We start from the raw sequence: 55,439 nt of genomic DNA on the forward strand, positions 1-55,439 counted from the left end.
CGACATGCTGTTCATGGCCGGCGGCGGGCGCACCACGCGCGTGCACGGGCCGTTCTGCTCGGACAGCGAGGTCGAGACCGTGGTCGCCCACCTCAAGCGCCAGGGCCGACCCAGCTACCTCGACGCCGTCACCGCGGACGATTCGCCCGAGGAGCCCGCCAAGGAAGGTGGCCGGTCCGGCCGAGGCAAGGCGGTCCCGGCCGACAGGGCCGAGCGCTCCGACGAGTCCGAGGAGGAGGCCCCCGTCTTCGACATCGGCGCCTTCGCGGCGGCGACCGGCGGCGAGTCCGACGACCTCTACAAACAGGCGATCGAGGTGGTGCTGCGCGACCAGAAGGCGTCGACCAGCTACATCCAGCGCCGCCTGCAGATCGGCTACAACCGCGCCGCCTCGATCATGGAGCGGATGGAGATCGAGGGCATCGTCGGCCCGGCCAACCATGCCGGCAAGCGCGAGATCCTGGTCGCCGGCGCGGCCCACATGTCGAACGGCATGTACGACGACGAGTGAGACGGGGTCCGGGCCGCCTGCCCATGCCGGCGGCCCGGACGTCGCATCTTCGCCACAGGGTGGGGGTCTAACGGGCCGCTGCGAAGACCGTCCCGCCCTTGCGAGCGGAGCCAAGCAGGACAGCGGCGCCACGGTGCCGGATGTCGCGCCGCCGGGAATGGCTTCGCTCCGCTCGCAAGGACGGGGTGGCGCGCGTTCCGCGGCAGCCTGCCACCCTCATGTACACCCGTCAGTATGGCGCCGGAGCCCGCCAGCGGTTCCTCAGGAGATTCTGCCGATGATCGGCCGCCGCACCCGCACAGCCGGCTCCCTGATCGCCGCCGGATTGTGGCTCGCGACCGCCAATCCGGCCGAGGCGCAGGTCGGCGCCTTCATCGACAGCCTGTTCGGCCACAAGGAAGAGCCTGCGCCGCCGCCGGAGGCCGCGCGGCCGGCCCCCGCACCGGCGAAGAAGCCGGCTTCAAAGGCCAAGGACGCCGCCAAGGAGCCCGGCAAGGACGCCCCCAAGACCGGAAGCCTCAAGGCCGGCAAGGGTGCCGACAAGGCCGAGCACAAGGCTGCCGAACCCAAGGTCGCGGCGGTCGGCGCGCCGACGGCGGTCTCCCCCGCCGAGCCGGCCGATGCCGCGACGCTGCTCGCCCAGGCCAACGCCTACTTCAACGGGATCAACACGCTCACCGGCAGCTTCATGCAGATCGGCGCGGACGGACGGCGGATCGGCGGCAAGCTGACGCTCGCCAAGCCCGGCCGCCTGCGCTTCGACTACGACCAGCCTTCGCCCCTCGAGGTGATCGCCGACGGGACCTCCGTGGCGGTGCGCGACCGCAAGCTCAACACGCAGGACCTCTACTTCATCGCGCAGACGCCGCTGAAATTCCTGCTGCGCGAGAAGATCGATCTCGCCCGCGACCTCTCCGTGACCGACGTGGCGAACGACGCGGGCGGCGTGCGCATCAGCCTGGAGGATCGCGCCACCCTCGGAGGCACCTCGAAGATCCAGCTGTTCTTCGATCCCGAGGTGAAGACCCTGTCGCAGTGGCGGATCACCGACCCGCAGGGCTACATCACCACCGTGCAGCTCTCGAACCTGCAGAAGGGCAAGGGCGTCGACGGCAGCGTGTTCTTCATCAACTACGGCCGCGCCGCCGACAAGGCGATGCAGCAGCAGATCCAGCAGTCGCAGCAGTAAGCGACGCCTCTACGCCGCCCGTACGCCGATCCCGCCGAGGCCGGGCTCCCGCCAGCGGTCGAGCTCCCGGTCGATCGCCGCCTCGGTCCCGTGCAGGAACTCGGCGGCCGGCAGGCCCGGGGCGACGGCGGCGAGGTAGCTCACCACCACGGTCCCGGCCCGGGTGGCCATACCGCCCGGCCAGAACAGTCCGGAATTCAGCGCCACCGGCACCACCGGCAGGCCGAGTCGGCCGTAGAGCAACTCGACGCCGCGCTTGAAGCGCAGGGGCGCGGCGATGTCGCCGCGGGTGCCCTCGGGGAAGATCAGGACAGACCGGCCGGCCGCCACGGCGGCGCGGCCCTGGTCGATCATGGTGCGCAGGGCCTGGGTGCCGTTGGCGCGGTCGATGACGATCATCGGCGAACGCCGCAGAAACCAGCCCACCACCGGGATCGCCAGCAATTCCTGCTTGGCGACGATCGCCACGTCCGGCACCAGCACCAGGAAGGCCAGGGTCTCCCAGGTCGATTGGTGGTTGGCGACGATCAGGCAGGGCTCGTCCGGCAGGTGATGGCGCCCCTCCTCGACGTAGCGCAGCCCGACGATGCTCCGGAGCCCGGCCAGGATGCCCCGCGCCCAGAGGCGCGTCGCCCGCCGGATCGGCCGCTCGGGGCTCCCCGACAGGAGGAAGATCGCCAGCGGCACGAGGAACAGGGTCGTCCAGGCCGCCCAATAGGCGGCGAACAGGAGCGAGCGAGCATGTGCCATGGCAGGGCCTCGACGAGGGGCCCGGGAGAGGGCAGGGCACGGACATAGCGCCTGCCGGGAGGGGACGCACGGCATTTCGGGGCCGCTGCGACGAGCGGACTGTCGCGGAACGCGAAATCGGCTATCGGAGCGCAACACCGTCCGAACCCCGGCTCAGCCCGTGCAGCTCACCGTCACCACCTGGAACATCAACTCGGTGCGCCTGCGCATCGACCTAGTGCTGCGCTTCCTCGCCGAGCACACACCCGACGTGCTCTGTCTCCAGGAGACGAAGTGTCCGGACGACGCCTTCCCGCTCAAGGCCCTGCGCGGCTCCGGCTACGAGCACGTGATGTTCGCCGGCCAGAAAGGCTATAACGGCGTCGCGATCCTCTCGCGCTTTCCCCTCCACACCCGGAGCGTGATGCCCTTCTGCGACCGGCCGGATGCCCGCCACATCTCGGCGGTGCTCGGGCCGGAGGCCGGGGCGGCCGCCGGTATCGTGCTGCATGACTTCTACGTGCCGGCCGGCGGCGACGTTCCGGATCGCGGCCTCAATCCGAAATTCGCCCACAAGCTCGACTTCCTGAGCGAGCTGCGCGCCTGGGGCGGCAAGCGCGTCTCCGGTCCGGCCATCCTGGTCGGCGACCTCAACGTCGCGCCGCTGGAGCACGACGTCTGGTCGCACAAGCAGCTCCTCGACGTGGTGAGTCACACGCCGGTCGAGACCGAGGCGCTGGAGGTTCTGCGCGGGGAGGCGGGCTGGATCGACGCGGCGCGCCATCTCACGCCCCAGCCGGAGAAGATCTACACGTGGTGGAGCTACCGGTCCCCCGACTGGGCCGCGGTCGACAAGGGCCGGCGGCTCGATCACGCCTGGGTCTCTCCGGATCTCGCCGGCACGGTCCGCAAGGTCGAGGTGCTGCGCGCGGCCCGGGGTTGGGAGCGACCGTCGGATCACGCCCCGGTAACCTTGACGCTCGAACTCTGATCCGGCGCTCGGAGCGGAACCGCGATGCGGGCCACGCATTGCTCGCTCACAAACCCGTGACGCGAGCTGCCCGATGCGCAAGATCCTGATCGCCTTCATCCTCCCCAAGGTGGTGTCCTACCTGCGTCGCCGCTACGGCGGTCCGCACGCCAACCGGAACCGCGCCTTCTGATCCGGCGTCCATCCGCCCCGTTCGCGGGGTTGTGACGGTCGGGCGCAGGCGGCGGGGTTTGCGGGCCGCACCAGGTCCCGTTGACCCTGCCGCCAGGAGCCGCAGCCCATGACCGACGATCCGCGCGAGGCAGGCCCGCGCCCGCCCTTTCCCGGAGACCAGCAGCAGCCCCGCCCGGGGCTGACCACGCGTATGACGCCGCGGCCGGACCACGGCGAGCAGAGCTATGTCGGCAAGGGCCTCCTCACCGGTCAGGCCGCGCTGATTACGGGCGGTGATTCGGGGATCGGTCGGGCGGTGGCGATCGCCTACGCCCGGGAGGGCGCCGACGTCGCGATCTCCTACCTGGAGGTCGAGCAGGAGGATGCCGAGGAGACGCGGGCCTGGGTGGAGAAGGCCGGGCGCCGCTGCCTGCTGCTCCCGGGCGACATCTGCGACGAGGCCCAGTGCCGGACCCTCGTGGCGCGCACCGTGGAAATCTTCGGGCGCCTCGATATCCTCGTGAACAACGCCGCCGCCCAGGTGGTCAACGACGGCCTCGGCGATCTGAAGGCCGCCGATATCGAGGGCTCGTTCCGGGCCAACGTGTTCGCCATGTACTACCTCGCTCAGGCGGCGGTGCCGCACATGAAGCCGGGCGGGGCGATCGTGAACAGCACCAGCGTGCAGGCGAAGGTCGCCGGCCCGAACATGCTGATCTACGCTGCCACCAAGGGCGCCATCGCGAGCCTGACCATCGGCCTGTCGAACCTCCTCGCCCCGCAGGGCATCCGGGTGAACTGCGTCGCCCCCGGGCCGGTCTGGACGCCGATCCAGCCCATCGTGAAGAGCCCGGAGGAGATGGAGCAGCTCGGCGCGCAGACGCCGCTGGGCCGCGCCGGCCAGCCGGCGGAACTGGCGCCGGCCTACGTGCTGCTCGCCTCCCGCGAGGGCAGCTACATGTCGGGCGCCCTGGTGCCGGTCACCGGCGGCCTGCCGATGCTCTGAGGTCGCCCGATCGCGGACGACGCAGGGGCGGAGCGGCGCGCTGGCTGAACAACGCGGTCCGCATCGCTCCGAGGGGACCGCCGGCAACGGACAGCATCCGCATGGAGAACCTCGCCGGCCGGCACGTAGGTCGGCGCGGCGTGGGTCAGCAGCCGGAGGATCGGCCACGCCAGGCGGCTGAAGGCCGCGGCGCCGGCCATCATGACGGGGTGTCGACCCTTTCCTGTGGTCGCCGTCGTGATGTCGGATCGTGGAGTCAGGCTCGTCCGGCTGCTGGCTACGCGCAGCGTCACCGATCTACGGGTTCGGTCTGCGACATCCGGACCGACGGTATGCCGCCGGCGCGCCCGGCCCCGGATGCGATGCCCGCAGTGGGTCTGCGATGCCCGACGGCGCGCCCGGCACCGGCGGATAGCAGCCTGGTTCCAAAGAATGACCCGCCACGCGGGGCGCGGCGGGTCTGAACTTAGAGCCTGTCGTTGGTGTATCCTGCGCAGGCCCTGTCGCCGCGCCGATGGAACGACCTAAAACGGGATATCGTCGTCCAGGTCGTAGCCGCCGCGTCCGCCACCGCCGCCGCCATTGCCGTTGCCGGAGGACGCCGGGGCCGGACGCCGCTCGCCGCCCTGAGCGCGGCCGCCGCCGAAATCGCCCCCGCGGTCACCACCCCGGCCACCGCCGAAGTCGCCGCCGCGGCTGATCTGGCCGCCGCCCTCCTCCTCGCCGGCGAAGTCTCCGCCGCCACCGCCACGCCCGTCGAGAATCGTCATCTCGCCCCGGAAGCGCTGGAGCACCACCTCGGTGGTGTACTTCTCGACGCCGGAATTGTCGGTCCACTTCCGGGTCTGGAGCTGGCCCTCGATGTAGACCTTCGAGCCCTTGCGCAGGTACTGCTCGGCCACGCGGGCGAGGTTGTCGTTGTAGATCACGACCGAGTGCCACTCGGTCTTCTCCTTGCGCTCGCCGGAGGCCTTGTCCTTCCACGACTCGGAGGTGGCGAGCCGCAGATTGCACACCGGATCGCCCGAGCCGAGGCGGCGCATCTCGGGGTCGCGCCCGAGATTGCCCACCAGAATCACCTTGTTGACGCTGCCCGCCATCGCTCTCTCCTCACCGTACGGATCTCACTGGGCATCTGCCCGGAGGCGCGTGAACCATGCGCCCGGGCTTCCGGAGCGGCAACCTGCGGAGCGGGCTTGTGCCCGCTTTCCGCAGCGCCGACGGATCTCTATGTTCTATATCTGTTCTTGAGCGGCAGCAAGCCTCGGTCAGGAGACCCGCACGACCAGCTTTCCGAAATTCCGGCCTTTCAACAGGCCGACGAAGGCCTCGGGTGCCTTCTCCAGGCCCTCCACCACGTCCTCGCGGTAGCGGACCCGGCCCTCCTGGATCCAGCCGCCGACCTCCCGGCGAAAGATCTCCGCCTGATCGGCGAAGTCCCAGACGATGAAGCCCTGGATGTGCAGCCGGTTCGTGAGAACCGAGCGCATCAGGCCCGGCAGGCGGTCGGGGCCGGGGGGCACCTCGGTGGCGTTGTAGCCCGAGACGAGGCCGCAGACCGGGATCCGCGCGAAGGGGTTGAGCAGCGGCATCACGGCGGCGAAGACTGCGCCACCGACATTCTCGAAGTAGACGTCGATGCCCTTGGGGCAGGCGGCGGCCAGAGCCACGGGCAGATCGGCGCCGCGATGGTCGATGGCGGCGTCGAAGCCCAGTTCTTCGGTGAGGTAGCGGCACTTGTCCGGGCCGCCCGCGATCCCGACGGCGCGGGCGCCCTTCAGCTTGGCGATCTGCCCGACGAGGGAGCCTACGGGACCGGCAGCGGCGGCGACCACGACGGTCTCGCCGGCCTTCGGCTGGCCGATGTTGAGAAGCCCGGTATAGGCGGTCATGCCGGGCATCCCGAGCACGCCGAGCGCCGTCGAGGGCGGCGCCGCGGCCGGATCGACCCTGCGTGACCCCTTTCCGTCGGTGACGAAGTAGTCCTGCCAGCCCGCGAAGGCGGTGATGAGGGCGCCCACGGCATGGTCCGGGTGGTTCGAGGCGACGACCTCGCCCACCGTCTCGGCGGTGATCGGCGCGCCGATCTCCACGGGGGCGGCGTAGGATTTGGCGTCGCTCATCCGGCCGCGCATGTAGGGGTCGAGGGACAGCCAGCGGGTGCGCAGGAGGACCTGCCCCGGGCCGAGACGCGGTACCGGCACCTCCTCCAGACGGAAGTTCTCGGGGCGCGGCTCGCCGTGCGGGCGCGAGGCCAGGACGATGCGGCGGTTCATGGCGATCGTGGCGGACTCGGTCGTGGCGGACTCGGTCATGGCAGACTCCCGGATGCTGGATGCCGCCTCCGATCTGGGGCGCGAGGCGGCTGCGGCAAAGGCGCGGCGGCGATCTCCGGGCCGGATCGTGCGTTGTCCGATCTCCTGAGCGGGGAGCGGCTGCATGCGGCGGACGACACTGGGGCTCGGCCTGGCGATCCTAACGGCGGGGGCCGCCTCGGCCGGCCCGCTCGACAGGTATCGGGACCGCGCCCGGGTGCTGGTCCTGTCGGCACCCGACGGCGGGGATGCGCAGCTGAGGGCCCAGCGGGCCGCGTTGGGGGCCGCCCGCGCCAGCGTCGCCGAGCGCGACCTCGTGGTGCTGGAAGCGATCGGCTCCGGGGCCGGGGCGCTGGCTCTGCGCGCGCGGCTCGGCCTGCCGGCCGACCGCTTCCGCGCGGTCCTGATCGGGAAGGACGGGGGCGCCAAGCTCGCCGCCGACACGCCGATCCCACCGCAGACGCTGTTCGCCACGATCGACGCGATGCCGATGCGGCGCGCCGAGATGCAGGGGCGCCGATAGGACCGGAATCCCTGTGCGCCGGGCGGGTGCGGACACCAACGGTTAAGCCTACCGCCCTATCACCGAACCGTGTCGACGGCCCGATTCCGGCCGTCTGTCGAGGCCCGCCAGGACGCACGCACGAGACGCTCGAATCGATGACCCGACAACAAGTTGCCACCGCCATCCGCCGCCTCGTCGCCTCGCAGGTCGAGGACATCGATCGCGCGGTCCGCGACGGCCACAAGACCATCGCGCTGAACGAGCTGGCGGACCTCAACCGCCAGCTCAAGGCCTTCGCGGCGGCGCTGAAGAAGGCGCCGGCGCGCATCTGATGTCGCCTTCCGGTCGGGACCTTCGGCTGAGGCGGTCCTGGCCGTCATCACGCGCGAAGCGACGCGATCCGGAGCGGGGCGATGTCACTCGGCGCGGCGCCGAAGGGATTGCCTCGCTCCGCCGGGGATGGAAGCCCCGAGGCACCGACCGGGTGCCGCAAGGTCCATCCTACCAGCGCGGTCCGCCCCAGCGGCGGGGCGGGATGTCCTCCGGCGGCGGCGGAGGGGGCGGGCCGCGGTCGAAGGCCGGCTCGTCGCAGACCCGCACACGGCGCAGCACCGGCGCGCCGTCCGGATCGAACCGGCGCCGCACGAATTCCCGGCACGGCTCGGGCGGCGCGGCGGTGAAACGGGGGCCGCGGAACTCAGGCTCGCGCCGCGGCGGCGGCGGCGGGGGGCCGCGTTCGGGCTCGTCTTCCTGAGGCGGACCGCCATAGCCGGGCGGCGTATAGGGCCCCCCGAAATCGGCGGCCAGCGCCGGGCCGGCGGCGAGGAGCAGGGCAAGGAGTCCGGTGCGTGCGAGGAGGCGACGGGCGGGCACGGGGGCCTCAGCGGAATCGGGCACACGGGGATCGCGGCCATCATCTCCGGAGGTTGCACCGAGGCACCTGAACCGCCGCCGCAGGTCCGTGTCGGCTTCCGTTCAGCCGGCTATTTCTGCATCGCGGTGACTTCGCACTGGGCGTATTCGGCACTCGCCTTCACGTAGGCATTGAGCTTCTGCAGGTAGGCCTCGGCGATCGGCCGGAAGGCCTGCGCCTGCAGGTTATAGGCCTTGATCGCGTCGTTGTAGCTGTAGGCCTCCCAGCCCGGGCAGCCCGCCTTGGCGTCGAGGCAGGCGGGCTTCTCCGGCAGGGCCGGCTTGGTCGGCCGGACGGAGGCCGGTGGCGGCTCGGGCGGGGTGCAGGCCGCGACGGCCGGCGCCGCCGCGGCCGGGGGCGCCTTGGCGGCCGGTTTCGCGGTCGCGCCCGGTGGTGTCGCGGGCGGCGCCGCGAGGGCGACGCTCGGTGCGAGCAGTCCCGCGATCAGGAGAAGCGTGCCGCGCATGTCGTCCTGGAAGCTCCGCTGGGCCGGGTGCGGGTTCTGCGGCATCACGCCGGCGGCGACAAGGGCTCCTGCACACGCGGGGCGCGGGCCTCGGTGGCGGGCCGCCGGGCCGGCGCCGGTCCGGCCGAGGGTACCCGCGGGCGCCGCACCAGGGCCGCGACCGGCAGGAGCAGCCCGATCCCCAGCACCCACCAGGCCGGCCGGATCGGCCCCGAGAAGTCCAGGTTGGCGGCGAGGACGAGGCTGGCCGGGACGCCGCTGGCCAACCCGTACCAGGCCGCTTCCAACCCCGCGGTGACGAGGCCGGCCAGCAGCGCGAGGAGAAGCAGCGACCAGGGCCGCTCGGGCCACTTGAACCGCCGCATCACCCGCCAGCCCATCAGCAGCAGGAACAGGCCGGCCGAGAAGACCGGATCGGTCACGTCGATCTTCGATTGCAGGAAGTAGTGGGCGAGCGCCAGCACGGCGATCGTGTAGACGAGCCGGTGCAGCCGGTGCCAGTTCGGGCCGAGATTGCGGATCGCCGCGTCCGTCGAGGTCAGCCCGAGGGCGATCAGGCCGATCAGCGCCACGAAGCCGATGGTCAGGTAGAGCCGGAGCGCGATCTCCGAGGCGACCTTGGTGAGGATCAGGTTCTGGTCGACCGCGTAGAGGGTGAGATGGGCGACCGCGTAGGCCATCACGGCGACGCCGAGCATCCGCCGGACGACCAAGACCTTCGGCCAGTCGGCGATGCGGCGCAGCGGCGAGATTGCCAGGCAGAACAGCAGGATGCGCACCGCCCACTCGCCGGTGGCATGGATCAGCGCGGTGATCGGCTTCGCGCCCAGGGCATCGAGCCGGTAGGCGGCCGCGAGGTACAGCGCCGGTGCGACGCAGCCCGCGAACACCGCGAGCTTCAGCCAGGAGAGGCGGCCGGCCCGGTCGAGCCAGGGGAGGGGGATGGCCAAGCGATCAATCATGGGATCTCGAACAGGGCATGCGTCGACGGGATGGCGGTGGCAATCCGGTCGCGCCCGCGGCGGGAACGGCCGTGTCCGGCCATCGGTGCCGTCGCGGGTCGGTTCGCCGCGGATGCGTGACGGTTACGGGGATGCGTTCACCTGCGTGGTTGACCACGCCGCCCCGGCGGCGAGATAGCGTGGCGACGGACACCGGATGGATCCCATGCAGTACCGCAATCTCGGCCGCTCCGGCCTCAAGGTCTCGCCGATCTGCCTCGGCACGATGATGTTCGGCGGGCCCACCGATGAGGCCGCCGCAGGCCGCATCGTCGGCAGCGCGCGGGAGGCCGGGATCAACTTCATCGACACGGCCAACGTCTACACGGACGGCCGCTCCGAGGAGATCACCGGCCGGGCGATCAGGTCCGAGCGCAGCGCCTGGATCCTGGCCACCAAGGTCGCCAACCCGACGGGGCCCGGCATCAATGACGGCGGCCTCTCGCGGGTCCACGTCATGAAGGCCGCCGAGGACAGCCTGCGCCGGCTCGGCACCGACTTCATCGACATCTACTACCTCCACAAGGAGGACCACCACACGCCGCTCGCGGAGACCGTGCGGGCGATGGCCGACCTCGTCCGCGCCGGCAAGATCCGCCACTTCGGCGTCTCGAACCACCGGTCCTGGCGGGTCGCCGAGATCTGCCGGATCTGCGACGAGATCGGGATCGACCGGCCGGTGGTGAGCCAGCCCTACTACAACGCCTTCAACCGCATGCCCGAGACCGAGCACCTGCCGGCCTGCGCCCATTTCGGGCTCGGTGTCGTGCCGTACTCGCCGCTTGCCCGCGGCGTGCTCACCGGCAAGTACGATCCCGACGCCCCGCCGCCGGCCGAGTCCCGCGCCGGCCGCCAGGACACCCGGATGATGCAGACCGAGTGGCGGCCGGAATCCCTGCGGATCGCCCGGACGCTCAGGGAGCACGCCGAGGCGCGGGGTATCACGGCCGGCCAGTTCGCCACCGCCTGGGTGCTGAACAACCGCCTCGTCACCGGCGTCATCGCGGGACCGCGCACGGAGGCGCAGTGGCAGGAATATCTCAGCGCCCTCGACTACGCCTTCACCCCCGAGGACGAGGCGCTGGTCGACGGGTTCGTGGCCGCGGGTCACCCGACGACGCCGGGCTACAACGATCCGGCCTATCCGCTGGAGGGGCGGGTGCCGCGCAGCGGCTGACGATGCTGGAGGCGGGGGGGCGTCGTCGATCTCCCCGCATCGGAGGTGCGCGCGGCGAGCCGCGGCCTCCGCTGCGCTGCGGCGCCTCAGGATGCGGGCGAGATTTGGAAGACCCGGTCCCCGCGGCGCATCCGATCCGCCTTGCGCTCCCGGCAAAGGGTCGCTATCTAGCCTCCATCAGTTCTGATGGCAGTCGAGAGGCTGCGGTTCGGGAGTGGGCCCCACCGGGTCCGCTCTTTTTTTTCGCCGCACCGTCCCTCGCCGCACGAGGCCGTACGCCGCGGGCGGGCCAGGCAGAACGCCGCGAAGGTTGCGCGCTCAAACCCATGTCGTCCGAGATCGAAGCGGATCTGTCCGAGAAGCGCCTCGTCCGCGAGGCCGGTGTCGCCGCGCGCGTCGCGCAGGCGATCGAGGGGCCTCTCCAGGGTCTCGGCTTCCGGCTGGTGCGGGTAAAGGTCAACAACATCAACGGCTGTACCGTGCAGATCATGGCGGAGCGGCCGGACGGCACCTTCACGATCGCGGATTGCGAGGCGGTGAGCCGGACGATCTCCCCGATCCTCGACGTCGACGATCCGGTGGGGGGCGCCTACAACCTCGAGGTCTCCTCGCCGGGGATCGACCGGCCGCTGGTGCGGATCTCGGATTTCGCCCGCTGGGTCGGCTACGAGGCCAAGGTCGAGCTGAGCCCGCCCCTCGACGGGCGCAAGCGCTTCCGCGGCATCCTCGGCGCGCCGGATCCGGCGGGGTTCACCGTCCCGATCGATCTGCCCGACGTGAAGGAAGGCCTGCCGAGCCGCATCGACCTGCCGCTCAGGGACCTGGCCGAGGCCCATCTCGTCCTCACCGACGAACTGATCCGCGAATCGCTCCGCCGCGGCGGTCCGCCCGCCGAGGACGAGGCCGACGAGGCCGAAGATGCGGAACCGGTCGAGGAGCGCGCGGCGGAGCCTGCCCGCGCGCCCTTCCGGCCGCAGGGGCCGAAGAAGGCCAGTCCCGCGGCCAAGCCCAAACACCCGGCCCGGACCGGTCCCAAGAAGCCGATCGTGACCAAGGCGTCCCGGCTCAAGGACCGTGACTCCCTGCACTGAGACCCCCGCGACGGCCGTCCACGCGCGGCCGTCCCGAAGATTTGACGGAAGAGAAGGACCGACACCGATGGCCGTCGTCAGCGCCAACAGGCTCGAACTCCTCCAGATCGCCGATGCGGTCGCCCGCGAGAAGGTGATCGACCGCTCCATCGTGATCGACGCGATGGAGGAGGCGATCGCCAAGGCGGCCCGCTCCCGCTACGGCGCCGAGACGGATGTCCACGCCGAGATCGACAACAAGACCGGGGCGCTGCGCCTCTCGCGCCACCTCTTGGTGGTCGATCAGGTCGAGAACGACGCCCGCGAGATCACCCTGGATCAGGCCCGCCGCTACAACCCGGGCGCACTCGTCGGCGACGTGATCTCCGATACCCTGCCGCCGTTCGACTTCGGTCGCGTAGCCGCCCAGTCGGCCAAGCAGGTCATCGTCCAGAAGGTGCGCGACGCCGAGCGCGCCCGCCAGTTCGACGAGTACAAGGACCGCATCGGCGAGATCCTCAACGGCATCGTCAAGCGGGTCGAGTATGGCAACGTGATCGTGGATCTGGGCCGCGGCGAGGGCATCGTGCGCCGGGACGAGATGATCCCGCGCGAGACCTTCCGGCCGGGCGACCGCATCCGCTCCTACCTGTTCGACGTGCGCTCGGAAGTGCGCGGACCGCAGATCTTCCTGTCGCGCTCGCATCCGCAGTTCATGGCCAAGCTGTTCGGCCAGGAAGTGCCCGAGATCTACGACGGCATCGTCGAGGTGAAGGCGGTGGCCCGCGACCCGGGCTCCCGCGCCAAGATCGCGGTGATCTCCCGCGACGGCAGCATCGACCCGGTGGGCGCCTGCGTGGGCATGCGCGGATCCCGCGTCCAGGCGGTGGTCGGCGAACTCCAGGGCGAGAAGATCGACATCATCCCGTGGTCCGAAGACGAGGCGACCTTCATCGTCAACGCCCTCCAGCCCGCCGAGGTGGTGAAGGTGGTACTCGACGAGGAGGCCGACCGCATCGAGGTGGTGGTGCCGGACGACCAGCTGTCGCTGGCCATCGGCCGCCGCGGCCAGAACGTGCGGCTCGCCTCCCAGCTCACCGGCTGGGACATCGACATCCTCACCGAGGCCGAGGAGTCGGAGCGCCGCCAGAAGGAATTCGCCGAGCGGACCCAGGTGTTCATGGAGGCGCTGGACGTCGACGAGACCGTCGGCCAGCTGCTCGCCGCGGAAGGCTTCCGCAACGTCGAGGAGATCGCCTACGTCGACACCCAGGAGCTGTCGGGCATCCAGGGCCTGGACGAGGAGACCGGCGCCGAGATCCAGGCGCGCGCGCAGGATCACCTCGCCCGGATCGAGCAGGAGCACGACGCGCGCCGCACCGAACTCGGCGTCGCCGACGAGCTGCGCGAGATCGAGGGCGTCACGACACCCATGATGGTGGCACTCGGCGAGAACGACGTGAAGACCGTCGAGGATCTGGCGGGTTGCGCCACCGACGATCTCGTCGGCTACACCGAAGGTCGCGGCCCCGAGGCCGTGCGTCACGCCGGCTACCTCGACGGGTTCGACCTGTCCCGTGCCGAGGCCGAGGGCTTGATTATGGCCGCCCGCCTCAAGGCCGGCTGGATCGAGGCTCTGCCGGAGCCGGAGGCCGAGGACGGCGCCGAGGGAGTCGAGGGCGAAGAGTCCGCCCCGGCCCAGGCCGAGGCCTGAACCGGGAGCGCGCGGAGGCGCCATGGTCGCGGCCGACACGACCCTGCCCGAAGAGGGCCCGGAGGCCCCGGGGCTCGATGCCGGCCCCGGCCGCCGCGCGCCTGAGCGGACCTGCATCGTCACGCGCGTCACGCAGGCGCCGGACGGGATGATCCGCTTCGTGCGCGGGCCGGACGGCAGCGTCGTGCCGGACCTGCGCGCCAAGCTGCCGGGTCGCGGAGCCTGGGTCAGCGCCCGCCGGGACGTCGTCGCCCTGGCGGTGCGCAAGAACCTGTTCTCGCGGGCGTTCAAGGGGCCGACCCCGGCCGCGCCGGATCTTCCGGACAGGATCGTCGCGGCCCTGCGCGACGACCTGCGACAGGCCATCGCGCTCGCCAACAAGGCCGGCTGCATCGTTGCGGGCTTCTCGAAGGTGGAGGCCGCCATCCGCGGCCACCCCGGGGCGATCGCGGTGATTCACGCCTCGGAGGCCAGTCCGGACGGCCGGCGGAAGATCGCGTCGGCCTTGCACCGGCGTCACGGTGAGGCCATGTCAAGGATCCCGATCATCGATGACCTGTCCGAAGACGAATTGGACATGGCCTTGGGTCGGGGTCATGTGATACACGCTGCGCTCGTCGCAGGAGCCGGAGCCGCCGGCTGCCTGTCGCGTTGGCGTCGGCTACGCTCCTTCGAGAGCGCTGCTGCGGCGACCGAGGAGCCCGATCTAGCCCGAATCGGCCGGATCGACCAAGCCTCACGTTGACGACGCAGGATGGATTTGGCCGGCGCCACCGGGCGTCGGTTCACGGGACGATGGAAACCCTCAGGGTTCAGGCTGAATGAGCGATACGAACAACCCGGGCGACAAGACTCTGAACAGGACTTCCCCGAAGCCGCTGTCCCTCAAGCGGCCGATCGAGGCGGGCACCGTGCGTCAGAGCTTCTCCCATGGCCGCTCCAAGCAGGTCGTGGTTGAGACGGTGAAGCGCCGCGTCATCGGCGCGGCACCGGCCGCCCCAGCCCGCGAGCCTGCGCCCGCCCCGCGTCCGGCCCAGGCCGCGCCCGCGGCGGCGGCCCCACGTCCGGCCCAGCGGCCGGCCTCGGGCGTCGTCCTGCGCACGCTGAGCGAGCAGGAGAGCGCCGCCCGCGCCGCCGCCCTCGCCGATGCGCAGCGCCGCGAGGCGGAGGCCCGCCGCAAGGCCGAGGCCGAAGCCGAGGCGCGCCGCCAGGAGGAAGAAGCCCGGGCTCGCCGCGAGCGCGAGGCCGCTGAGGCTCGCCGTCGCGAGGAGGAAGAGCGCAAGGCTGCCGCTGCGGCCGCCGCTGCGGAAGCGGCCGAGGCCGCCAAGGCCGCGGCGGCTGCCGCTGCCGCTCCCGCCCCGGCTGCTCCGACAGCCCCGGCGCCCGCCGAAGCTGCCGCCGCTGAGCCGGCGCGCCTGGCCCAGGCGCCTGCACAAACCGCAGCCGCGCCGGCTCGTTCGGCGGCGGCAGCCCGTCCGGCCGCTCCGGCCCGCCAGCCCGCCGAGGCCCCGCGTCCGGCCGCCGCGCGTGCCGCGCCCGCCGCGGCGCCTGCCGCCCCGCGTCCGCCGCTGACGCCGCGGCCCTCGACGGGCGAGCCGCGCAAGACCATCACGGCCGACTCGCGCAAGCCCCGCGACCTCAACTTCATGGCCCGTCCCGCTCCGGCGCCCGAGCCGGAGAAGAGCGCCACGCCGGCGACCGCCGCGCGTCCCGCCGGTGCGGCCGCAGCCCGTCCCGCGCCCGGGCGCGGCGCCCAGACCAACGACGACGAGTCCGAGACCAAGCGCGTGATCCGGCGGCCCGGCATGCCGCTCAAGATCATCACGCCGCCCAAGACGCCGAAGTCGCCGGGCGGCGACCGGAACCGCGGCCGTCTGACCATCGCGACCGCGACGTCGGGTGAGGACGAGCGCACGCGCTCCGTCGCCTCGTTCCGCCGCCGCCAGCAGCGGATGAGCGGGCGTGGGCACGTCGAACAGAAAGAGAAGCTGTCCCGCGAGGTGACGATCCCCGAGACGATCACCATCCAGGAGCTCGCCAACCGCATGTCGGAGCGGGCCGTGGACGTGATCCGCATGCTGATGAAGCAGGGCCAGATCCACAAGATCACCGACGTGATCGATTCGGACACCGCCCAGCTCATCGCCGAGGAACTCGGCCACACGGTGCGGCGCGTCGCCGAGTCGGACGTCGAGGAAGGTCTGTCGTCCGACGAGCCGGATCTGGAGGAGGATCTCGATCCCCGTCCGCCGGTGGTCACGATCATGGGTCACGTCGATCACGGCAAGACCTCGCTGCTCGACGCGATCCGCAAGGCAAACGTCGTCGAGGGCGAGGCCGGTGGCATCACCCAGCACATCGGCGCCTATCAGGTCGCGGCCCCGTCCGGCGACATGGTCACCTTCATCGACACCCCGGGCCACGCGGCGTTCACGTCCATGCGTGCCCGTGGCGCCAAGGTCACCGACATCGTGGTGATCGTGGTCGCGGCCGATGACGGCGTCATGCCCCAGACCATCGAGGCCATCCAGCACGCCAAGGCGGCAGGCGTCCCGATGATCATCGCGGTCAACAAGATCGACAAGCCGGATGCGAAGCCGGAGCGGGTCCGCACGGAGCTGCTCCAGCACGACATCCAGGTCGAGTCGATGGGCGGTGAGACCCTGGAATTCGAGGTCTCGGCGAAGACCGGTGCCGGCCTGTCGGAACTGCTGGACGGCATCCAGATCCAGGCCGAGATCATGAACCTGCGCGCCAACGAGAAGCGCGACGGCGAAGGCACGGTGATCGAGGCCCAGCTCGACCGCGGGCGTGGCCCGGTGGCGACGGTCCTGGTCCAGCGCGGCACCCTCTTCACCGGCGACATCGTCGTGGCGGGCGCCGAGTGGGGCCGCGTGCGCGCCCTGATCGACGATCTCGGCGAGAACGTGCAGTACGCGGGCCCGTCGGTTCCTGTCGAGGTTCTCGGCTTCAACGGCACGCCCGACGCCGGCGACCGCGTGATCGTGGTGCCCAACGAGGCCCGCGCCCGCGAGGTCACAGAGTACCGTGCCCGTCAGAAGCGCGAGCGCCTCGCCGCGCGGACCGGCGGTGCGAACCGCTCGCTCGTCGACATGATGCGCGACCTGAAGGAGGGCGCCGGCCGCAAGGAACTGCCGGTCCTCATCAAGGGCGACGTGCAGGGCTCGGTCGAGGCGATCTCCGGCGCCCTGGAGAAGCTCGGCAACGACGAGGTCGCGGCCCGCATCCTCCTGTCGGGTGTCGGCGGCATCACCGAGTCGGACGTCACCCTGGCTCAGGCCTCGAAGGCGGTGGTGATCGGCTTCAACGTGCGTGCCCACAAGGAGGCCCGCGAGGCCGCCGAGCGGGCCGGGATCGACATCCGCTACTACAACATCATCTACGACCTCGTGGACGACATCAAAGCCACGCTGTCGGGGATGCTGCCGCCGACCCTGCGGGAGGAGCGCCTCGGCGAGGCCACCATCCAGGAGGTCTTCGAGGTCTCGAAGGTCGGCAAGGTCGCGGGTTGCCGCGTCACCGACGGTATCGTGGAGCGTGGCGCCCATGTTCGCCTCATCCGCGACAGCGTGGTGATCCACGAGGGCAAGCTGAAGACCCTCAAGCGCTTCAAGGACGACGCGAAGGAAGTCACCTCCGGCCAGGAGTGCGGCATGGCCTTCGAGAACTTCGAGAACATGCGCGCGGGCGACGTGATCGAGTGCTACCGGGTCGAGGAGATCCGCCGCACGCTCTGATCGTCCGGACCCGTCCGGACAGGGCGGCCGCGGCACCCGCCGCGGCCGTCCTTTGTTTTTTCAGACGTGAGCCGGCCGCCCCCTGGGCGCCCGCCGAGACAGAATGGCCCAGAAACCAACCCCCACCGGCCCCTCGCAGCGTCAGCAGCGCGTGGCCGAACTCATCCGCCACGCCCTCGCCGAGGTGCTCCAGCGCGGCGACATCCAGGATCCGGTGCTCGGCACGCATGTCGTGACCGTGCCGGAGGTGCGGATGTCGCCGGACCTGAAGCTCGCCACCGCCTACGTGATGCCCCTCGGCGGCCTTGACGAGGCGCCGGTGATCGCCGCCCTGGAGCGTCACCGGAAGGTGCTGCGCCAGGAGGTGGCGCGGCGCGTGAACTTGAAATTCGCGCCGGAGCTACGCTTCCGGCGCGACGAGACCTTCGACGAGGCGGCGCGCATCGACAGGCTGCTGCGGGACGAGCGCGTGCAGCGCGATCTCGATCACGGCCGGGATGACGACGAACCGGAGACCGGACCGGGGCATTGATCCCGACCACCAAACGAAAAGGGACGGGGCGCAGCTCCGGGGGACGCGAGGACATGACGGTTTCCACCGAAGACCAGCCGCAGGGTGAGCGCCCGGCCTTGACCTCGACCGTGGGTTTAACGGTGGGCCCGAACGCCGAGCGCCGGGACCCGGAAGGACGACGCCCGCAGCGCGGGCCGCGGCCCGACCGGCCCAAGCGCCGCGACGTCTCGGGCTGGGTCATCCTAGACAAGCATGTCGGCATGACCTCGACTCACGCGGTCGCGGTGGTGAAGCGTGCCTTCAACGCCAAGAAGGCCGGTCACGCCGGCACCCTGGATCCGCTGGCTTCCGGCATCCTGCCGATCGCGCTGGGCGAGGCGACCAAGACGGTCCCCTTCGTCATGGACGGCCGCAAAGCCTACCGGTTCACGGTCCAGTGGGGCGTTGAGACCGACACCGACGATGCCGAGGGACGCGCCGTCGCCAACAGTGACGCCCGCCCGGACCGCGCGGCGGTTGAGGCGGCGCTGCCGGCCTTCGTGGGAGCGATCGAGCAGGTGCCCCCGCGCTACTCGGCCATCAAGATTCAGGGTGAGCGCGCCTACGACCTCGCCCGTGAGGGTGAGGTGGTGGAACTCGTCGCCCGGCCGGTGCAGATCGATCGCCTCGCCGTGGTGGAGCACGACGGCGAGCGCACCGTCCTCGAGGCGGAGTGCGGCAAGGGCACCTACGTGCGCGCCCTCGCCCGCGACCTCGGCCGCATGCTCGGCTGCTACGGCCACGTCGCGGCCCTGCGCCGCACCCGTGTCGGCCCCTTCTCGGAAGCCGAGGCCTGCCCGGTCGGCACCCTCACGGATGACAGCCCCGAGGCCGCTCTCGCTCACCTGCGCCCGGTGGAGACAGCCCTCGACGCGATCCCGGAGGTGGCGGTCTCCCGCGACCTCGGTCTGCGCCTGATGCGCGGCCAACCCGTAATCCTGCGGGGCCGCGACGCCCCCGTGGAGGGCAAGGCCTTCGCCACCTGCGCCGGCATCCTGGTCGCCGTGGGCGACGTCGAGCGCGGCGAACTGGTGCCCCACAGGGTGTTCCACCTCGGCGGCACCGCCCCGAACCGCAGCGCCTGACCCCAGCGCCGGACCGCGGCGCCGTGCGCGGCCCCGGGCGTGGCCGGCCGCGCATCGGGCCGGGCATCCTGGCCTCCACCTGAGGCGCGTCGGCGCAGGCGGAACGAACCTGGGCCGTGGAACTTTGGCCCGGGCGGGTGATCCGGGTCGACGATGCGCGAGCTTGACTACGATGTGGCGGTGATCGGCGCCGGAACGGCCGGCATCGCCGCGTATCGCGCGGCGGCTGACGCCGGTGTCCGTGCCGTGCTGATCGAGCGCGGCCCCGGCGGTACCACCTGCGCCCGGGTGGGCTGCATGCCCTCCAAGCTTCTGATCGCGGCGGGCGCGGCCGCCCACGCGGCGCGCAGCACCGACCTGTTCGGTATCCGGGTATCGGGCGTGGTGGTGGATGGCCGCGCCGTCCTCTCGCGTCTGCGCGCCGAGCGCGACCGGTTCGTCGGCGGCGTGCGGGATGGGCTGGACGTGCTGCCCGGCGACGATCGGATCGCCGGCAGCGCCCGGTTCCGGGACGGGCGCAGCCTCGCCATCGACGATCACACGTGCGTCCGCTTCCGCGCCGCCGTCATCGCCACCGGATCGAGCCCGATCGTGCCCGGGCCGCTGCGCGAGCTCGGCGACCGGTGCCTGACCACCGACACCCTGTTCGAGATCGCGGATCTGCCGGATTCCCTCGTGGTCCTCGGGGCCGGTGCGGTCGGCATCGAGATCGCGCAGGCGATGGCGCGGCTCGGCGTCGCCGTCACGGTGATCGACGCGGGCGACACCGTCGCGGGCCTCGCCGACCCCGATCTGGCGCGCCAGGCAGCCGCGATCTTCGGCGCGGAGCTCGATCTGCATCTCGGCGCGGAGGTCCACGCCGCTGCGCCGGACGGCGACGGCGTGCGTCTCCATTGGACCGGGCGCGACGGGCGCGAGCAGGTCACGCGGGCGTCGCGGGTCCTGGCCGCCACGGGGCGGTCGCCGAACCTGGGGGCGCTGGACCTGGAGGCGGCCGGCCTGCGTCCCGGCGCGGATGGAATCCCGGATTTCGACCGTCGCGCCCTCGTCTGCGGTGGGGCGCCGATCCTGATCGCGGGGGATGCTGATGCTTGGCGTCCCGTGCTGCACGAGGCAAGCCGCCAGGGTTCGATCGCCGGCACGAACGCCGCCGCACTGGCCGCCGGACGCGCCGTGGCGGCGGCCGCGCCGTGGACGAGCCTCGCGATGGTGTTCACGCATCCTCAGGCCGCGCGGGTGGGCGAGCCCTACGATCCGGCTGCCGGAGGCCGCGTCGTGGGAGCGGTGGACTTCTCCGATCAGGGCCGCGCCCGGGTCGACGGGCTGAATCACGGCGGCATGCGGATCTGGGCCGATCGAACCGGGCGGCTGCTCGGCGGCGAGATGCTCGGTCCCGCCGTGGAGCACCTCGCGCACCTCCTCACCTACGCGATCGGCGACGGGCGCACCGCGCAGGACGTACGAGACCGGCCGATCTACCATCCGACGGTGGAGGAGGGGTTTCGGAGCGTCATGACGGAGATCCTGCACGGCACAACGGGACACTGAACGTGTTGCAAAGACAGCCATTGCGCTCGATCCATCTCAGCGCCATACCGCTCCCGATGAGCCGGTTTCGCACCTGATGCCGTCGAACCCGGCCCGCGAACACGGCGTCGAACTCGACGCCCTTGCCCCCGATGAACTCGACAGCCTGGACCAGGGCGTGATCGGGCTGGATTCGGCCGGCACGGTCGTGGTGTTCAGCGAGGGCGCCAGCACGATTTCCGGCTTGTCGCGGGAAGCGGTGCTCGGGCGCGATTATTTCCGCGACGTGATGCCGGGCACGAACGTCCCGGGCTTCCGCGGCCGTTTCCTGGCGGGAGCCCGCCGCGGCACCCTCGACCAGAGCTTCGACCACGTCTTCGGCCGCCTGCCGCAGCCGCTGCGGGCCCGGGTGCGCATGCGCCGCGGTCACGTCACGGGTGTGCGCCCGGTGACGTGGCTGACGATCGACCCGCTGGAAAGCCTCGGAGCCGGTCTGCCGCGCGAGGCCGTGATGGCGGCGATCGGCCAGCGGGTCCGCGCCGAGCCGGTGGATGCCAGCCTCTGCGAGCGCGAGCCGATCCACATCCCGGGATCGATCCAGCCGAATGCCGTGATGCTGGCGGCCGATGCCGCGACGCTGCTGGTCCTCGCCTACTCGGCCAACATCTCGGAGATCGTCGACCCGGTCGAGCCGCCGCTGGCGGGTCGGCCCCTGGCCGACGTGCTGCCGTCCGACTTCGTCGCGGCGATCCGGACCCGCCTGGCGGGCGGGGGGCTGGAAGATGGCCGCTCGCTTCGGCGGCGCCTGACGCTCCCGTGCTCCAGCACGCCCTACCACGCCGTCGCCCATGCCCATGCCGGGCGCCTGATCGTCGAGCTGGAACTGGAGCCGGATTCCGCGGACGACTTCGCGACCGCGAGTCAGATCGACACCGAACTGGCCGTCGGGCGCCTGCGCGAGGCCGGGACTTTGGCGGACGCCGCCCGGATCGCCGCGCTGGAGATCCGGGCGCTGACCGGCTTCGAGGCGGTGCTGGTCTACCGCTTCGACACCGACTGGAACGGCGAGGCGGTGGCCGAGGACAAGGCCCCGGATTGGTCCCGCAGCCTGCTGGGCCTGCGCTTCCCCGCATCCGACATCCCCGCCCAGGCGCGCGCCCTCTACACCAAGGCCAAGAGCCGCTTCGTGATCGACCGCGACAGCGTGCCGGTCGGGCTGGTGGCGGCGCCGGGAGCCGGCAACGGCCCGATCGACCTGACCTTCGCCCAGCACCGGACGCTCTCGCCGATCCACCTTGAGTACCAGCGCAACCTCGGCGTGAACGGCTCGATGTCGATCTCGATCATGGTCGAGGGCCGGCTCTGGGGCCTTATGATCGGGCACCATCGCCGGCCGCACTACGTCGCGCCGGAAACCCGCTCCGCCGCGACGGTGCTCACCGACGCCTTCGCCATGCGGGTGCAGGAGATCGAGTCCCGCCGGCTCTGGGCTGAGCGGCAGGCGCATCTCGACGTGGAGGGACGGCTCGTGCGCGGGCTGACCCGCTCCGACGACTTCGTGGCGGCCCTGACGGGCGGCGGGACGACGCTGCTCGACCTGTTCAGCGCCACCGGGGCCGGCATCGTCTCGGGCGAGCGGGTCACGCTGATCGGCCGGACGCCCCCGCCCGAGATAGTGACGGCGATCACCGGCTGGTTGCGGACGCGCGTGGGGGAGGGTGAAACCGGCTACAGCAGCAACAGCTTCACCACCGAGTACCTGGAGGCGGCTCCCTATCGCGAGATCGCCAGCGGCCTGCTGGCGGCTTTCCTGGACGAATCGCGGGAGAACCTGCTCCTCTGGTTCCGCCCCGAAGTGCCCAGCACGGTCACCTGGGGCGGCGACCCGCGCAAGCCCGTGCTGGCGGGCAGCGGCCCGGTAGCGGTCCTGCCCCGGCGCTCGTTCGAGCGCTGGATCGAGGAGCGCACCGGCTTCGCCAACCCCTGGGCGGATTGGCAGCTCCAGCTCGCCGGCTCCCTGGCGGAGGCGGTGGAGGGCGTCGTGCTGCGCCAACGCCGCAAGATCGACGAGCTGACCAGCCTCCTCGCCGAGAAGGAGCGCCTGCTCGAACAGAAGGATCTGCTGACCCGGGAGATCGACCACCGGGTCAAGAACTCGCTGCAGATCGTCTCGGCCTTCCTGCAGATGCAGCGGCGCCAGATCGCCGACGGCGAGGCACGGCAGGCTTTCGCCGACACCTCCGCACGGGTGATGAGCGTCGCGCGCGTACACGACAGCCTGTACCAGGCCGACCGCGTCGACGAGGTCGATCTCGGCCAGACCATCGAGAATCTGTGCAACGATCTCGCGGGCCTCGCAGGCGATGGCCATGCCGTCGATCTCACCGCTGAGCCCGGCCTGATGGTGCCCTACCGAAAGGCGGTGGCGCTCTCGCTGATCGCCACGGAACTCGTCACCAACGCCTTCAAGTACGCGGCGAACCCGACGGGCGGCGGACGGGTGGAGGTCAGCGTCTCGGCGTCCGGTCCCGGTGAGGTGCAACTGCGGGTCTGCGACGACGGCGCCGGTCTGCCCGCCGACTGGGCCGACGCCCGGGCCCGCAGCAAGGGATCGGGCCTCGGCATGAAGCTGATCCGGGCGATGCTCGACCAGATCAACGCCCGGCTCGACGTCGCCAACAATCCCGGCGCCTGCTTCACGATCACCGCGTGAGCCGAGATCCCGCGCACAGCCGCGACAGCGTGCATGCACGCCTGCGCGCGGCGACCGATCCGGCCCATCGCGCCCTGGAGGACAGCCTCGACTGGCGGGGCCGGGTCGCGACGCTGCCCGGCTACCGGGACCTGCTGGCGCGGCTCTACGGCTTCCACGCGATCTGGGAGCCGGCGATCGGGGCCGAACTCGGCGACGAGCCGTTCCTGGCGCCGCGCCGTCGCCTCGCCCGGGTCGCGGCCGACCTCGACCATCTCGGCCTCGCCCGGGGTGCGGTTGCGGCGCTGCCGCGGCCGGCCGCGCCGCGCCTCGACGGCCCCGCCGCGGCGACGGGCGCGCTCTACGTCTTGGAGGGCTCGACGCTGGGGGGGGCGCTGATCGGCCGTCACATCGCCGGCTTGCACGGCTTCACGGGCGACGGGCTTGCCTATTACCGGGCGCACGGCGCCGCGGCAGGCGCGATGTGGGCCGCCTTCCGGGCGCGCCTCGAAACCTTCGGGACCGATCCCGCCGCGGAGGCGTCCCTCACCGCAGCGGCGGCAACCACCTTCACGGCCATGCGCGCGTGGCTCTGCGCCCCGCGGGTTGCGGACTGACGAACGGGATCGGCTCAGCGCTGCGCGTCCCGCTGCGCTCGCAGAGGGACGCTCAGCCGTTCAGCCAGACGGCTCACCGGCCGCTCCGCCGGGCGCAGCAGCAAAGTCGCGATCGAAATTTCCGGGCGGAACGGGCGCAGGATCATCGGCAGCCCCGTCAGTGGCGTGCGAGACCGAGATCGCACGGGCCCGACGCGGCTCAGGACCAGATCGCGTCGGGGCTCGGCACGTGAACCGAGACCCGCAATCCGAGGCATTCGGCGTCGAAGCGAGGCAGCCGCCGTGAGGCCAGGGACGGCTGGCAGGCCACGGGCAGGCAATCCGGCCCCCGGTCCCGGATGCGGCGCGCGGCATGGCCGAGGTAATCCAGGCCCGCGAAGGTCTGCTTGACCTCGTGGGCGAAGGCCTCGCCCTCCTGGGTCGTCACCGCACTGCCGTGGCCGCGCACGAAGTGCTGGAAGCCGAGTTCCGCCTCAAGCTGCGCGATGGACCGGCCGACGTGCGGCTGCCCGGAGCCCAGCGCCGCGGCGGTCCGACCTTAGGGCGTCTCGGCCAACAGCCCGTCGACAAATTCGGCAAGTCCGGTCCGGCGGGCGCGCTTCAACCGCTCGGCGGCCAGGATTCCCTGGAGGGACCTGAAGGCGTTCTGCAGGTCGTCGTTGACGATGACGTAATCGTACTCGACCCAGCGCTGGATCTCCGTCCGGGCATTGGCGAGGCGCTTCTCGATCGTCTCGGTCGAGTCCTCTGCCCGGCGCTCCAGGCGCTGGCGCAGTTCGGCCATGCTGGGTGGCAGGATGAAGACCGTGACGACGTCCTGGGCGAGCTTGGAGCGCACCTGCCGGGTGCCCTGGTAGTCGATGTCGAAGATCATGTCGCGGCCGGCGCCGAGCACCTTCTCGACGGGCCGACGAGGCGTCCCGTAGAAATTGCCGTGGACCTCAGCCCATTCGAGCAGGTCGTCGCGGCTGCGCAGGTCCTCGAAAGCCTCGCGATCGATGAAGTGGTAGTGCCGCCCATCGATCTCCGAGGGGCGTCGGGCCCGGGTCGTCACCGAGATCGACAGGTCGAGCGCCCAGGCGGGATCCTGCGCGATCGCCCGGGTCAGCGTGGTCTTGCCCGCTCCGGAGGGCGAGGACAGGATCAGGATCAACCCGCGCCGCGCGATCGGTTCGGAGGTGCCCCCGGCCGGCTCGGTCATGCGCGTGGCTCCGCGGCATTTCGCATCCGTATCCTCACGTGTCGTCCCGTCATTCGATGTTCTGGACCTGCTCGCGGAACTGCTCGACCACGGCCTTGAGGTCGAGTCCGATCCGCGACAGGCTGATGTCGTTGGCCTTGGCGCAGAGCGTGTTGGCCTCGCGGCCGAATTCCTGCGCCAGGAAGTCGAGGCGGCGGCCGATCGCGCCGCCCGCCGCCATCAGTTCACGGGCGCTCGCCACGTGGGCGCGGAGCCGGTCCAGCTCCTCGCGGACATCCGCCTTGCCGGCGAGCAGCATGGCCTCCTGATGCAGGCGGTCCGGATCGAGACCGCTGCCGCCCAGGGCTTCGACGGCCGCCGTCAGACGCGCGCGCACCGCCTCGGGCCGGCGCGCCGGATTCTCGTCGGCCGCCTGGGTCAGCGCGGCGATCCGGTCGACCTGACCGGTGACGACCTGTTCCAGCTGCCGCCCTTCCGTGCGCCGGGCCTCGACGAGGTCGGCCACCAGCCGGACGACCCCTTCGGCCAGGTCGTGGGCGAGGGACTGGGTTTCGGCCGCCTCGTCCTCGACCTCGATCACGCCGCGCACGCCGAGGAGACCGTCGAGGGTTGCGGGGGCCACGCCCTCCGGCACCGGCACCCGCGCCACCGCCTGTGCGAGGCTCGCCAGCAGGGTCTCGTTGATCCGCACCCGGGCGGCCGCCTCCGGCTTGGTGAGCGTCAGCGTCAGCTGGCACTGGCCGCGGCTCAGGGTTTTCTGGAGGGCGGTGCGGGCGGTCTCGCCGAGACCGTCATAGCCGGCGGGCACGCGGGTGCGCACGTCGAGCCCGCGCCCGTTGACGCTGCGGACCTCCCAGGCCCAGTGGACCGGACCGGTGGTGCCCGCCGCACGGGCGAAGCCGGTCATGCTCGCGATCTGGGCCATGGCGACCCCTGTCCCCGTGAAGATCGGGGCCTGTAGCACGGATCCTCACCGAGGGAAGAGGCCGGTCGGCCTATGCCGTCGCGGACGGCGCGCGGCACGGCGTCGGGACGGGCGCCCGGCCCGCAGCCTCAATCGGCCGGCCGGCCCTTCATCATGGCTTCGACGTCCATCCACATCAGTTCGATCACGTGGCCGTCGAGATCCTCGATGCTCCGGCCGTACATGACATCGCCCATCTCCTGCTTCGGCCGAAGGTCGGCGCGCCCCCCGGCGGCGACCGCGCGCTCCACGCTCCCGTCGACGGCGGACCGGCTGTCCTCGGACAGGCAGATCAGCACCTCGGTGGCGGCCCGGGCATCGGCGATCGGGCGCGGCGAGAAGCCTGCGAAATGCGCGTGGCTCAGCAGCATGACCACGATCGTGTCGGAGAACACCATCGCGGCGGCCGTATCGGGTTGCGAGAAGCGGGCATCCCGGCTCGCGCCGAGAGCCGCGTAGAAGCCGGCCGAGCGCTCGACGTCGGCGACGGGCAGATTGACGAAGATCATCCTGGGCATGTGTCCCTCTCCACTCTTCCGCGGGCTGCGCAGGTTCGGTCACGCCGCTGGCGGGAAGTACGGCGCTCCTCTCCCGTGCAGGCGAGGGGCGGGGTGGGGAGCTTCGGGGGCGGGCCTCGGGGCGCGTGCGGGGCGAACCTCCGCCCGAGCGGTCACATCCCCGTCCCCCTACGGCGAGGGACGCGCTCTCCCTCCCTTAACGGGAATGCGCCGGCCTCCGCGTGCGCCCGAGCCGTGTCCGCTCTCCACGGATGGGCACCGCGAAGCCCCGGTCCGGCCGAGGTGGCCTGGAGCGACGGGGTCCCGCGTGACGAACTGGCGTGACGACCGTCAACGCCGGCCGCGCGGCGCCACGGCCGGTTCGCCGAGCGCCGGCACCGTCTTGGGCGAGCCCAGGTCGTAGCTGCGGTTCTTCAGCGGATCGAGGCGCGTGCCCTCCGACGCGTCGAAGGCGCGCGAGCCCGGCGTGCCGGCGTCGAGGGCGAAGGCGGCGTTCGTGTTGACGCCGTTGCCCGGCGCGTAGGCCGAGGCCCGTCCGGGCGTCGCCGGGTCGGGACCCGGCTCGACCTTGTCGACGGCGTCCGGCGGGGCCTGGCGGCTTTTCTCGACCGCGCGCCAGCGGGCGACGTTGCGCTGGTGCCCCTCGAGCGAGTCCGCGAAGGCGTGGCCGCCGCTGCCGTCGGCCACGAAGAAGAGGTCCTTGGTGCGCGAGGGGTTGGCCACCGCCTCCAGGGCGGCCTTGCCGGGATTGGCGATCGGGCCCGGGGGCAGGCCCTCGATCACGTAGGTGTTGTAGGGGGTCGGCCGGTCGATCTCGGAGCGCAGGATGCCGCGGCCGAGGGTGCCGCGGCCGCCCACGAGTCCGTACACGATGGTCGGGTCGGATTGCAGCTTCATCCGCTTGTTGAGGCGGTTGATGAAGACGCCGGCCACCCGCGGCCGCTCGTCGGCCCGGCCGGTCTCCTTCTCGACGATGGAGGCGAGGGTGACCATCTCGGCCGGGGTCCGCACCGGCACGTCGGCGCTGCGGCGGAGCCAGATCTGGTTCAGCACCTCGCGCTGCTTGGCCTTCATCAGGTTGACGATCTGCTGGCGGGTGGCGCCGCGCTCGAACTTGTAGGTGTCGGGCAGGAGCGAGCCCTCGGGCGGGATCTCGTTGATCTCGCCGGTGAGGACGTCGTTGTCGTTGAGGCGGCCCACGATCTGCTCGGAGGTCAGACCCTCCGGGAAGGTGACGGCGTGCTGCACCTGCCGCCCGGTGGCGATCGTGTCGAGGGTGTCGGCGATGCTCGCATGCGCCTTGAACACGTACTCGCCCGCCCGGAGCGCCGGCCGGCCGCCGAAGCGCGCGGCGAACTCGAACAGGCCGGTGTGGTCGATCACCCCCTCGCGCTTCAGGGTCTCGGCGATCTCACCGGTGCCACTGTGCGTCGGGATCACCACGACCTTGTCGGCCGCGAGCGGACCCGGCTCGCGCACCTGCCGCTGGAACAGGGTGATGCCGATCATCGCCGCGATGGCGATGACGACCGCGAAGGTCAGCGCGCCGCTGACGATGCCCACGAGGCCGCTCCGCTCGCGCTCGGGCTTCTCCGGGGGCGGGGGCGCGACAGTGGGCTTGATCGCCTCGCCGGGGGAGCGCGGCGAGAGCCGCTGCGGCAGGGCGGGCTCGTCCGTCGGGTCCTGCGCGATGCGCTCGGGCGGGGGCAGCTTGGAGCGGCGGAAGAACATCGGGATCCTGTCTGGGCCCGCGCGACCCGATACGCGTCGCGGGCCGGGATCGGCTGCCCGCAACCGGGTGCGCACGTCGAGACGGAGACCCTAGCCGGGTTTGTGGCGAAAATGCCGTCCTGCGGCGCGGCGACGCAGGGTTCGTCGCCCTCAGCCCTGGGTTTGGCAGGCCGCGCAGAAGAAGGTCGAGCGGTTCGCCTGGACGATGCGGGCGATCGACCCGCCGCAGCCCGGCCGGCTGCAGGGCAGCCCGACCCGGTCGTAGACCCGGAAGGCGTGCTGGAACGCGCCCGCGCTGCCGTCCGTGTGGGCGTAGTCGCGCAGCGTCGAGCCGCCTGCCTCCACGGCCTCCTCCAGAACCGCGACGATCGCCTTCGCGAGGGCGTTGGCCTTCGCGGTCGGACGTCCGTCGGCCTTCGCGAGGCTCCCGGCCGGGGCTTCCGGATGCAGGCGCGCCCGGTGCAGGGCTTCGCAGACGTAGATGTTGCCGAGGCCCGCGATGAGGCGCTGGTCCAGCAGGGCGGCCTTCAGGGGCGCGATCTTGTGGCGGAAGAGCTGGGCGACGACCGCGCCGGTGAGCCCGTCGAGGGGCTCGATCCCCATCCGGGCGAAGTGGCGGCAGGTGGCGAGTCCCGCGCTCGGCACGAGGTCCATGAAGCCGAAGCGGCGGGCGTCGTTGTAGGTCACGGTGGCGCCGGTGCTCATCGCCATGACGACGTGGTCGTGCTTCGGCGTACCCTGAGCCCCCTCCAGATAGAAGTCGCCGGGCGAGAGGTTGCTGCCGTCGGGCAGTGCCACGTCGAACCGGCCGCTCATGCCGAGATGCATCACCAGCGTCTCGCCCGAGTCGAGATCGGCCGTGAGGTATTTCGCCCGGCGGGCGAGGCCGGTGACGGTCCGCCCCTCCAGGCGCGCGGCGAACCGCTCCGGGAACGGGAAACGCAGGTTGGCCCGGCGGAGGGTGACCCGGCTGAACCGGGCGCCGACCATCGCGGGGGCCAAGCCCCGCCGCACCGTCTCGACCTCGGGAAGCTCCGGCATCTCTCTCGCGGCTTGCCTGCACGGCGCCCTGTGCGCCGGCTCCGGATATCGGCGGGGCGCGCCGTCATGGCAACGGTGCCGGTGTCGCGCGGTTTGCCGCGCTCGGCGCGTGGGGCCCGGCGGATCCGAAATCCCTATCGCCGCCGCAGCCGCACGTAGAGCGCGCCGCCGCCGCCATGGTGGCGTGCGGCCTCCTCGAAGCCGAGGACGATGCCGCGCAACTCCGGCCCGCGCAACCAGTGCGGGACGCTGCGGCGGAGCACCCCGCGCTCGGCGAAGGCCTCGGAATAGCCCGGCCCGCCCTTGCCCGTGACGACCAGCACGTAGGCATGGCCGGCGGCCCGCGCCCGGAGCAGGAAGCCGGTCAGCGCGGCGTGCGCCTCCACCTGCACCATCCCGTGCAGGTCGATCCGCGCCTCGATCGCCAGCCGCCCACGCCGCAGGCCGACCTTCGCGGACCGCTCCAGGCCCGGGCTCGGGGCATGGCGCTGGGGCGGCGCCTGGTAGGGCGCGGCGGTCGGCGATCGCGGCGGCTCCGGCACCGTCATCGGTGGCGACTTGGCGCGCGGTCTCTTGGTGATCGGGGGGGCGCTGGGCTTCAGGATCGGCGCCGTGAGCACCGGCATGGTGGCGGTCGGCGCCGCCGGAGCGGGCACGATCTCGGGATGCGGGGGGGCGCGGCTGAGCAGCGGCGTCACCAACTGGGCGATCGCGTCCCAGAGCCGGGCTTCGCCGGCGGTGAGGCGGCGCCCGCGGCGGGGCGGCCTCACGGCGCGTTCTCCGGGGCGGCACCGCGTTTCGGCAGGAGGACCACGAAGCCGACGGCGTCCCGCAGGTTCCCGGCCGTCACGCCCGCCTGCGCGCCGGTGCCGACGAAGAGGTCGCCCCGGGCCGGGCCGACGATGGCCGAACCCGTATCGGCCGCGACGACGAGCCGCCCGACCTCGCCGGAAGCGCCGCCGGGGATCGGGCCGGCGAGCCAGAAGGGCAGCCCGTAGCGCCACAGGGTCGCATCGATCGCGAGGCTGCAGCCGGGGCTGAGGGGCGCGTTGGCGGCTCCGGGCGGCCCGAGGGCCGGATCCGTCACGGCGGCAAGGCGGAAGAAGATGTAGGACGCGTTGGCACGGATCAGCCGCTTGGCGATCTCCGGGTGATCGCGCAGCCACCCCGTCCAGCGGGCCAGCGTCAGGCCCTCCAGGGGCAGGTGCCCCTCCTGCACGATCAGCTTCGCCACTGCGGTGTAGGGCCGCCCATTCCGACCGTCATAGAGGACACGCACGACGGTTCCGTCCGGCAGGCGGACCCGCCCGGACCCTTGCACCTGCAGGACCAGCAGATCGACGGTGTCGCGCAGCCAGAGGATCGGGCGCGCGCGCGCGCCCAGCGCCCCGTCGTCGATCGCGGCGCGGTCCGGGTAGGGCACGAACCCGTCCTCCGTAGCGCGGGCGGCGCGCAACCCCGGGTCGAGACCGGGGCGGCTCTCCCCGGGGCCGAGGGAGACGAGGTCGTCCGGCCGGGCGAGCACCGGCGTCGGGAAGTCCGGTCCCGGAGCGAGGGAGCCCGTCAACTCCGGCTCGAAGTAGCCGGTCAGGAAGCCGGGCCGCTCGGATCCGGGCAGCTCGACGCGGAAGGCCTCGAAACGCTCCCGGAAGAAGGCGGCGGCGTCCGCCACATCCCCCGCGGCGGCCGCGCAGGCTTCGGCCAGGGCGGCCGGATCGCCCGCGACGCCCGCGGCCTGAGGCAGGGCGGGGGGCGGCGCGGCGCAGACCCGGCGGAACGCATCCAGCGCAGCGACAGGCGTCCGGCCGGGAAATCCCGGAAGCGCATCGAGGGCGACAGGCGTCAGGATCGCGCCGCCGACCGCCACGGGCGTGGCGGCCGACGCGTGAGTCAGCAGAGCGAGGAGGGCGGCCGGGACGATTCCGGACAAGGCACGCGGGATCGACACGGCAAGGCTGTCACGCAGTCAGGCGCCGGCCTCGGTGGCCACGAGCTGCCAGTTCGGATCGCGCGCCCCCAGGGTTCGAGCGAAGGTCCAGACGTCCGGCACCTCGACCACCGTCTCGGCGCTGCCGTCCACGACCTTGCCCTCGGCGTTGCGGGTGGCGGTGATCAGGTTCGACAGGAAGCGCACGGTGACCTGCGCCACCCGGTTGCGCACCTCGACGGCGACGATCTCGGCCTTGTCGATGGAGACGAAGGTCGTCTCCAGGGTCTGCCGGTTACGCTCGCGCTCGACGATCGCCCGCTCGAACGCCTCGCCGACCTCCTTGGAGAGGAGCCCGCGCAGGGTCTTCCGGTCGCCCTTCGCGAACGCGATCATGATGGCCTCGTAGGCGGATTTGGCGCCTTCCAGGAAGGCCCGCGGATCGAAGCTGGGCTCCGCCTGGACGCAGGCCTCCAGCCCTCGGGACACCTCCGAGCCGGGCTCGGCGATCCCGCGCCAGTCGCGCGGCGCGGCGGCGGGTGGCGAGGCGGCCTGCACCCGGTCGGCGCCGGGCAGCCGCACGACGTTGTCCCCGTCGGTCCGGGCCTGGGGCTCGGTGCGGCTGCGGTCGACCGGCTTGAAGGGTGAGCGTTCCGCCCCCGTCTTCTGGCCGAGCACCGAGCGCAACCGCCAGATCACGAAGACGGCCAGCGCGAGGAAGATGATCGTCGTAATGTCGAAACTGTCCTGCATCACCGATCCGATGGTGGCCGCGGCGAGACCCTGTGCCCCTTGCTCAGGTCGTGCGCGGTGCGGCGCCGGCTAAGCGCGCATGGGTCCTGGCGACTCATATCCGACCAACGCGCCGGGAGCGAGCCGGTTGTACCAGTGCGGGATCCGATCCCGCTCCCGATGCGATATGGGTCGCGGGGGCCGTCACCGCCAGCGCCACGCCAGCTCGCTTGTCCAGGCTCGATGCCCGTGTTAGCGGCCCTGCAGTTTGCGCAGTTCCGCGGCGCGATCCAGCGGCTCCCGCTGAGACAACCCGCGCCGGCCATGCCGGCCGATCGAGAAGGATGATCCGCATGGCCGACTCCCCGGCAGCGAACGGTAACGGCGGCGGCATGCCGCAGGGCGATGTGCCGACGATCAACGCCCTGGCGCAGTACACGAAGGATCTCTCCTTCGAGAATCCGAACGCGCCCCGCTCCCTGCAGCCCAAGGAAGGCCAGGGACCGCAGATCAACATCCAGGTGAACGTCAACGCGGCGCAGCTCTCCGAGACCGACTTCGAGGTCGAGCTGAAGCTCGAAGGCGACGCCAAGATCCAGAACGAGGTGCTGTTCGCCTTCGAGGTGACCTATGCCGGCGTGTTCCGCCTGCTGAACATCCCGGCCGATCAGATCCATCCGGCCGTGATGATCGAGTGCCCGCGCCTGCTCTTCCCCTTCGCCCGTCAGATCGTGGCGGAGGCGGTGCGCAACGGCGGTTTCCCGCCCCTGTACATCGATCCGATCGACTTCGTCGGCCTCTACCGTCAGAAGATGGTGGAACAGCAGGGTGCGCAGGGTCCGCTCGCCTCCTGATGCGACGATCGGCGGTCGGTCAGCGACCGCCGGGACTTCGGTAGGCCGCGGTGAGCGTGCGCAGCGCCTCCGCGGCACGCCCGTCGAGGCGGCGGGCGCGCAGCACGATCCAGGTGCGGGGCAATTCGGGCAGTCCGAACGCGCCGCCGATCTCCAGGGCGCCCGGCGGCGCGGTGCTTGGCGCCAGCGCCGCGACGGCCAGCCCGGCCATGACGGCGGCCCCGACCGCCATCACGCCGCCCCCGACGAAGATTTCCGTCCAAGGCAAACCCGCAGCGTCGAGGGCGCGGGTCGCCACCCCCCGGACGTTGCAGGGACCCGCCAGCCCGGCGAGCCGCAGGGGCTCGCCCGCGCGCGGGGCGGGGAAGTCCGGCGCGGCAAACCACCCCAGGCGTTCCTCGGCCAGGACCGTTCCGCCCCGTTCCGCGGGCTCCTCGGTGCGGAGGATGACGGCGTCGAAGCCGCCCTCGCCGGGTGAATCGAAGGCTGTTGCGAGATCCCGCGAGGGCCTGATCCGCACCTCGGCGACGAGCCCTGCCTGGGCCAAGCCGAGGCGCCGCAGCAGGTCAGGCAGATCGGGCCCGGCGACGTGATCGCTGATGCCGAGGCTGAGCCGGGCCGGAGCTGCGCCCGCCACGTCGGCCAGGGCGCTGTCATGGGCCTCCAGCAGGCGCCGCGCTGCCAGCAGGAACAGCTCGCCCTGCCGGGTCACCGCCACGTGCCGCGGCGTCCGATCGAGGAGGCGCGTGCCGATCCGATCCTCCAGGCGCTTCAGACGAAGGCTGATCGCGGCCTGCGAGGTATCGAGCGCCGCGGCAGCCCGGGTGAAGCTGCCGAGATCGACCACCCGGACGAAGGCGAGGACGCCCTCGAGATCCAGGGGACGCGCGTGCACCATAATGATTCGTTATCTTAGATATCAGTGGCGATATCTCGATGATATCGTCATCGCGTGCAAGCCTGTCGGTGCGAACAGGGAGTGCACGATGCTCATCGCCCGATACTGGCACCGTCTGCCGGCCGATTATCCGATGGCCTGGATCCGCGATCGCGTCACGGCGCGCGCCCCAGCCTGGGACGGGATGCCGGGCCTCGTCTTCAAGGGCCGTCACGATCGAGGATCGGGCGCGGGGCGCCTCGGCCAACGCCTGCAGCGCGCTCTACCTGTGGCGGGACACCGGGGCGGCCGCGGATTTCCTCGGCAGCTCCGGCTTCCAAGCCGTGGTCGACAGCTTCGGCCGGCCCCGGATCGACGTCTGGCTGGCCTGGGCGGTGAGCTTCGGCACCGCTATCACGAGCCGGTTCCTAGCCGACGAGACGCGGCTCATCGCAACGGACGCGGATCTGGAGAGCCTGCGGGCGCGTGAGGTGGCCCGCGGACGTGAGATTGCCGGTCAGCGCGACGTGCTGGCATCCGCCAGCGGCCTCGATGCGGGCACTTGGCGGCTGACACGCTTTACCCTTCGGGCCGCGCCGGTCGCGGACATCTCCGCGGCCGCGATCGCCCCTCTCGCAGCCCCCGGCCTCGCGGCCGCGCGCCGTCTCTGATCCCCAGCCCGGAGGAAGACCATGCCGATAACCCGCATCTCCCTGCGCGCCGGTACGACCGACGCCTACCGCGCCGCCCTCGTCACCGGAATCTATGACGCGATGCGCGAAGCCTTTTCGGTTCCGCAGGGTGATCTGTTCACCCTCGTGCACCAGCACGAGGCGGCCGATTTCGCCTTCGACCCCGACTACCTCGGCATCCCGCGCGGCGACGGGCTCGTGATTATCCAGATCACCGCCAACGCCACCCGGGGGACCGCGCAGAAGCGGGATCTCTACGCGGCCATCGCCCGCAACCTCGCGCGCGACCCGGGCGTGAAGCCGGGGGATGTTCTGGTCAACCTCATCGAGGTCGCCCCGGAGAACTGGTCCTTCGGGGACGGGCTGATGTCGTACGGGCCGCCGCAACCCTGAGCGCGGGACCCGCCGATCCCGGTCGGCACGGCCACCGGCCGTTGCGGCGACGCTCGCCGGCGTCTGGGCTTGACCGTTGCAGGTCCCACGTTCAGGTGCGGGGCCCGCAACGGCTCCTGGATCGCATGGCTCCCACCGCTCACCTCGCCCTGATCAACCTGTTCATCGGCGACATCCAGGGTGGCCTGGGTCCGTTTCTCGGGACGTGGCTGGCGCAGGCCGCCGGATGGAGCCCGGCCCGGATCGGCTTCGTGATCACGCTGGTCGGATTCGGGACCCTGTTCCTCAGCGGTCCCTTCGGCGCACTGGTCGACCGGTTTCCGCGCCCCCGCCTGCTCATCGCGCTCGCCTGCGGTGCGATCCTGGCCGGAACGTTGCTGCTGCTTCCGGCGCGCAGCGTCCCCGCCGTTCTGGCCGCGCAACTCCTCGCCGCGGCGGGCGGCACCCTGCTGCTTCCGGCGGTCGCCGCCCTCACCCTCGGAATCGTGGGGAAGGACGGCTTTCCCAAGCAGCAGGGTCGCAATCAGGCCTTCAACCATGTCGGCATCCTGGTCGCGGCCGGCGGTATCAGCCTGGGCACCAGCACGTTCGGACCCGCGATCGCGTTCTGGGTACTGGGCGGCATGGCGGTCGCCGCGATCGTCGCCACCCTGACCACGCCGGCCGGGGCCTGGAACCGCCGCCGCGCGGTCGGCTGGAAGGAGGACGAGGAGGACGAGCCGGCGCGCAGCGGCATCCGGCAGGTGCTGGGCAACCGCCGCCTCCTGGTGCTGACGGTGGCCCTGACCCTCTTCAACCTCGGCAACGGCGGCATGCTCTCGCTGCTCGGCCAGAAGCTCGTGGCCACGGCCGCCGATGCCACGACCTGGACAGCCCGCTACGTCATGGTGGCGCAACTCGTGATGGTGCCGGTGGCGTTGTTCGCCGGATCCCTGGCGGACCGGCGGGGGCGGCGGCAGCTCCTGATGGTCGCCTTCGCGGTGCTGCCCGTGCGGGCGCTCCTCTCCGGCCTGATCGACGATCCGGTCTGGCTCATCTCGGCCGAGGTGCTCGACGGGGTCGCCTCCGGGATCGTCGGGGTGGCGGTGCCGGTGGTCATCGCCGACCTGACCTGGGGGTCCGGGCGCACGCAGACGGCCCTCGGCAGCGTCAACGCGGTCCAGGGCGTGGGCGGCGCGCTGTCGGGCTGGTACGGCGGTCTGGCCTACGGCTTGTTCGGCTGGACCGGATCGTTCCTGGCGCTCGGCGTGCCGGCCCTCGTCGCCCTCGCCCTCGTCATCTGGCTCGACGCGACGCCCGAACCGGGCCGACGGCGGCGCCGACGGGAGCGGCAAAGCGCGGCCATTCAGGGCGCCTAGGCTTGGCCGGGATCCGGCACGGCGATCCCGGCTGCCGTCCGCGATGACGGGCAATGCGATACGACAAAGCCCGGCCGGGGGCCGGGCTCCGATCGGATAGCCGTGTCGTCGCCGATCAGCCGATATGCGGGCTGCCGGTCGCGGCCGGGAACCGGTCGGCCAGGGCGCGGCGGAGTTTCTCCAGGGCGCGGTTCTCGATCTGGCGGACCCGCTCCTTCGAGATGCCGAGGCGCTGGCCCAAAGCCTCCAGGGTCGCCTGATCCTCGGCGAGGCGCCGCTCGCGCAGGATGCGCAACTCGCGCTCGGACAGGACCGTGAGGGCCTGCTGAAGCCAGCTGAGGCGACGCTCGCCGTCCACGGTGGCGCTGACCGTCTCGTCCGGCAGGTCGGCGCCGTCCACCAGGAAGTCCATCCGCTCCGAGGAGGCATCGCTGTCCTCGCCCACCGGGGCGTTCAGCGACATGTCGGGGCCGGAGAGGCGCGCGTCCATCAGGGCGACGTCGTCGCGCGAGACGCCGATGGCGGTGGCGATGCGCCGGTGGATCTCGTCGCCGACATGCTCCTCGGTGGACTGCATCAGCCTGGCGCGCAGACGGCGCAGGTTGAAGAACAAGGCCTTCTGGGCCGAGGAGGTCCCGCCGCGCACGATCGACCAGTTGCGCAGGATGTAGTCCTGGATCGAGGCCCGGATCCACCACGTCGCGTAGGTGGAGAATCGGACATCCCGCTCCGGCTCGAAGCGGGCGGCAGCCTCCATCAGGCCGACGTGGCCTTCCTGAACGAGATCGGCCATCGGCAGGCCGTAGTGACGGAAACGCCCCGCCAGGGCGATGACGAGGCGCATATGGGCTGAGATCAGACGGTGAAGGGCGCGCTCATCGCGGGCATCCTTCCAACGGACGGCGAGGCCGCGCTCCTCCTCCCGGGCCAGGAAGGGTGCCTCCATCGCAGTCCGTATGAACTGCCGTCGAATTCCCGCGATCTCAGCCATCCCGCCTGCCTCTTGTTGTCGAGTGCTGTTGCGGCGCCGGACCTGCTGGTCCGGCGCGCAGGCGCCTCCCAGGGGTGACGCCAGGCAACCGACAACGGAAGGCAAAACGCGAAAGTTCCGCCCCGATGCCCCAGAATGCGACAACGGGCCGGCCACGATCGCGTGTGCAGTTGAGGTGACATGGGCGCAGGCGCGGTCGTGTCCAGCCCCGCGGAGGCCGGAGAGGCCCCGCCGATGTTGCGACCGCACCGGCGCCGCCCACGAAAAAACCCGGCCGCAACGGGCCGGGTTTGATCGGACGTACCGGAGGAAGGAAGCCTCAGGCGGCTTCCTCCTGGATGTCGTCGCCTTCCGTCTCGCCCTCGGGCTCGGCCTCAGCCTCGCTCTTGGCGCGGCGGGGCGACTTCGCGAGGCTCTGGTCGATGAGCTTCAGGGCCTCGGTCTCGGTGATGCGGTTCACCGAGGAGATCTCGCGCACGATCCGGTCGAGGGCCGCCTCGTAGAGCTGACGCTCGGAATAGGACTGCTCGGGCTGAGCCTCGGAGCGATAGAGGTCGCGGACCACCTCGGTGACGGCCAGGAGGTCGCCCGAGTTGATCTTGGCCTCGTATTCCTGGGCCCGGCGCGACCACATGGTCCGCTTGATCCGGGCACGGCCGGTGAGCAGGTCCAGGGCCTTCTTCACCAGCTCCGGCTCGGCGAGCTTGCGCATGCCCACGCTGTTGGCCTTCGCGGTCGGCACGCGCAGGACCATCTTGTCCTTCTCGAACGACACCACGAACAGCTCAAGCTTGTAGCCCGCGATCTCCTGCTCCTCGATCGCCGTGATGCGACCGACGCCGTGGGCCGGATACACGACGGCCTCGCCGGTCTTGAAACCTTGCCGGCCTGGGGTCGTCGTCTTCTTGGCTGTGGTCATGCGAGAAGGGCCTCCACTGGCGCGCAGCCATTCAAGGCCGCGCGAAACCGTGTTGTTCCGGGCGGGACACCCGGTTTGCCTCGCCGCTCCCGATAACCTCGCCCGAGGCGAAATCCAGGACAGTCCCCGGCGCGACCGTGCAAAAGCCTGGATCGTCCGCCGAAGGATCCCTCGGCGGTCGATCGCGTACCACTCCCAACCCACGAAGATCGAAGGCGTTTCAATTGGAGGAAGCACGTCAGGCGCATGCGACGGCAGACGGATTGTCTACCACAATCCGGCGCACAGATCAAAGCATCCCTGAAGACGCGCGCCCGAACCCGGCGCTGAGGGAAAGAGTTTTACACCGGCGCGGCGGGACAGAAATGCCCGTGCGGCGGATCAGGGCTTCGCGTTTTGCAGGTCTCTTGCCATCGCCCATCCGGCGACCCGTTCGGAGGAACTTGCCTCACGTTTCCGGATCATGACGGGGTGCTGAGAAATCCTGCGGGCCGACCGGCGGGTTCAGTCGCCGGAGCCGGGGTTGGCCGAGAAGTGCGCCTCAAGCTTTCCGGACTTGCCGTCCCACTCCTTGGCGTCGGCCGGAGCCTCCTTCTTCTGCGTGATGTTGGGCCAGGTCTTGGCGTAGTCGGCGTTCAGCTTCAGCCACGTGTCGAGGTTCGACTCCGTGTCCGGCTTGATCGCCTCGGCCGGGCATTCGGGCTCGCAGACGCCGCAATCGATGCATTCGTCCGGATGAATGACGAGCATGTTCTCGCCTTCGTAGAAGCAGTCCACCGGACAGACCTCGACGCAGTCCGTGTACTTGCACTTGATGCAATTGTCGGTGACGACGTAGGTCATCGGATGTCTTCGTCCTAAAACACGACTTGGCCCGGGCGGAGCCGTGACGCGGCCCGCAGGCCCGGGTGGCGCTCGGAAGGGGGACGCCGGTGAGGCCCGGCGCCAAAACCGGGCTTCGGAGGTCACGGCTCTAGACCCTGCCTTCCGGGCTGACAAGCGCGTGAGCGCCGCATGGCGGTCACGTTGGGGCGCTCGCCGGGCCGCTGTGGCCCGGCCTCATCACCCTTCGGGCACGTCCGGGGGGGCGCCGCCCGAGAGGTCGTCGTAGAGCAGCCGCGCTTCGGGCGCCGGCCCCCGCCGCAGGCCGAGATCCAGGACCCGCACCGCCACGGTCGCGTGCGGCGCCGCCACCGTCACCACGTCGCCGATGCCGATGCCCTTGGCCGGATTCTCGGCCCGGTTGCCGTTCACCCGCACGAAACCGTCCGAGGCCAGCCGCGCGGCCAGGGAGCGGGTTCGCGCGAAGCGCGCGAACCACAGCCACTTGTCGAGCCGCTGCCGATCTTCCCGCATCCGCGGCGGGGGTCAGCGCTTCCCGCCGTCGCCGGCTTCGAGCTGCGCCTTGAGCGCGGCCAGCTTGGCGAAGGGCGAATCCGGGTCCGGCGCCCGCTCCCGTCGCGGGGGCCGCTGGTCGGGCCGCGGCCCGGCATGGCGCTGCTCGGCGCCGCGCTGGTCATCCCGCCGTTCCGGCCGACCGCCCTCGAAGCGCTCGCGCCGGGGGCCGCGATCCCGACCGGGACGCGGGGCGCCGTCGCCGCCCTCGGCGCGGCGATGCTCCGGCCGGCCACCTTCGGGACGCCCCTGTCCGGCCTGTTGGCCCTGGCCGGGATGCTGCCCCTGCTGGCCGCCGTCGCGGCCCCGGCCGGCCCCGCCGCGGGGGCGGTTCTGCGGACGCTGATGGGCCGGGCGCTGATGACGCTGCAGGCGCCAGACCTCGATCTGGGGAATCTCGGCGGTCTGCTCGCCCTCCGGGCTCGCGGCCCCGGCATCGCCCTCCGCGGCAGCCTCGACCGGCTCCGCGTCGGCCGCCGCCGGGTCTGCCGGCACCCCGGACCCGGGCTCCCCGGATTCCTGCACTGCCGATTCCTGCACCGCGGACTCCTGCACCGCGGACTCCTGCACCGCAGGCTCGGACGCTGCCGCGTCGTGGATCGCCGCAGTCTCGGGGGTCTCGGCCGATGCCTCGGCCGGCTGGTCCGATCCAAGGGCTTCCCCGGCGTCGGGACCTTCCGCCACCTGCTCCTCGGAAGTCGCCTCGGAAGGCGCCTCGGGCGGCGCCTCGCCGGTCGTATCGGCCCCGGGCTCCGGAGTCTGGGACCCGGCAGGCGCCGCCTCCGCATCGACCGCAACGGCTCCGTCCGCCGGCGCGTCTGCTTCGTCCGCGACGGATCCCGCTGCTTCGGCCGGTGCGGTCTCGTCGGTTCCGGTCTCCTCGCCGACGGGCTCGGCCGCGTCCGCCTGCGCGGCGACAGCCTCCTCGGAGGACGCCTCGGCGGCGACCGGTGCGGCAGCCGGCGCCGTGGCCGCTGCCGGGATGAGCGGGACCGTGATGGCCGGGCCGGACCGCGTCTCCGCGTTGTAGCCCAACGACTTCAGGATCGAGGCGAAATCCTCGCCCGAGCAGCCGACGAGCGAGGTCATGCCGACGGTGGCCACGAAGCCGTCGCCGTCCGCGGTGCCGTCCGGCGGGGCGCCCGGCGTCGTGCCGGGCCGGTAGGCGATCGCCGGGCGGATAAGGTCGGCGAGCCGCTCCAGGATGTCGACGCGCACCGCCCGCTCGCCGCTGACCCGGAAGCCGGCCGCGCGGTAGAGACCCTTGGCGATCTCGCGATCGACCTTGATCGAGGTTCGGCCAGAGCCGGCGAGATGCGCGATCTCGTCGAGGCCGCGCTGGTCCAGGCCGCCGTTGCGCAGGGCCCAGAGCTGAGCTGCGAGCGTGCGGGGCGCCGGCTTCAGCAGGGCCGGCAGGAAGATGTGGTACGCGCCGAAGCGGACGCCGTGGCGGCGCAGCGCCCCGCGGCCGTCCTGGTCGAGGGTGCGCATCTCCTGCGCGACCTTCGAGCGCTCCAGCACGCCGAGCGCCTCGACCACCTGATAGCCAATGCCCTTGGCAAGCCCGGTGAGGTCGGCCGCGGTCTCGATCTCCATGAGCGGACCGAGCAGGCGCACGATGTGGGCCTTCAGCCACGCATCGAGGCGCGCCTCGACCTTCTCGCGGTGCGGACCGGTCAGGCTGTCGTCGGCCAGCAGACGGATCTGCGGGGCGAAGAGCTTGTCGCCGGGCGTGAGCTTGGCGACGGGGGCACCGGTCCAGCGGATCGTGCCGTCGTGCGACAGCACGAGGGTCGAATCGGCCGTCGTGGCGAATCGCTCGGCCCGCGCCTCGATCTCCCCGGCGAGCGCCTTCTCGGCGGCGCTCCTCAGGGTCTTGGCCTCATGCCCCTCCGCGGTGGCATCGGGAACGAACAGGAACCCGTGAAGGTGGCCGACATGCTGACCCTCGACGGTGACGTCACCGTCGGTGGTAATCTGGGCTTCGAGCATCGTGTTCTCTCTCAGGCGCCGCATCAGGACGCTTGTGCGCCGGTCGACGAAGCGGCTCGCGAGGCGTTCGTGCAGGGCGTCGGACAGCCTGTCCTCTACCCGACGCGTCTCGCCCTGCCAATGTTCTGGGTCGCGCAGCCAATCGGGACGGTTTGCCACGAAGGTCCAGGTGCGCCCCTGCGCGATCCGTCGGGACAGGGTGTCGATGTCGCCGTCGGTGCGGTCGATCATCGCCACCTGCTCGGCGAACCACGTGTCGGGGATGCGGCCGGCCATCCCCTTCATGAGGAACCGATAGAGCTGGGCCACCAGGTCGGCGTGCACCTGCGGGTGGACCTTGCGGTAATCCGGCACGCCGCAGACGTCCCACAGCCTCCGGACCGTGGCGGCGCTCCGCGCCATGTCGCGGATGTCGTCCTCCTTCATCAGGATCTCGAGGGCCTGCTGATCCTCGCCCATGGGCGCGCGGGTCAGGCCTGATTCGCGCGGGTGCTCGTCCAGGCTCGCCTGCAGCGCCTCCAGGCTGCCGAAGGCGAGATCCGGGTTGCGCCACTGCAGGATGCGCAGGGGATCGAAGTCGTGGCTCTCAAGCCGCTCCACCAGCTCGGGCTCGAAGGGCGGGCAGCGGCCGGTGGAGCCAAAGGTGCCGTCCGCGAGGTGGCGCCCGGCGCGGCCGGCGATCTGGCCCATCTCGGCGGGGGTGAGCTTGCGGAAGCGGGTGCCGTCGTATTTCCAGTTCGCCGCGAAGGCGACGTGGTCGACGTCGAGGTTGAGGCCCATCCCGACCGCGTCGGTGGCGACGAGGTAATCGACGTCGCCCGCCTGGTACATCTCGACCTGGGCGTTGCGGGTCCGCGGCGAGAGGGCGCCCAGCACCACCGCGGCCCCACCCCGCTGGCGGCGGATCAGCTCGGCAATCGCGTAGACCTCTTCCGCCGAGAACGCGACGATGGCGGTGCGCCGGGGCAGGCGCGACAGCCGCTTCTCCCCCGCGAAGGAGAGCTGCGACAGCCGCGGCCGGGTCGTGGTGTGGACGTTCGGGATCAGGCTCTGGACCAGCGGCAGCACGGTCGAGGAGCCGATCAGCAGGGTCTCCTCGCGGCCGCGGACGTAGAGCAGGCGGTCGGTGAAGACGTGGCCGCGGTCCATGTCGGCGGCGAGCTGGATCTCGTCGATGGCCACGAAGGCCACGTCGAGGTCGCGGGGCATCGCCTCGATGGTGCAGATCCAGTAGCGCGGCCGGTCCGGCTTGATCTTCTCCTCACCGGTGACGAGCGCGACCTTCTCGGGCCCGACCTTGGCGACGACGCGCAGGTAGACCTCCCGGGCGAGCAGCCGCAGGGGCAGTCCGATCATCCCGGTCGGGTGCGCGAGCATCCGCTCGATGGCGAGATGCGTCTTGCCGGTGTTGGTCGGCCCGAGGACCGCGGTGACGCCGCGGGCGCGGACGTCGCGGGGCAGCGAGCGGCTGGGCGAGGGGCGGAGCAGCGCGTCGATGGTCGGCGGTTCCTTCGGATGGGAAGGCCGTCGCGGCGCCGGCACGGCGCGGGCGGGGGAGGCGGGTACGACCGGCCGGTCGCGTCAGGGACGGTAGGGCCGGACCGATCGTTCCCCATATGGGATGCCGCCGCCTCCAGGTCCAACCTGCGGCGTGACGAGCGGGTACACGTCGACCTGCACCGACGGCGTCCCGGGCTGGGGTGCGACATCGGCGCAGAGCGTTTCGGGGACCGCCACCAGGGGCCCACGGCGCGGCGCGCGATGCCCGACGATTTCGGCGGACGAGAAGGCGTCGCCGCCGCAGCCGGACGCCCCGGTGCCGGCCGTCAGCGGCTCGGCGCTGGCCGGGCCGGCGAGCCCCGTGAGGGCGAGGGCCAGAACGATTCGGGGCCGGGCTGTGCGCATCCGCGGATTATCGCGCATCCCGTGAAGATTTCGTCCACCGCCGCCGGCTTTGCGAGCGGAGCGCGGCGCCGCGAGCGCAGGCGTCGTTCCGAGGTCCCATCAATCCACGCCTTCGACCAAGACCACCTCGCCGATCCCCGCGGGGCGGCGCTTCTCGACGGCTGCCTGATACTCGGGCGAGAAGTAGTAGGCGCGCGCCGCCTCGTAGGATTCGAATTCCAGCACGACGTTGCGCGGCCGCGCTTCGCCCTCCAGCGCCTCGCTGCGGCCGCCGCGGACCAGCGGCGTGCAGCCGTACTGGCGCATGGCCTCCGAGGCCATGGCGGCGTAGTCCTTGTAGGCGTCCGGGTCGGTGACCGTCATCCGGACGATGATGTAGCCCTTGGGCACTGGCTGGCCTCCCTGGCGCGGCTGCCGCGCCGGGCGGAAGTGCCGGGAAACCAGCCGCCGGTCAAAGGCCCCCTACTGCCCCGTCAGGCTCGCCTGCGCGACGCTGGCGCCCGCGGTCCCGGTGGCGTCCGCGCCGCCGCTCTGGGTCCAGCGCGTCGCCTCGATGATGTTGGTGCCGATGGTGGTGAGCACCGAGATGCGGAGCGGAAGCAGGATCCGCGTCCCCGCGACGGGCGCCAGCCAGACCGACATCTCGCGGTTCTCCTCCATGAATTTCACCCCCGGCCGGTCCGGGCGGTGGCCGGCCACCGCCTGGTAGCGGGCCGTGCAGACGAGAACCGGGCCGGCATAGCCGGGCTTCTGCACCGGGCGGGTCTCGGCGTAGCTCAGGACCACGTTGAAGCGGGTGGCGCCGTCGAAGACCGGCAGGGTCCGGTTGCAATTCTCCGGATCGAGCGCCTCGCCGCGCCCCTGCGTCGGCATCAGCAGCGCGCTCACCGGGTCGATGATGCCGCGCCTGTTGGCGGCCGTGACCGGCACCCGGTCCTGCATGTCGATGAGCGGCGGGGTGATCTCGGCCTGGACCACGGTCCCGTGCGCCAGCGCCATGCGCACGGCGATGCCGGAACTCGCCGTGTGGGTCGCGATCGCGAAGGCGCCGGGCTGGGGCGCCGCCGCGAAGGTCCCGGAGGCCCGCGCCGAGCCCTTGCCGCCGGTGATGGCGCCGACGAGGCCGGTGAGCACCGCCGACACGTCCATGACGTAGCGGTCGCGCTCGAACGACCCGGCGAGCCGCGCGGTGCCGATCGGCAGCCCGGCGAGGTTGATGCCGTAATCGACCGCCACCGTGGCGGGGGCGCTCGCTCCCGGCCGCTTCGCGCGCGATCGCGCCTCGGCCGGGCCGGCCAGGGCCGCGACGGCGAGGACGCTGCCGAGCGCGCGTCCGAGCGCGCGCCCGACGGGGCGGCGCGTCACGGGCTTGATCATTCGACGGACAGGCGTGGCGCTCATGATCCGGATCGCATCCCAGGGAAGGCGGGCCAAGACACCCTCTCGAACACACCTGCTCGACGGCATCCTCCCGACGCCGTCGCAGAAGGGAGAGCCTTTCTGCGGGCGGATGAAGGCTATATCCCGGCAGCGTGGTTAACAGACCGTTCGGCGCCCGCCCGCGGATCGGCGGGGACGCCGTGGAGCGTCGCACCTTGACGCATCGGGGCACAGTCGCCTATAGGCTCGCGCCTTCAACGGGACTCCGCTGGACCTGGAACACGCAATGGGCGCCGCCCGCTGCGACGATGATCGCGCCGGCCGCGATCGGGTCTGTTCGGGCGGAACGAGACGGGATCTAAAGTCATCATGGCGCGCCGCTGCGAACTCACCGGCAAGGCCGTTCAGGTCGGCCACCTCGTGAGCCACTCGAACCGCAAGACCAAGTGCCGGTTCCTGCCGAACCTGTGCAACGTCACCCTCCAGTCCGACGCGCTCGGCAAGCGGGTGCGCCTGCGCGTCACCGCGCACGCCCTGCGCTCGGTGGAGCATCGCGGCGGGCTCGACGCCTTCCTGATCAAGGCCGGCGAGTGCGACCTGTCGCAGACCGCCCGCCTGCTCAAGCGCGAGATCCACAAGAAGCTCGCCGAGGCTCCGGCCGTCGCGGCCTGAGCCTCCGGGCGCCACGCGCCACATCGGACCTGCAAACCGCCGGGCCCTCCGAGGGCCCGGCGGTTTGCGCTTGCGCGCGGCAGACCGGCTGATCCGGACGATCCCGCGCGCGAGTTGATCCAGGGGCGTCCGCACCAGCTGGCCTCGAAGGAGAGCTCCGGGGACCGCGCGGTTGACCGGGAGCCTCCTGCGCGGCGTCCGCTGCGCTCCGGCGTCTCAGGACGAGATTGCGGATCGGATGGGCCCGCGCCCGGACGGGGCCCGCGGAGCGAGGCCCGGATCAGCGCCGCCCGCCGGCCGCCCGCAGCATCCGGCCCGTCGGCGCGGACGCGCCGTCCTCCTCGAACAGCTCCGCGAGCTTCTCGGTCATCGCCCCGCCGAGCTCCTCGGCGTCGATGATCGTCACGGCGCGGCGGTAGTACCGGGTCACGTCGTGGCCGATGCCGATGGCCAGCAACTCCACGGGCGAGCGCGTCTCGATCTCCTCGATCATCCAGCGCAGGTGCCGCTCCAGGTAATTGCCGGCGTTCACCGACAGGGTCGAGTCGTCCACCGGGGCGCCGTCCGAGATCACCATCAGGATCTTGCGCTGCTCGGGCCGCCCGAGCAGGCGCTTGTGCGCCCAGTCGAGCGCCTCGCCGTCGATGTTCTCCTTGAGCAACCCCTCGCGCATCATCAGCCCGAGATTCTTCCGGGCCCGGCGCCAGGGGGCGTCCGCCGACTTGTAGACGATGTGGCGCAGGTCGTTCAGGCGGCCGGGATTCGGCGGCTTGCCGGCGGCGAGCCACGCCTCGCGGCTCTGGCCGCCCTTCCAGGCGCGGGTGGTGAAGCCGAGGATCTCGACCTTCACGCCGCAGCGCTCCAGCGTCCGCGCCAGGATGTCGGCGCAGGTCGCCGCCACGGTGATCGGCCGGCCGCGCATCGAACCCGAATTGTCGAGGAGCAGCGTCACCACCGTGTCGCGGAAGTTGGTGTCCTTCTCCTGCTTGAAGGAGAGCGGCTGGTACGGATCGATGACCACCCGCACGAGCCGCGCCGGGTCGAGCTGACCCTCCTCCAGGTCGAAGTCCCAGGCGCGGTTCTGCTGCGCGAGCAGCCGCCGCTGCAGCCGGTTGGCGAGGCGGCCGACCACGCCCTGGAGGTGGGAGAGCTGCTTGTCGAGGTATGAGCGCAGGCGCGACAGCTCGTCGGCGTCGCACAGCTCCTCGGCGTGGATGACCTCGTCGAACCGGGCGTTGAACACCCGGTATTCGGGCCCGCGCGCCTCGTTGCCCTGCCGCTGCGGCGGGCGCGACGCCTCCGAGGCCTCCTCGGATTCCGCGTCCTCGGACTCATCCGGCAGCTCGCCCGACGGCGCGTCGGCGGATTCCTGCGCGCCGTCCTCGATCTCGTCGGAGGCCTCCTCGGAGGTCTCGATCTCGGCGCGCTCGCCCTGGCTCTTCTCCTCCGAATCACCCTCGCTCGGGCTCTGCTCGTCGTCCTGGGCGTCGTTCTCGTCGTCGTTCTCGTCGTCCTCGGCGTCGAACGGCGTCTCGTCCGACATGTCCAGCGAGGTGAGGAGGTCGCGCACCGAGCGGGCGAATTTGCGCTGGTCCTCGATGGACCCGATGAGCCCGTCGAGGTTCGGGCCGGCCTTGGCCTCGATGTGCTCGCGCCACAGCGCGACGATCTTGGCCGCGGCCTCCGGCGGCTTCTGGCCGGTGAGGCGCTCGCGCACCATCAGGGCGACGGCATCCTCCATCGGGGCGTCGGCCCGGTCGGTGATGGTCTCGTACTTGCCGCCGCGGTGGTAGCGGTCCTCCAGCATCGCCGTGATGTTGCTGGCCACCCCCGCCATCCGGCGCGAGCCGATCGCCTCGACCCGGGCCTGCTCCACCGCGTCGTAGACGGCACGCGCCGCCGCGTTCTCGGGGGCGAGCCGGCGGTGGACCGCCACGTCGTGGCAGCCCAGGCGCAAAGCCATGGCGTCGGCGTTGCCGCGCAGCACCGCGACGTCCTGGGCCGACAGCTTGCGCGGCGGCTCGGGGAGGCGGGCCTTGTCGCCGGTGAGCGCCGGCCGGTCGGTGGCGTAGGTGACCTCGACCTCGGAGCGCCGGGCGATGGCGCGCAGGCACCCCGCCACCGAGCGCTTCAGGGGCTCGGCCACGGGTTCGCGGCGCTCGCCGGGCTTGCGGTTGGAGATGGACATGCGAGGCTACCGGTCGTCGGACGCGAAGGGGCGGTTCAGGATCCCGTCCCAGCAAAGGGAAGCAGCGGCGCGGCGCGGGACCGAGGCAGGGCGGGCGAAGCCCGATGAACTCGCCCCGGTCCCACGCGCCACGAACTCCGCCACGAACTCGGCCATGCGGGTCAGCTCAGCGCGACGTTCACCGCGCTCTCGGGCAGCTCCTTGCCGAAGGCGCGCTGGTAGAATTCCGCCACCAGCGTGCGCTCCAGCTCGTCGCACTTGTTGAGGAAGGTCACCCGGAAGGCGAAGCCGATATCCTTGAAGATGTCGGCGTTCTCGGCCCAGGTGATCACCGTGCGCGGGCTCATGACGGTGGAGAGGTCGCCGTTCATGAAGGCGTTGCGCGTGAGATCCGCCACGCGCACCATCCGGTTGACGATGTCGCGACCCTGGTCGCCCCGATAGTGGACCGCCTTCGACAGCACGATGTCGACTTCGCGGTCGTGCGGCAGGTAGTTCAGCGTGGTGACGATCGACCAGCGGTCCATCTGGCCTTGGTTGATCTGCTGCGTGCCGTGATAGAGGCCGGACGTGTCGCCCAGGCCCACCGTGTTGGCGGTGGCGAACAGCCGGAAGGCCGGGTGCGGGCGGATGACGCGCTTCTGGTCCAGAAGCGTCAGGCGGCCCGACAGCTCCAGCACGCGCTGGATCACGAACATCACGTCCGGGCGGCCGGCATCGTACTCGTCGAACACGAGGGCGACGTTGTTCTGCAGGGCCCAGGGCAGGATGCCGTCCTGGAAGGCGGTGACCTGCTTGCCGTCCTGCAGGACGATGGCGTCCTTGCCGACGAGGTCGATGCGCGACACGTGGCTGTCGAGGTTGATCCGGATGCAGGGCCAGTTCAGGCGGGCGGCGACCTGCTCGATATGGGTCGACTTGCCGGTGCCGTGATAGCCGGTGACCATCACGCGGCGGTTGCGGGCGAACCCGGCCAGGATGGCGAGCGTCGTCTCCCGATCGAAGATGTAATCGGGATCGAGATCCGGGACGTGCTCCTCGGCCTCGGCGTAGGCCGGGACCTTGAGGTCGAGGTCGATGCCGAAGACCTCGCGGACGGAGACGGTGCGGTCGGGCTGCGCGGCGGGCGTATCGTCAGAGAGCATTCGGAACCTCGTGAGGCGCGGGCGCTCCACTCCCAAACAGTGAAGCATCCGCGCGGAAGAACGTCGAGCCGGGCCTCCGCGGCGGGGCGGAGCCATCCTTAGACGGCGGCGCGCGGGTGCGCCACCGACCGGCCTCGCCCTCATATAGGGCTGCGCCGCGTGGTTTGCCCTATCCTAGATGCGAACCGCCCTGCATCCTTCGTGCCGCGTCAGCAGAGGCCGGCCCCGCGCAGCACGTCGTGGGCGCGGATGATGTCGCGCAGCCGCTCCTCGAAGGAGCGGTCGCCGCCGTTGGCGTCCGGGTGGAAGCGCTTCACCAGGGTCTTGTACTGCGCCTTGATGGCGGCCGTATCGGCGCCCTCCTCGAGACCCATCACGTCGAGGGCCCGGCGGACCGCGGCCGAGTGGCGGGGCTTCTGCGGCTCGGGCTCGCGGGCCCGGCGGCGGGCCTCGCCGACGCCTTCGCCGCGCAGGATGCCGAGGGGATCGACATAGGCCCAGTCGCGGACCGGCTCGTCGGCCGGCTTGGCCTCGCCCGTCCGGTTCACGCCCATCGCCCAGGTCGGGCGATGGCCGATGATCGCGTCCTTCTGGTAGGCCTGCACGGCGGCATCGTTCATGCCGTCGAAGTAGTTGTACGTGGCGTTGTAGGCGCGGACGTGATCCATGCAGAAGCGCCAGTACTGGCCCTCGGCCTTGCGGCCCTTCGGCGCCCGGTACAGGCCCGGCTGCGTGCAGCCCGGGCTCTCGCAGCCGGTCTCGGCGGCGGCCTTCGGCTCGTCGCAGGACGGTTTGATCCGGATGCTGTCGAACAGGCGCGAGTTGAGATCCATGACGGGCCGATTATGAGGGGGCGGACCTGAGACACAAGGGCACCGGGCCTGATGACGCATGCGCGGGATCGGGCTTGACGGCAGCCGACGAACACGACGCGAGGGCACGATGGCTGACGGTGTGGGCGCGGGCGGCACCCTGCGGGACTGGATGGAGGCGCGGCTGCAGGAGCAGCTCGCGCCGGCGCGGCTCGACGTGATCGACGAGTCGCATCTGCATGCCGGCCATGCCGGGGCACGGCCGGGGGGCGAGACCCATTACCGGCTCGACATCGTCGCGTCGGCGTTCGAGGGCAAGAGCCGCGTCGAGCGGCATCGCTTGGTGAACGCGCTGCTCGACGACGCGTTCAAGCGGGGGCTGCACGCCCTTGCGCTCCGGGCCCGCACGCCCGCCGAGGCCGCCTGAACCGGTCCCGCGGGCGTTCGGCGAGCCGCGCTTCGAGCTTGCGCGGCGCGGCCGTCGTCGGCGGGCTCCACCGGGGCGCTTCGCGGCGCCCGCGATGACGCCGCGGACCATTCCAGACGGGCGCGTTGAGCAGGCAGGGGATCACGGACGGGATATGGTGACGGGCGCACCGATCTGCACCTGCCGGGTCGTCGGCCTCGCGCCGGACGATCCGGCGTCCCGCGCGGTCGCCGCATCCGGGAGGCCGCCATGTCCCTGCGGGTGACGCCGCGCATCGCCATCGCGGACGACGAGATCGAGCTGTCGTTCATGCGCGCCTCCGGCGCGGGTGGCCAGAACGTCAACAAGGTCGAGACCGCGGTCCAGCTCCGCTGGGCCGCGCTCGCCTCGACCGCCATCGACGAGCGGGTGAAGGCCAACCTCGTGCGGCTCGCCGGCCGGCGCATGACCAAGGACGGCGTCCTCGTCCTCGCCGGGCAGCGGCACCGGACGCAGGAGCGCAACCGGGCCGACGTCCTGCAGCGGCTCGTCGATCTCGTGGCGGAGGCGGCCAAGCCGCCGCCACCGATCCGCCGCCCGACGAAGCCGACGCGGGGCTCGCAGGAGCGGCGGATCGGCGCCAAGAAGAACCGCGCCACGATCAAGCAGGGCCGGGGCAGCTTCCGCGATTCCGACGGCTGAGACGCGTCGCCGCCCGTCTCAGTGGATCGCGTCGATCACCTGGGCCTTCGGGCTCGCGTCGGGGGCGGGGGACGAGCCCGCCACCAGGGTGCTGCCCGGCTTGGCGAGGGTGAGGGCGATCGCGATCAGCGCCAGGACGGCGGCCAGCGCGGCCGGGAACAGGAAGGCCGACTCGCCGTAGCGGATGTCGAGCAGGCCGCCGATCACCGCGCCGGTGCTGAGGCCCGCCCAGAGCGGCGCCTGGATCCAGAAGGACGGGGCCACGGTGCCGAGCAGCAGGTTGGCGCAGCCGGTGCCGAAGCGCACGACCGCGCCGGTGACGTAGGTGAGCGCCAGGGAACGGCCGCCCTCGTCCTGAAGCGTCGCATTCTGGAGCCCGAGGGCCAGCACGATCGGATAGGCGTGCAGCGGGTAGGCGAAGGTGCCCCAGGGCATCAGCAGCCCGCCGGCGAGCAGCAGCGCCTGCAGGGTCAGGAGGACGGCGAGGCGCCAGCGCCCGACCCAGGCGGCGATCAGCGTGCCCAGGAAGGCGCCGAAGCAGAAGATGCTGATGGTGCTGGCGACCCGGGTGACGTTCTCCCAGTCGCCGTTCGACACCGCCACGCCGAAGCGCGTGGTGTTGCCCGACATGAACGACATGAAGAGCTGCGAGAATTCCAGGAAGCCGATGGAGTCGGCGCAGCCCGCCAGCGTGGCCAGGGCGATGGCGAAGGGGATCCGGGTTCGCGGATCGGCCGGAAAGGACTTGTCCGCCGGCGGATCGGGTCTTCGCTCCGGCGTCTCCCGACCTGTCCGACTGCCGTAATTCGCCATGCTGATCCCCCGATACAGCGGCCGCGCCTGTCGCGACCGACTGACAATGGACGAACAGCCAAGCGGTTTCATGCCGCTGTGCGGCGCAACACAACGACGCGGCCCGGCACCGGCCGCCCGGCCTCCGTCCGAACCGCGGCGGGCTCCAGCGTGAGGAGCGCGAAGCCGGCGTCGCGGGCTGCCGCCTCCGTATGGGCATCCGCGTGGGCGTAACGGCCGTCCGCGCCGAGCGCGACCCCCGGTCCGTCGTGCGACTGGACCGTGAAGGCGGCGAGGCCGCCCGGCCGGAGCACGCGGCCCATCTCCGCCACGACGGGCGCCAGATCCGCCACGTAGATGAGGACGTCGGCGGCCATGCAGAGATCGGCGGAGGCCGCCGCCTCGCCGGCCAGGAACGCGGTCAACTCGCCCTCGGCCAGGCGGTCGTAGAGCGGCCGGCCCTCCCGGGACTTGGCGCGCGCCAGCGCCAGCATCCCGGGCGCGAGATCGACGCCCGTGAGGTGACCGGCCCGGTCGCGGATCGCCGCGCCCATCAGGCCCGTGCCGCAGCCGAGGTCGAGCACCCGGGCAAAAAGCCGTGGTTCCGGCGGCAGGGCGTTCCGGACGAGTTCGGGACCGACATAGGTCAAGCCGTCGACGAGGTGGCGCTCGAAGCGCGGCGCGTAGCCGTCGAACAGGGCCCTGACGTAGGCGGGGGTGAGGATCGGCCGGCCGTCGGCGACGCCCAGGCGGGCGAGGTGCGCCCGCACGCCCAGGGTGTCGTCCGGGTCGATGTCGAGGGCGCACGCGTAGGCCCGGACCGCCGCGTCGCGCAGGTCCGGCGACCCGCCCGCCGCCGCCAGTCCCTCCCGGGCCCGCCCGAGGAGCAGCCACGCCGGCGCGTAGCGCGGCGCGATCTCCAGGGCCTGCGCGGCGAGGTCGGCGGCCCCGCCGTAATCGCCCTCGGCCAAGCAGGCTTCCGCGTAGCGATAGCGGCGATCGGCGAGGATGTCGCCGGAACTGAGCTGCGAGGCCATGCGTCTGCCGGGTCGGGGGTGCCTATATACTGGGGCCACCGGCGGATACCACCGGCAGCACGGGCCCGATGCCGACACGCGCCAGCGACCTCCTCACCCTGACCCGCGAGGGTCTCTACTGCCCCCTCGGGCGCTTCCACGTCGATCCGACCTGGCCGGTGGAGCGCGCGCTCATCACCCACGGCCATGCCGATCATGCCCGGGCGGGCCACGGCCAAGTGCTGGCGACGCCCGAGACCCTGCGGATCATGGCGGTGCGCTACGGCGCGGAGTTCTGCCGCCAGCGGCAGGAGGCGCGGCTCGGCGCGGCGATCCGCGTCGGCGACGTCACCGTGCGCTTCGCGCCCGCCGGCCACGTCCTCGGCTCGGCGCAGATCGCCATCGAGCGGGACGGGGCCCGGGTGGTGGTCTCGGGCGACTACAAGCGGGCGCCGGACCCGACCTGCCTGCCCTTCGAGGTGGTGCCGTGCGACGTGTTCATCACCGAGGCGACCTTCGGCCTGCCGGTCTTCACCCATCCGGACACGCGGGACGAGGTCCGCAAGCTCCTCGAATCGGTCCGGCTGTTCCCGGAGCGGGCCCACATCGTCGGCGCCTACGCCCTCGGCAAGGCGCAGCGGGTGATGGCGCTCCTGCGGGAGGAGGGCTGGGACCGGCCGATCCACCTCCACGGGGCGATGGAGAAGCTCACCGCCCTCTACAAGGAGGAGGGCGTGCCGCTGGGCGAAACCCCCAAGGTGGTCGCGGCCGAGCGCAAGGACCTGCACGGCGCGATCGTGATCTGCCCGCCCTCGTCGATCCAGGATCTGTGGTCGCGCAAGTTCCCCGATCCGGTGACCTGCTTCGCCTCGGGCTGGATGCGGGTCCGCGCCCGCGCCCGCCAGAAGGGCGTCGAGCTGCCGCTGGTGATCTCCGACCATTCCGACTGGCCGGACCTGTGCCGCACCGTCCGCGAGACCGGCGCCGAAGAGGTCTGGGTCACGCACGGGCAGGAGGACGCCCTGGTCCACTGGTGCGGAACGCAGGGGATCAAGGCCCGGCCGCTGCATCTGCTGGGCTACGGCGACGACGGGGAGGCCGAAGCGGTCTCCGAGGCGGAGACGGCGGCATGAACGATTTCGCCCATCTGCTCGACCGCCTCGCCTATGAGCCGCGCCGCAACGCCAAGCTGCGGATGCTGCAGGATTACTTTTCCCGCACGCCCGACCCGGAGCGCGGCTACGCGCTGGGCGCCATGACCGGCACACTGAGCTTTCGCGAGGCCAAGCCGGCCCTGATCCGGGGGCTGGTGGAGGAGCGGATCGACCCGGTGCTGTTCCGGCTCTCGCACAACTACGTCGGGGATCTCGCGGAGACCACGGCGCTGATCTGGCCGGGACCGGCGGAGGCGCCGCGGGAGCCGGGCCCCGGCCACAACAACCCGCCGCCGCAGGTCCCGACCCTGGCGGAGGTCGTCGGGACGCTGGCGACCATCCCCAAGCGCGAACTGCCCCGGCACCTCGCCGAGTGGCTCGACGCCCTCGACGAGACCGGGCGCTGGGCGCTGCTGAAGCTCGTCACCGGCAACCTGCGGGTCGGCGTCTCGGCCCGGCTCGCCAAGACGGCGGTGGGCGCACTGGGCGACCACGACGCCGACGCCGTCGAGGAGGTCTGGCACGGGCTGACGCCGCCGTTCGAGACCCTGTTCGCCTGGGTCGAGGGCCGGGCCGCGCGGCCCGAGACCCTGAACCCCGCCCCGTTTCGCCCGCCGATGCTGTCCCACCCGATCGAGGAGGAGGCCGACCTCGAGAAGCTGGAGCCGGACGCCTTCTCGGCCGAGTGGAAGTGGGACGGCATCCGCGTCCAGCTCGTCGGCGGGCGCGACAAGGCCGGCCAGCAGGTCGGAAAGGTCTATTCCCGCACCGGCGAGGACATCACCGGGGCGTTCCCGGATCTCGCCGAGGCCATCACCTTCACGGGGTCGCTGGACGGCGAGCTGCTGATCCTGCGCGAGCGCCGCGTGCAGAGCTTCAACGTGCTCCAGCAGCGCCTGAACCGGAAGGCGGTGACGGCTAAGCTCCTGGAGGAGTTCCCCGCCCATGTCCGTGCCTACGACCTCCTGACCCTCGCGGGCGACGACCTGAGGGCCGAGCCCTTCGCGGTCCGACGGGAGAAGCTGGAGGCGCTGGTGACCCGCCTCGACCACGCGCGGATCGACATCTCGCCGCTCGTGCCCTTCGCCGATTGGGAGGCGCTGGCGGCCGCCCGCGCGGACCCGGCCTCGGTCGGCGCCGGCGAGGACGCCGACGCCATCGAGGGCGTCATGCTCAAGCGCCTGAACAGCCCCTACCTGCCGGGCCGTCCCAAGGGACCGTGGTGGAAGTGGAAGCGCGAGCCCCACATCGTCGACGCCGTGATGATGTACGCCCAGCGCGGGCACGGGAAGCGCTCGTCCTTCTACTCGGACTACACGTTCGGGGTCTGGCGGGCGGCCCCCGAAGGCGGCGACGAGCTGGTGCCGGTGGGCAAGGCCTATCACGGCTTCACCGACGCGGAACTCGCCAAGCTCGACCGCTACGTCCGCAACAACACCACCAAGCGCTTCGGCCCCGTGCGCGAGGTCGCCCACGGCCGCGAGGCGGGTCTCGTCCTCGAGATCGCCTTCGAGGGCGTGCAGCGCTCGACCCGGCACAAATCGGGGGTGGCGATGCGCTTCCCGCGGGTCAGCCGCATCCGCTGGGACAAGCCGCCCGCGGAGGCCGACCGGATCGACGTGCTGGAGCGGATCCTGGCCCGGGGCGAACGGGAGATCGCTCCGGGGGCGACCCTGATGGAGACCTCCGCATGAAGCAGGGCAAGATCGG

At 71.7% G+C, this 55,439-nt stretch carries 55 protein-coding genes and 1 pseudogene (1 of these 56 running past the window's edge); 26 read left to right on the plus strand and 30 right to left on the minus strand.

Going from position 1 to position 55,439, the window contains the following annotated elements; all coding sequences use genetic code 11:
* Both MKK82_RS15770 and MKK82_RS15775 read left to right on the plus strand, forming a co-directional pair.
* Window positions 1-511: DNA translocase FtsK (locus tag MKK82_RS15770; RefSeq protein ID WP_279603054.1), on the plus strand; the 511-nt coding region annotated here is incomplete at its 5' end.
* Window positions 512-788: 277 nt separating this feature from the next.
* Window positions 789-1,700 carry a LolA family protein gene (locus MKK82_RS15775; RefSeq protein ID WP_238286857.1) on the plus strand — a complete coding sequence of 304 codons (912 nt, stop codon included), beginning with the start codon at window positions 789-791 and terminating at the stop codon, window positions 1,698-1,700.
* A gap of 9 nt (window positions 1,701-1,709) precedes the next feature.
* Here MKK82_RS15775 and MKK82_RS15780 read toward each other — a convergent pair whose 3' ends face one another.
* Window positions 1,710-2,450 carry a lysophospholipid acyltransferase family protein gene (locus MKK82_RS15780; RefSeq protein ID WP_238286855.1) on the minus strand — a complete coding sequence of 247 codons (741 nt, stop codon included), beginning with the start codon at window positions 2,448-2,450 and terminating at the stop codon, window positions 1,710-1,712.
* A gap of 160 nt (window positions 2,451-2,610) precedes the next feature.
* On the opposite strand from MKK82_RS15780, the gene MKK82_RS15785 reads away from it, so the two are divergent.
* Complete coding sequence (locus MKK82_RS15785; protein WP_238286854.1) at window positions 2,611-3,420, plus strand: exodeoxyribonuclease III; 810 nt, start codon at window positions 2,611-2,613, stop codon at window positions 3,418-3,420.
* A gap of 280 nt (window positions 3,421-3,700) precedes the next feature.
* Complete coding sequence (locus MKK82_RS15790) at window positions 3,701-4,579, plus strand: SDR family oxidoreductase (RefSeq protein WP_238286853.1); 879 nt, start codon at window positions 3,701-3,703, stop codon at window positions 4,577-4,579.
* Between the two features lie 524 nt (window positions 4,580-5,103).
* Here MKK82_RS15790 and ssb read toward each other — a convergent pair.
* Together ssb and MKK82_RS15800 are read right to left on the minus strand one after the other, a co-directional pair.
* Window positions 5,104-5,679 (minus strand): single-stranded DNA-binding protein, encoded by a 576-nt coding sequence (gene ssb, locus MKK82_RS15795; RefSeq protein ID WP_243986248.1) that lies wholly within the window; start codon window positions 5,677-5,679, stop codon window positions 5,104-5,106.
* A 168-nt stretch (window positions 5,680-5,847) separates the two neighbouring features.
* Entirely contained in the window at window positions 5,848-6,894 is a 1,047-nt protein-coding gene (locus tag MKK82_RS15800) for an NADP-dependent oxidoreductase (protein ID WP_279603055.1), read from the minus strand.
* A gap of 124 nt (window positions 6,895-7,018) precedes the next feature.
* Between MKK82_RS15800 and MKK82_RS15805 the strand changes: the two genes are divergently transcribed.
* On the plus strand, window positions 7,019-7,417 hold the full coding sequence (locus MKK82_RS15805) for a DUF4174 domain-containing protein (protein WP_238286850.1): 399 nt from the start codon (window positions 7,019-7,021) through the stop codon (window positions 7,415-7,417).
* Window positions 7,418-7,554: 137 nt separating this feature from the next.
* A complete protein-coding gene (locus MKK82_RS15810; RefSeq protein ID WP_238286849.1) occupies window positions 7,555-7,731 on the plus strand; it encodes a hypothetical protein in 177 nt (58 codons plus the stop codon).
* A 169-nt stretch (window positions 7,732-7,900) separates the two neighbouring features.
* On the opposite strand, the gene MKK82_RS15815 is transcribed toward MKK82_RS15810, so the two are convergent.
* The 3 genes from MKK82_RS15815 to MKK82_RS15825 form a co-directional block, all read right to left on the minus strand.
* On the minus strand, window positions 7,901-8,272 hold the full coding sequence (locus tag MKK82_RS15815; protein WP_238286848.1) for a hypothetical protein: 372 nt from the start codon (window positions 8,270-8,272) through the stop codon (window positions 7,901-7,903).
* Window positions 8,273-8,382: 110 nt separating this feature from the next.
* Window positions 8,383-8,778, minus strand: coding sequence for a hypothetical protein (locus tag MKK82_RS15820; protein ID WP_238286869.1), 396 nt, complete (start codon window positions 8,776-8,778; stop codon window positions 8,383-8,385).
* Between the two features lie 44 nt (window positions 8,779-8,822).
* Complete coding sequence (locus MKK82_RS15825) at window positions 8,823-9,740, minus strand: sulfite oxidase heme-binding subunit YedZ (RefSeq protein WP_238286847.1); 918 nt, start codon at window positions 9,738-9,740, stop codon at window positions 8,823-8,825.
* Between the two features lie 205 nt (window positions 9,741-9,945).
* Between MKK82_RS15825 and MKK82_RS15830 the strand changes: the two genes are divergently transcribed.
* The 10 genes from MKK82_RS15830 (at window position 9,946) to MKK82_RS15875 (ending at window position 23,972) form a co-directional block, all read left to right on the plus strand.
* Entirely contained in the window at window positions 9,946-10,956 is a 1,011-nt protein-coding gene (locus MKK82_RS15830) for an aldo/keto reductase (protein WP_238286846.1), read from the plus strand.
* Window positions 10,957-11,282: 326 nt separating this feature from the next.
* Window positions 11,283-12,047 (plus strand): ribosome maturation factor RimP, encoded by a 765-nt coding sequence (gene rimP / locus MKK82_RS15835; protein WP_238286845.1) that lies wholly within the window; start codon window positions 11,283-11,285, stop codon window positions 12,045-12,047.
* Window positions 12,048-12,114: 67 nt separating this feature from the next.
* Window positions 12,115-13,740, plus strand: a complete 1,626-nt coding sequence (gene nusA / locus MKK82_RS15840) for a transcription termination factor NusA (RefSeq protein WP_243986249.1) — start codon at window positions 12,115-12,117, stop codon at window positions 13,738-13,740.
* 22 nt (window positions 13,741-13,762) lie between these two features.
* Window positions 13,763-14,485 (plus strand): RNA-binding protein, encoded by a 723-nt coding sequence (locus MKK82_RS15845; RefSeq protein WP_243986250.1) that lies wholly within the window; start codon window positions 13,763-13,765, stop codon window positions 14,483-14,485.
* Window positions 14,486-14,561: 76 nt separating this feature from the next.
* Complete coding sequence (gene infB, locus MKK82_RS15850) at window positions 14,562-17,498, plus strand: translation initiation factor IF-2 (RefSeq protein WP_238286842.1); 2,937 nt, start codon at window positions 14,562-14,564, stop codon at window positions 17,496-17,498.
* A 103-nt stretch (window positions 17,499-17,601) separates the two neighbouring features.
* Complete coding sequence (gene rbfA / locus MKK82_RS15855; RefSeq protein WP_238286841.1) at window positions 17,602-18,030, plus strand: 30S ribosome-binding factor RbfA; 429 nt, start codon at window positions 17,602-17,604, stop codon at window positions 18,028-18,030.
* Between the two features lie 53 nt (window positions 18,031-18,083).
* Window positions 18,084-19,136 (plus strand): tRNA pseudouridine(55) synthase TruB, encoded by a 1,053-nt coding sequence (gene truB / locus MKK82_RS15860; protein ID WP_243986251.1) that lies wholly within the window; start codon window positions 18,084-18,086, stop codon window positions 19,134-19,136.
* A gap of 153 nt (window positions 19,137-19,289) precedes the next feature.
* The gene (locus MKK82_RS15865; protein WP_243986252.1) at window positions 19,290-20,684 is read left to right on the plus strand and encodes a dihydrolipoyl dehydrogenase; all 1,395 of its coding nucleotides are present in this window, start codon (window positions 19,290-19,292) and stop codon (window positions 20,682-20,684) included.
* A gap of 76 nt (window positions 20,685-20,760) precedes the next feature.
* Complete coding sequence (locus MKK82_RS15870) at window positions 20,761-23,376, plus strand: histidine kinase dimerization/phosphoacceptor domain -containing protein (RefSeq protein WP_243986253.1); 2,616 nt, start codon at window positions 20,761-20,763, stop codon at window positions 23,374-23,376.
* Window positions 23,373-23,972: a biliverdin-producing heme oxygenase gene (locus MKK82_RS15875; protein ID WP_238286837.1), complete on the plus strand. Its 600-nt coding sequence runs from the start codon at window positions 23,373-23,375 to the stop codon at window positions 23,970-23,972. The genes MKK82_RS15870 and MKK82_RS15875 overlap by 4 nt, the downstream gene beginning before the upstream one ends.
* Window positions 23,973-24,171: 199 nt before the next feature.
* On the opposite strand, the gene MKK82_RS34210 is transcribed toward MKK82_RS15875, so the two are convergent.
* The 10 genes and pseudogenes from MKK82_RS34210 to MKK82_RS15920 all read right to left on the minus strand — a co-directional run bounded on the left by MKK82_RS34210 (window position 24,172) and on the right by MKK82_RS15920 (window position 32,107).
* Window positions 24,172-24,399: a hypothetical protein gene (locus MKK82_RS34210; RefSeq protein WP_313902100.1), complete on the minus strand. Its 228-nt coding sequence runs from the start codon at window positions 24,397-24,399 to the stop codon at window positions 24,172-24,174.
* 39 nt (window positions 24,400-24,438) lie between these two features.
* Window positions 24,439-24,492, minus strand: a pseudogene (locus MKK82_RS34215) (hypothetical protein); the annotation flags it as partial.
* An 18-nt stretch (window positions 24,493-24,510) separates the two neighbouring features.
* Window positions 24,511-25,173: a guanylate kinase gene (gene gmk / locus MKK82_RS15885; RefSeq protein ID WP_238286835.1), complete on the minus strand. Its 663-nt coding sequence runs from the start codon at window positions 25,171-25,173 to the stop codon at window positions 24,511-24,513.
* A 49-nt stretch (window positions 25,174-25,222) separates the two neighbouring features.
* Entirely contained in the window at window positions 25,223-26,098 is an 876-nt protein-coding gene (locus MKK82_RS15890; RefSeq protein ID WP_243986254.1) for a YicC/YloC family endoribonuclease, read from the minus strand.
* Between the two features lie 128 nt (window positions 26,099-26,226).
* A complete protein-coding gene (locus MKK82_RS15895; RefSeq protein WP_238286833.1) occupies window positions 26,227-26,655 on the minus strand; it encodes a VOC family protein in 429 nt (142 codons plus the stop codon).
* A gap of 330 nt (window positions 26,656-26,985) precedes the next feature.
* Window positions 26,986-28,386 (minus strand): endolytic transglycosylase MltG, encoded by a 1,401-nt coding sequence (gene mltG, locus MKK82_RS15900; RefSeq protein WP_238286832.1) that lies wholly within the window; start codon window positions 28,384-28,386, stop codon window positions 26,986-26,988.
* A gap of 150 nt (window positions 28,387-28,536) precedes the next feature.
* The gene (gene mutM, locus MKK82_RS15905) at window positions 28,537-29,427 is read right to left on the minus strand and encodes a bifunctional DNA-formamidopyrimidine glycosylase/DNA-(apurinic or apyrimidinic site) lyase (RefSeq protein WP_238286831.1); all 891 of its coding nucleotides are present in this window, start codon (window positions 29,425-29,427) and stop codon (window positions 28,537-28,539) included.
* Window positions 29,428-29,561: 134 nt separating this feature from the next.
* On the minus strand, window positions 29,562-30,197 hold the full coding sequence (locus MKK82_RS15910; RefSeq protein ID WP_243986255.1) for a Smr/MutS family protein: 636 nt from the start codon (window positions 30,195-30,197) through the stop codon (window positions 29,562-29,564).
* Window positions 30,194-31,375, minus strand: a complete 1,182-nt coding sequence (locus MKK82_RS15915; protein ID WP_373323305.1) for a murein transglycosylase A — start codon at window positions 31,373-31,375, stop codon at window positions 30,194-30,196. Before MKK82_RS15915 ends, MKK82_RS15910 begins: the two co-directional genes overlap by 4 nt.
* 18 nt (window positions 31,376-31,393) lie before the next feature.
* On the minus strand, window positions 31,394-32,107 hold the full coding sequence (locus MKK82_RS15920) for a Tim44/TimA family putative adaptor protein (RefSeq protein WP_238286829.1): 714 nt from the start codon (window positions 32,105-32,107) through the stop codon (window positions 31,394-31,396).
* A gap of 332 nt (window positions 32,108-32,439) precedes the next feature.
* Here MKK82_RS15920 and secB point away from each other — a divergent pair, with 332 nt between their 5' ends.
* On the plus strand, window positions 32,440-32,940 hold the full coding sequence (gene secB / locus MKK82_RS15925; RefSeq protein ID WP_238286828.1) for a protein-export chaperone SecB: 501 nt from the start codon (window positions 32,440-32,442) through the stop codon (window positions 32,938-32,940).
* Between the two features lie 19 nt (window positions 32,941-32,959).
* Here secB and MKK82_RS15930 read toward each other — a convergent pair whose 3' ends face one another.
* Entirely contained in the window at window positions 32,960-33,838 is an 879-nt protein-coding gene (locus tag MKK82_RS15930) for a LysR family transcriptional regulator (RefSeq protein ID WP_243986256.1), read from the minus strand.
* Between the two features lie 266 nt (window positions 33,839-34,104).
* Between MKK82_RS15930 and MKK82_RS15935 the strand changes: the two genes are divergently transcribed.
* From MKK82_RS15935 to MKK82_RS15945, 3 genes are all read left to right on the plus strand, one after another.
* Entirely contained in the window at window positions 34,105-34,488 is a 384-nt protein-coding gene (locus tag MKK82_RS15935) for a DUF4865 family protein (RefSeq protein ID WP_279603064.1), read from the plus strand.
* 21 nt (window positions 34,489-34,509) lie between these two features.
* Window positions 34,510-34,902: a tautomerase family protein gene (locus tag MKK82_RS15940; protein WP_243986258.1), complete on the plus strand. Its 393-nt coding sequence runs from the start codon at window positions 34,510-34,512 to the stop codon at window positions 34,900-34,902.
* A gap of 125 nt (window positions 34,903-35,027) precedes the next feature.
* Complete coding sequence (locus MKK82_RS15945; protein ID WP_238286824.1) at window positions 35,028-36,260, plus strand: MFS transporter; 1,233 nt, start codon at window positions 35,028-35,030, stop codon at window positions 36,258-36,260.
* A 115-nt stretch (window positions 36,261-36,375) separates the two neighbouring features.
* On the opposite strand, the gene MKK82_RS15950 is transcribed toward MKK82_RS15945, so the two are convergent.
* The 8 genes from MKK82_RS15950 to MKK82_RS15985 all read right to left on the minus strand — a co-directional run bounded on the left by MKK82_RS15950 (window position 36,376) and on the right by MKK82_RS15985 (window position 44,839).
* On the minus strand, window positions 36,376-37,251 hold the full coding sequence (locus tag MKK82_RS15950) for an RNA polymerase factor sigma-32 (protein WP_238286822.1): 876 nt from the start codon (window positions 37,249-37,251) through the stop codon (window positions 36,376-36,378).
* A gap of 319 nt (window positions 37,252-37,570) precedes the next feature.
* Complete coding sequence (locus tag MKK82_RS15955; protein ID WP_238286820.1) at window positions 37,571-38,170, minus strand: CarD family transcriptional regulator; 600 nt, start codon at window positions 38,168-38,170, stop codon at window positions 37,571-37,573.
* Window positions 38,171-38,674: 504 nt separating this feature from the next.
* A complete protein-coding gene (gene fdxA / locus MKK82_RS15960) occupies window positions 38,675-39,013 on the minus strand; it encodes a ferredoxin FdxA (protein WP_238286819.1) in 339 nt (112 codons plus the stop codon).
* 219 nt (window positions 39,014-39,232) lie between these two features.
* Window positions 39,233-39,526 (minus strand): RNA-binding S4 domain-containing protein, encoded by a 294-nt coding sequence (locus MKK82_RS15965; protein ID WP_238286817.1) that lies wholly within the window; start codon window positions 39,524-39,526, stop codon window positions 39,233-39,235.
* 12 nt (window positions 39,527-39,538) lie between these two features.
* Window positions 39,539-43,045 carry a helicase-related protein gene (locus MKK82_RS15970; RefSeq protein ID WP_409566816.1) on the minus strand — a complete coding sequence of 1,169 codons (3,507 nt, stop codon included), beginning with the start codon at window positions 43,043-43,045 and terminating at the stop codon, window positions 39,539-39,541.
* Between the two features lie 93 nt (window positions 43,046-43,138).
* Window positions 43,139-43,462, minus strand: coding sequence for a hypothetical protein (locus MKK82_RS15975; RefSeq protein WP_238286816.1), 324 nt, complete (start codon window positions 43,460-43,462; stop codon window positions 43,139-43,141).
* Window positions 43,463-43,561: 99 nt separating this feature from the next.
* Complete coding sequence (locus MKK82_RS15980; protein ID WP_238286815.1) at window positions 43,562-43,852, minus strand: DUF1330 domain-containing protein; 291 nt, start codon at window positions 43,850-43,852, stop codon at window positions 43,562-43,564.
* 72 nt (window positions 43,853-43,924) lie between these two features.
* Complete coding sequence (locus MKK82_RS15985) at window positions 43,925-44,839, minus strand: DUF3108 domain-containing protein (RefSeq protein ID WP_238286865.1); 915 nt, start codon at window positions 44,837-44,839, stop codon at window positions 43,925-43,927.
* A 372-nt stretch (window positions 44,840-45,211) separates the two neighbouring features.
* Between MKK82_RS15985 and rpmB the strand changes: the two genes are divergently transcribed.
* Window positions 45,212-45,514: a 50S ribosomal protein L28 gene (gene rpmB, locus MKK82_RS15990; protein WP_238286814.1), complete on the plus strand. Its 303-nt coding sequence runs from the start codon at window positions 45,212-45,214 to the stop codon at window positions 45,512-45,514.
* A 280-nt stretch (window positions 45,515-45,794) separates the two neighbouring features.
* Here rpmB and cobT read toward each other — a convergent pair whose 3' ends face one another.
* From cobT to MKK82_RS16005, 3 genes are all read right to left on the minus strand, one after another.
* Window positions 45,795-47,702 (minus strand): cobaltochelatase subunit CobT, encoded by a 1,908-nt coding sequence (gene cobT / locus MKK82_RS15995; protein ID WP_243986259.1) that lies wholly within the window; start codon window positions 47,700-47,702, stop codon window positions 45,795-45,797.
* A gap of 161 nt (window positions 47,703-47,863) precedes the next feature.
* The gene (cobS, locus tag MKK82_RS16000; RefSeq protein WP_238286812.1) at window positions 47,864-48,847 is read right to left on the minus strand and encodes a cobaltochelatase subunit CobS; all 984 of its coding nucleotides are present in this window, start codon (window positions 48,845-48,847) and stop codon (window positions 47,864-47,866) included.
* A 209-nt stretch (window positions 48,848-49,056) separates the two neighbouring features.
* Window positions 49,057-49,680: a J domain-containing protein gene (locus tag MKK82_RS16005; RefSeq protein WP_238286811.1), complete on the minus strand. Its 624-nt coding sequence runs from the start codon at window positions 49,678-49,680 to the stop codon at window positions 49,057-49,059.
* A gap of 109 nt (window positions 49,681-49,789) precedes the next feature.
* On the opposite strand from MKK82_RS16005, the gene MKK82_RS16010 reads away from it, so the two are divergent.
* Window positions 49,790-50,086 carry a BolA family protein gene (locus MKK82_RS16010; protein WP_238286809.1) on the plus strand — a complete coding sequence of 99 codons (297 nt, stop codon included), beginning with the start codon at window positions 49,790-49,792 and terminating at the stop codon, window positions 50,084-50,086.
* Between the two features lie 249 nt (window positions 50,087-50,335).
* Window positions 50,336-50,767, plus strand: a complete 432-nt coding sequence (arfB, locus tag MKK82_RS16015; protein ID WP_238286808.1) for an alternative ribosome rescue aminoacyl-tRNA hydrolase ArfB — start codon at window positions 50,336-50,338, stop codon at window positions 50,765-50,767.
* Between the two features lie 18 nt (window positions 50,768-50,785).
* Here arfB and MKK82_RS16020 read toward each other — a convergent pair whose 3' ends face one another.
* Window positions 50,786-51,580, minus strand: coding sequence for a YoaK family protein (locus MKK82_RS16020; RefSeq protein ID WP_238286806.1), 795 nt, complete (start codon window positions 51,578-51,580; stop codon window positions 50,786-50,788).
* 68 nt (window positions 51,581-51,648) lie between these two features.
* Entirely contained in the window at window positions 51,649-52,596 is a 948-nt protein-coding gene (locus MKK82_RS16025) for a class I SAM-dependent DNA methyltransferase (protein ID WP_238286804.1), read from the minus strand.
* A gap of 68 nt (window positions 52,597-52,664) precedes the next feature.
* Between MKK82_RS16025 and MKK82_RS16030 the strand changes: the two genes are divergently transcribed.
* The 3 genes in view from MKK82_RS16030 to MKK82_RS16040 are tightly spaced (each overlapping or abutting the next) and all read left to right on the plus strand, a layout consistent with a single transcriptional unit that may run on beyond the window.
* Window positions 52,665-53,708, plus strand: a complete 1,044-nt coding sequence (locus tag MKK82_RS16030) for a ligase-associated DNA damage response exonuclease (protein WP_238286802.1) — start codon at window positions 52,665-52,667, stop codon at window positions 53,706-53,708.
* Window positions 53,705-55,423: a cisplatin damage response ATP-dependent DNA ligase gene (locus tag MKK82_RS16035; protein WP_238286801.1), complete on the plus strand. Its 1,719-nt coding sequence runs from the start codon at window positions 53,705-53,707 to the stop codon at window positions 55,421-55,423. The genes MKK82_RS16030 and MKK82_RS16035 overlap by 4 nt, the downstream gene beginning before the upstream one ends.
* On the plus strand, window positions 55,420-55,439 hold the beginning of the coding sequence (locus MKK82_RS16040; protein WP_238286799.1) for a secondary thiamine-phosphate synthase enzyme YjbQ. The gene runs 448 nt beyond the window's last position; the window shows 20 of its 468 coding nt (coding positions 1-20); it begins with the start codon at window positions 55,420-55,422; its stop codon lies off the right edge, out of view. The genes MKK82_RS16035 and MKK82_RS16040 overlap by 4 nt, the downstream gene beginning before the upstream one ends.

The sequence above is a fragment of the Methylobacterium sp. E-046 genome, assembly GCF_022829625.1.
GTDB classification, from domain to species: Bacteria; Pseudomonadota; Alphaproteobacteria; order Rhizobiales; family Beijerinckiaceae; genus Methylobacterium; species Methylobacterium longum.

Coding starts and splice junctions, on each gene's coding strand:
- MKK82_RS15945 (WP_238286824.1), top strand. CDS start 35,028: ATGGCTCCCACCGCTCACCTCGCCCTGATCAACCTGTTCATCGGCGAC.
- MKK82_RS15965 (WP_238286817.1), bottom strand. CDS start 39,526: ATGCGGGAAGATCGGCAGCGGCTCGACAAGTGGCTGTGGTTCGCGCGC.
- MKK82_RS16035 (WP_238286801.1), top strand. CDS start 53,705: ATGAACGATTTCGCCCATCTGCTCGACCGCCTCGCCTATGAGCCGCGC.
- fdxA (WP_238286819.1), bottom strand. CDS start 39,013: ATGACCTACGTCGTCACCGACAATTGCATCAAGTGCAAGTACACGGAC.
- MKK82_RS15805 (WP_238286850.1), top strand. CDS start 7,019: ATGCGGCGGACGACACTGGGGCTCGGCCTGGCGATCCTAACGGCGGGG.
- MKK82_RS15775 (WP_238286857.1), top strand. CDS start 789: ATGATCGGCCGCCGCACCCGCACAGCCGGCTCCCTGATCGCCGCCGGA.
- ssb (WP_243986248.1), bottom strand. CDS start 5,679: ATGGCGGGCAGCGTCAACAAGGTGATTCTGGTGGGCAATCTCGGGCGC.
- rbfA (WP_238286841.1), top strand. CDS start 17,602: ATGGCCCAGAAACCAACCCCCACCGGCCCCTCGCAGCGTCAGCAGCGC.
- truB (WP_243986251.1), top strand. CDS start 18,084: ATGACGGTTTCCACCGAAGACCAGCCGCAGGGTGAGCGCCCGGCCTTG.
- MKK82_RS15820 (WP_238286869.1), bottom strand. CDS start 8,778: ATGCGCGGCACGCTTCTCCTGATCGCGGGACTGCTCGCACCGAGCGTC.
- MKK82_RS15825 (WP_238286847.1), bottom strand. CDS start 9,740: ATGATTGATCGCTTGGCCATCCCCCTCCCCTGGCTCGACCGGGCCGGC.
- MKK82_RS16005 (WP_238286811.1), bottom strand. CDS start 49,680: ATGGATCTCAACTCGCGCCTGTTCGACAGCATCCGGATCAAACCGTCC.
- MKK82_RS16030 (WP_238286802.1), top strand. CDS start 52,665: ATGCCGACACGCGCCAGCGACCTCCTCACCCTGACCCGCGAGGGTCTC.
- cobS (WP_238286812.1), bottom strand. CDS start 48,847: ATGCTCTCTGACGATACGCCCGCCGCGCAGCCCGACCGCACCGTCTCC.
- rpmB (WP_238286814.1), top strand. CDS start 45,212: ATGGCGCGCCGCTGCGAACTCACCGGCAAGGCCGTTCAGGTCGGCCAC.
- nusA (WP_243986249.1), top strand. CDS start 12,115: ATGGCCGTCGTCAGCGCCAACAGGCTCGAACTCCTCCAGATCGCCGAT.
- MKK82_RS15950 (WP_238286822.1), bottom strand. CDS start 37,251: ATGGCTGAGATCGCGGGAATTCGACGGCAGTTCATACGGACTGCGATG.
- MKK82_RS15780 (WP_238286855.1), bottom strand. CDS start 2,450: ATGGCACATGCTCGCTCGCTCCTGTTCGCCGCCTATTGGGCGGCCTGG.
- MKK82_RS15810 (WP_238286849.1), top strand. CDS start 7,555: ATGACCCGACAACAAGTTGCCACCGCCATCCGCCGCCTCGTCGCCTCG.
- MKK82_RS15890 (WP_243986254.1), bottom strand. CDS start 26,098: ATGGCCCAGATCGCGAGCATGACCGGCTTCGCCCGTGCGGCGGGCACC.
- gmk (WP_238286835.1), bottom strand. CDS start 25,173: ATGACCGAGCCGGCCGGGGGCACCTCCGAACCGATCGCGCGGCGCGGG.
- MKK82_RS15895 (WP_238286833.1), bottom strand. CDS start 26,655: ATGCCCAGGATGATCTTCGTCAATCTGCCCGTCGCCGACGTCGAGCGC.
- MKK82_RS15865 (WP_243986252.1), top strand. CDS start 19,290: ATGCGCGAGCTTGACTACGATGTGGCGGTGATCGGCGCCGGAACGGCC.
- cobT (WP_243986259.1), bottom strand. CDS start 47,702: ATGTCCATCTCCAACCGCAAGCCCGGCGAGCGCCGCGAACCCGTGGCC.
- MKK82_RS15930 (WP_243986256.1), bottom strand. CDS start 33,838: ATGGTGCACGCGCGTCCCCTGGATCTCGAGGGCGTCCTCGCCTTCGTC.
- MKK82_RS15975 (WP_238286816.1), bottom strand. CDS start 43,462: ATGCGCACAGCCCGGCCCCGAATCGTTCTGGCCCTCGCCCTCACGGGG.
- secB (WP_238286828.1), top strand. CDS start 32,440: ATGGCCGACTCCCCGGCAGCGAACGGTAACGGCGGCGGCATGCCGCAG.
- MKK82_RS15845 (WP_243986250.1), top strand. CDS start 13,763: ATGGTCGCGGCCGACACGACCCTGCCCGAAGAGGGCCCGGAGGCCCCG.
- MKK82_RS15985 (WP_238286865.1), bottom strand. CDS start 44,839: ATGATCAAGCCCGTGACGCGCCGCCCCGTCGGGCGCGCGCTCGGACGC.
- MKK82_RS15800 (WP_279603055.1), bottom strand. CDS start 6,894: ATGACCGAGTCCGCCACGACCGAGTCCGCCACGATCGCCATGAACCGC.
- MKK82_RS15955 (WP_238286820.1), bottom strand. CDS start 38,170: ATGACCACAGCCAAGAAGACGACGACCCCAGGCCGGCAAGGTTTCAAG.
- MKK82_RS15870 (WP_243986253.1), top strand. CDS start 20,761: ATGCCGTCGAACCCGGCCCGCGAACACGGCGTCGAACTCGACGCCCTT.
- MKK82_RS16020 (WP_238286806.1), bottom strand. CDS start 51,580: ATGGCGAATTACGGCAGTCGGACAGGTCGGGAGACGCCGGAGCGAAGA.
- MKK82_RS15940 (WP_243986258.1), top strand. CDS start 34,510: ATGCCGATAACCCGCATCTCCCTGCGCGCCGGTACGACCGACGCCTAC.
- MKK82_RS16010 (WP_238286809.1), top strand. CDS start 49,790: ATGGCTGACGGTGTGGGCGCGGGCGGCACCCTGCGGGACTGGATGGAG.
- mltG (WP_238286832.1), bottom strand. CDS start 28,386: ATGTTCTTCCGCCGCTCCAAGCTGCCCCCGCCCGAGCGCATCGCGCAG.
- rimP (WP_238286845.1), top strand. CDS start 11,283: ATGTCGTCCGAGATCGAAGCGGATCTGTCCGAGAAGCGCCTCGTCCGC.
- arfB (WP_238286808.1), top strand. CDS start 50,336: ATGTCCCTGCGGGTGACGCCGCGCATCGCCATCGCGGACGACGAGATC.
- MKK82_RS15830 (WP_238286846.1), top strand. CDS start 9,946: ATGCAGTACCGCAATCTCGGCCGCTCCGGCCTCAAGGTCTCGCCGATC.
- MKK82_RS15920 (WP_238286829.1), bottom strand. CDS start 32,107: ATGCAGGACAGTTTCGACATTACGACGATCATCTTCCTCGCGCTGGCC.
- MKK82_RS16025 (WP_238286804.1), bottom strand. CDS start 52,596: ATGGCCTCGCAGCTCAGTTCCGGCGACATCCTCGCCGATCGCCGCTAT.
- mutM (WP_238286831.1), bottom strand. CDS start 29,427: ATGCCGGAGCTTCCCGAGGTCGAGACGGTGCGGCGGGGCTTGGCCCCC.
- infB (WP_238286842.1), top strand. CDS start 14,562: ATGAGCGATACGAACAACCCGGGCGACAAGACTCTGAACAGGACTTCC.
- MKK82_RS15790 (WP_238286853.1), top strand. CDS start 3,701: ATGACCGACGATCCGCGCGAGGCAGGCCCGCGCCCGCCCTTTCCCGGA.